The organism is Coprobacter sp., from assembly GCF_982436375.1.
This window is the reverse complement of the sequence record NZ_CEWDCG010000001.1, coordinates 1-42,920: the sequence shown is the minus strand read 5'-3', so window position 1 is coordinate 42,920 and position 42,920 is coordinate 1. Positions and strand designations below refer to the sequence as shown.

At 39.7% G+C, this 42,920-nt stretch carries 34 protein-coding genes and 2 tRNA genes; 17 read left to right on the top strand and 19 right to left on the bottom strand.

Annotation, left to right across the window (positions count from 1 at the left end):
- The first annotated feature begins 187 nt into the window (after positions 1–187).
- The 7 genes from AC1WHX_RS00180 (at position 188) to creD (ending at position 8,888) form a co-directional block, all read left to right on the top strand.
- Positions 188–574: a DUF6769 family protein gene (locus tag AC1WHX_RS00180; RefSeq protein WP_022600680.1), complete on the top strand. Its 387-nt coding sequence runs from the start codon at positions 188–190 to the stop codon at positions 572–574.
- A gap of 109 nt (positions 575–683) precedes the next feature.
- Complete coding sequence (locus tag AC1WHX_RS00175) at positions 684–1,835, top strand: efflux RND transporter periplasmic adaptor subunit (RefSeq protein ID WP_481228784.1); 1,152 nt, start codon at positions 684–686, stop codon at positions 1,833–1,835.
- Positions 1,836–1,850: 15 nt separating this feature from the next.
- A complete protein-coding gene (locus tag AC1WHX_RS00170) occupies positions 1,851–4,940 on the top strand; it encodes an efflux RND transporter permease subunit (RefSeq protein WP_122338428.1) in 3,090 nt (1,029 codons plus the stop codon).
- Positions 4,937–6,112, top strand: a complete 1,176-nt coding sequence (locus AC1WHX_RS00165) for a TolC family protein (protein ID WP_302544820.1) — start codon at positions 4,937–4,939, stop codon at positions 6,110–6,112. Before AC1WHX_RS00170 ends, AC1WHX_RS00165 begins: the two co-directional genes overlap by 4 nt.
- A 446-nt stretch (positions 6,113–6,558) precedes the next feature.
- Complete coding sequence (locus AC1WHX_RS00160) at positions 6,559–7,176, top strand: hypothetical protein (protein ID WP_031258362.1); 618 nt, start codon at positions 6,559–6,561, stop codon at positions 7,174–7,176.
- Positions 7,176–7,478, top strand: a complete 303-nt coding sequence (locus AC1WHX_RS00155; protein ID WP_009319153.1) for a winged helix-turn-helix domain-containing protein — start codon at positions 7,176–7,178, stop codon at positions 7,476–7,478. The genes AC1WHX_RS00160 and AC1WHX_RS00155 overlap by 1 nt, the downstream gene beginning before the upstream one ends.
- Positions 7,479–7,541: 63 nt before the next feature.
- Complete coding sequence (gene creD, locus AC1WHX_RS00150) at positions 7,542–8,888, top strand: cell envelope integrity protein CreD (RefSeq protein WP_302544821.1); 1,347 nt, start codon at positions 7,542–7,544, stop codon at positions 8,886–8,888.
- Positions 8,889–8,954: 66 nt separating this feature from the next.
- Here the strand turns inward: creD and phoU are convergent, their stop codons facing one another.
- The 3 genes from phoU to AC1WHX_RS00135 all read right to left on the bottom strand — a co-directional run bounded on the left by phoU (position 8,955) and on the right by AC1WHX_RS00135 (position 12,741).
- Entirely contained in the window at positions 8,955–9,623 is a 669-nt protein-coding gene (gene phoU / locus AC1WHX_RS00145; protein WP_031258360.1) for a phosphate signaling complex protein PhoU, read from the bottom strand.
- 162 nt (positions 9,624–9,785) lie between these two features.
- Positions 9,786–12,299: a glycosyl hydrolase family 95 catalytic domain-containing protein gene (locus AC1WHX_RS00140; RefSeq protein ID WP_302544822.1), complete on the bottom strand. Its 2,514-nt coding sequence runs from the start codon at positions 12,297–12,299 to the stop codon at positions 9,786–9,788.
- Between the two features lie 367 nt (positions 12,300–12,666).
- Positions 12,667–12,741: transfer RNA gene (locus AC1WHX_RS00135), tRNA-Val, on the bottom strand.
- Between the two features lie 148 nt (positions 12,742–12,889).
- Between AC1WHX_RS00135 and purB the strand changes: the two genes are divergently transcribed.
- A complete protein-coding gene (purB, locus tag AC1WHX_RS00130) occupies positions 12,890–14,236 on the top strand; it encodes an adenylosuccinate lyase (protein WP_122304066.1) in 1,347 nt (448 codons plus the stop codon).
- A gap of 129 nt (positions 14,237–14,365) precedes the next feature.
- On the opposite strand, the gene AC1WHX_RS00125 is transcribed toward purB, so the two are convergent.
- Together AC1WHX_RS00125 and AC1WHX_RS00120 are read right to left on the bottom strand one after the other, a co-directional pair.
- A complete protein-coding gene (locus AC1WHX_RS00125) occupies positions 14,366–14,746 on the bottom strand; it encodes a MerR family transcriptional regulator (protein ID WP_009319158.1) in 381 nt (126 codons plus the stop codon).
- A gap of 10 nt (positions 14,747–14,756) precedes the next feature.
- Positions 14,757–15,728, bottom strand: coding sequence for a M23 family metallopeptidase (locus AC1WHX_RS00120; protein WP_009319159.1), 972 nt, complete (start codon positions 15,726–15,728; stop codon positions 14,757–14,759).
- Positions 15,729–16,084: 356 nt separating this feature from the next.
- Between AC1WHX_RS00120 and alaS the strand changes: the two genes are divergently transcribed.
- Positions 16,085–18,706 (top strand): alanine--tRNA ligase, encoded by a 2,622-nt coding sequence (alaS, locus tag AC1WHX_RS00115; RefSeq protein ID WP_302545121.1) that lies wholly within the window; start codon positions 16,085–16,087, stop codon positions 18,704–18,706.
- A gap of 110 nt (positions 18,707–18,816) precedes the next feature.
- Here alaS and AC1WHX_RS00110 read toward each other — a convergent pair whose 3' ends face one another.
- From AC1WHX_RS00110 to AC1WHX_RS00080, 7 genes are all read right to left on the bottom strand, one after another.
- Positions 18,817–19,128, bottom strand: coding sequence for a heavy-metal-associated domain-containing protein (locus AC1WHX_RS00110; RefSeq protein WP_009319161.1), 312 nt, complete (start codon positions 19,126–19,128; stop codon positions 18,817–18,819).
- Positions 19,129–19,164: 36 nt separating this feature from the next.
- Positions 19,165–21,381: a TonB-dependent receptor gene (locus AC1WHX_RS00105; RefSeq protein ID WP_302545122.1), complete on the bottom strand. Its 2,217-nt coding sequence runs from the start codon at positions 21,379–21,381 to the stop codon at positions 19,165–19,167.
- A gap of 210 nt (positions 21,382–21,591) precedes the next feature.
- Positions 21,592–21,990, bottom strand: a complete 399-nt coding sequence (locus AC1WHX_RS00100) for a hypothetical protein (RefSeq protein ID WP_022390500.1) — start codon at positions 21,988–21,990, stop codon at positions 21,592–21,594.
- A gap of 142 nt (positions 21,991–22,132) precedes the next feature.
- Positions 22,133–22,903 carry a diadenylate cyclase CdaA gene (cdaA, locus tag AC1WHX_RS00095; RefSeq protein ID WP_022390499.1) on the bottom strand — a complete coding sequence of 257 codons (771 nt, stop codon included), beginning with the start codon at positions 22,901–22,903 and terminating at the stop codon, positions 22,133–22,135.
- Between the two features lie 3 nt (positions 22,904–22,906).
- Positions 22,907–23,767 (bottom strand): dihydropteroate synthase, encoded by an 861-nt coding sequence (gene folP, locus AC1WHX_RS00090; protein ID WP_009319166.1) that lies wholly within the window; start codon positions 23,765–23,767, stop codon positions 22,907–22,909.
- 158 nt (positions 23,768–23,925) lie between these two features.
- A complete protein-coding gene (locus AC1WHX_RS00085) occupies positions 23,926–24,261 on the bottom strand; it encodes a hypothetical protein (protein ID WP_122304062.1) in 336 nt (111 codons plus the stop codon).
- Positions 24,262–25,605 (bottom strand): sodium-dependent transporter, encoded by a 1,344-nt coding sequence (locus tag AC1WHX_RS00080; protein WP_302545123.1) that lies wholly within the window; start codon positions 25,603–25,605, stop codon positions 24,262–24,264.
- Between the two features lie 364 nt (positions 25,606–25,969).
- Here AC1WHX_RS00080 and AC1WHX_RS00075 point away from each other — a divergent pair, with 364 nt between their 5' ends.
- A complete protein-coding gene (locus tag AC1WHX_RS00075; RefSeq protein ID WP_122304060.1) occupies positions 25,970–26,377 on the top strand; it encodes a VanZ family protein in 408 nt (135 codons plus the stop codon).
- A gap of 81 nt (positions 26,378–26,458) precedes the next feature.
- Here the strand turns inward: AC1WHX_RS00075 and AC1WHX_RS00070 are convergent, their stop codons facing one another.
- From AC1WHX_RS00070 to AC1WHX_RS00050, 5 genes are all read right to left on the bottom strand, one after another.
- Positions 26,459–27,475, bottom strand: a complete 1,017-nt coding sequence (locus tag AC1WHX_RS00070; RefSeq protein WP_438359274.1) for a glycosyl transferase family 90 — start codon at positions 27,473–27,475, stop codon at positions 26,459–26,461.
- A 672-nt stretch (positions 27,476–28,147) separates the two neighbouring features.
- Positions 28,148–28,229: transfer RNA gene (locus tag AC1WHX_RS00065), tRNA-Leu, on the bottom strand.
- A 61-nt stretch (positions 28,230–28,290) separates the two neighbouring features.
- Positions 28,291–29,307, bottom strand: a complete 1,017-nt coding sequence (locus AC1WHX_RS00060; protein ID WP_009319171.1) for a S41 family peptidase — start codon at positions 29,305–29,307, stop codon at positions 28,291–28,293.
- A 113-nt stretch (positions 29,308–29,420) separates the two neighbouring features.
- Positions 29,421–30,299 carry a DUF3316 domain-containing protein gene (locus AC1WHX_RS00055; RefSeq protein ID WP_022390494.1) on the bottom strand — a complete coding sequence of 293 codons (879 nt, stop codon included), beginning with the start codon at positions 30,297–30,299 and terminating at the stop codon, positions 29,421–29,423.
- Positions 30,300–30,301: 2 nt separating this feature from the next.
- Entirely contained in the window at positions 30,302–32,995 is a 2,694-nt protein-coding gene (locus tag AC1WHX_RS00050; protein WP_302545125.1) for a DNA gyrase/topoisomerase IV subunit A, read from the bottom strand.
- 241 nt (positions 32,996–33,236) lie between these two features.
- Here AC1WHX_RS00050 and AC1WHX_RS00045 point away from each other — a divergent pair, with 241 nt between their 5' ends.
- From AC1WHX_RS00045 to AC1WHX_RS00030, 4 genes are all read left to right on the top strand, one after another.
- Complete coding sequence (locus tag AC1WHX_RS00045) at positions 33,237–34,787, top strand: glycine--tRNA ligase (RefSeq protein ID WP_009319174.1); 1,551 nt, start codon at positions 33,237–33,239, stop codon at positions 34,785–34,787.
- Positions 34,788–34,798: 11 nt separating this feature from the next.
- Positions 34,799–35,389: a LemA family protein gene (locus tag AC1WHX_RS00040; RefSeq protein WP_022390492.1), complete on the top strand. Its 591-nt coding sequence runs from the start codon at positions 34,799–34,801 to the stop codon at positions 35,387–35,389.
- Between the two features lie 26 nt (positions 35,390–35,415).
- Positions 35,416–35,961 carry a BamJ family beta-barrel-assembly machinery protein gene (gene bamJ, locus AC1WHX_RS00035; protein ID WP_122337375.1) on the top strand — a complete coding sequence of 182 codons (546 nt, stop codon included), beginning with the start codon at positions 35,416–35,418 and terminating at the stop codon, positions 35,959–35,961.
- A 214-nt stretch (positions 35,962–36,175) separates the two neighbouring features.
- Positions 36,176–36,760, top strand: coding sequence for a hypothetical protein (locus AC1WHX_RS00030; RefSeq protein WP_122337374.1), 585 nt, complete (start codon positions 36,176–36,178; stop codon positions 36,758–36,760).
- 310 nt (positions 36,761–37,070) lie between these two features.
- Here the strand turns inward: AC1WHX_RS00030 and AC1WHX_RS00025 are convergent, their stop codons facing one another.
- On the bottom strand, positions 37,071–37,271 hold the full coding sequence (locus tag AC1WHX_RS00025) for a PG1828 family lipoprotein (protein WP_009319178.1): 201 nt from the start codon (positions 37,269–37,271) through the stop codon (positions 37,071–37,073).
- 130 nt (positions 37,272–37,401) lie between these two features.
- Positions 37,402–39,075, bottom strand: coding sequence for an AMP-binding protein (locus AC1WHX_RS00020; RefSeq protein ID WP_009319179.1), 1,674 nt, complete (start codon positions 39,073–39,075; stop codon positions 37,402–37,404).
- Between the two features lie 148 nt (positions 39,076–39,223).
- Between AC1WHX_RS00020 and mtaB the strand changes: the two genes are divergently transcribed.
- Genes mtaB through AC1WHX_RS00005 form a run of 3 tightly spaced genes read left to right on the top strand, consistent with a single transcriptional unit; the run spans position 39,224 to position 42,507 of the window.
- Positions 39,224–40,549 (top strand): tRNA (N(6)-L-threonylcarbamoyladenosine(37)-C(2))-methylthiotransferase MtaB, encoded by a 1,326-nt coding sequence (mtaB, locus tag AC1WHX_RS00015; protein WP_022390490.1) that lies wholly within the window; start codon positions 39,224–39,226, stop codon positions 40,547–40,549.
- Positions 40,550–40,559: 10 nt separating this feature from the next.
- Positions 40,560–41,456 carry a lysophospholipid acyltransferase family protein gene (locus AC1WHX_RS00010; protein WP_009319181.1) on the top strand — a complete coding sequence of 299 codons (897 nt, stop codon included), beginning with the start codon at positions 40,560–40,562 and terminating at the stop codon, positions 41,454–41,456.
- Positions 41,457–41,490: 34 nt separating this feature from the next.
- Positions 41,491–42,507: a glycosyltransferase family 2 protein gene (locus tag AC1WHX_RS00005; protein ID WP_288640089.1), complete on the top strand. Its 1,017-nt coding sequence runs from the start codon at positions 41,491–41,493 to the stop codon at positions 42,505–42,507.
- The last annotated feature ends 413 nt before the right edge of the window (positions 42,508–42,920 follow it).

Here is a 42,920-nt window from a genome sequence, read left to right as displayed (position 1 = left end):
AAATAAATATTTAATTATAAGCTACTTTACTTACAAAAAATGCAAACACGAACACCGACAAAAGTTCTTGGCCCGAATGGATCAAACATTCTTGTTAAAAATAAAAAAACACGAGTATCCATTTTCCTAATCCGATCTTTTGTTACTACCTTTGTACACAAAGAGCAATTGCACAGGAACTATTTTAATGAAAAAAAAAGTACTTCTACCTTTTCTTTGGTTAGCGGCATGCTGCATGTTGCTCGTTACAATTGTGCCTCATCACCACCATATCGACGGTAGAATATGCTTGCAATTATCCGAAATTCCCGAAAACGGACAAAATCGGGATATTACACACCGGCCTGACTGTGAAACTGACTGCCTTGCGCGTTTTGCCGCTTACCGGACTTCTACCGGAAATCCCGACCTCCAGTCAAATATTTTCATTGCACTTCCCGCAACAATCACTTCTTTCGATTTCAGACCGGACGAAACGGAATGTACAACGTTGCCTATTCCTCATAAAGACTTTTGCATTTCTGAATACAAAGGCCTCTCTTCCGGATTACGAGCTCCACCCCATTTAATCTGATTATATATAAAACGACAATTTTCAATTTTATCGTGTCGAGATTTTATTGTGTACGATAAGTAACGAGTAGTCCGTCACGAAATATTATCAGATTAAAAACAAATTTTCAATGAAACATATTATAATATGTATTATTGCCTCGGCTTATTTTTTTGCCGGATGCAATAACAATACCCCCAAAGACATCGATCACGAACATCAACAAAACGAAGTCGATACTGATCACGAACATGAAGACGAAATAATTTTTACCGAAGAAAAAGCTCAAGCAGCAGGTATAGTCATATCGGAAATACAGCCCAAGACATTCCGAAATGTCATTAAAACATCCGGACAAGTTCTTGCCGCGCAAGGAGACGATATGACTATTGCAGCAACCTCTTCGGGAATAGTCTCTTTCGGGAAAGCATCCCTTACCGAAGGTTCTGCCGTAAATAAAGGAACAATATTGCTTTCTATTTCAGCCCAGAACATACAGGACGGAGATCCGGCTGAAAAGGCTGAAATAACTTACCGAACCGCCCAAAAAGAATATGAACGTGCGGCCATCCTTTATCGAGATAAGATCATATCCGAAAAAGAATATAACCAAGCATTGAGTAGTTATGAAACGGCTCGTGTCGCATGGAAAGCCACAGCCGGACATCAGGGGAACAACGGCATTGCAATTACATCTCCGATGAACGGATTCATCAAAAGTAGGCTGGTTAATGACGGAGATTATGTCGAAATCGGTCAACCGTTACTAAACATTTCTCAAAATCGCCGGTTAATGTTGAAGGCCGAAGTTTCAGAACGATATTATCAATTCCTTCCGACACTAACCTCCGCCCATTTTAAAACTCCGTATAATGACAAAGTCTATACATTAGAAAGCCTGAATGGAAAATTAAAATCATACGGACGCTCCTCCGACAACGGGTCTTTTTATCTTCCGGTCATATTCGAATTCGACAATAAGGGAGACATTATACCCGGATCTTATGTCGAAGTCTTTCTTTTATCCGGAAATATAAATAATGTAATAACTGTTCCGGTAACAGCCCTCACCGAAGAGCAAGGAAGTTATTTCGTATATCTCCAACTCGATAAAGAAGGATACAAAAAACAAGAAGTTACTCTCGGAGTCAATGACGGGAAAGAAGTACAAATCCTTTCAGGAATAAAACCCGGAGACCGTGTCGTAACCAAAGGCGCTTACCAAGTAAAACTTGCGGCAAACAGCAGCATTATTCCCGAAGGTCATTCTCACAGCCATTAACAGGAGGAACAGATTATGCTAAATAAAATTATCAGCTATTCGCTGCATAACAGGTTATTAATACTTTTTGCAGCCATACTTTTATTTTTTATCGGCAGTTATACTGCCATGAAAATGGAAGTGGATGTATTTCCCGACCTGAATGCCCCTACGGTCGTAATTATGACCGAAGCTCCGGGCATGGCTTCTGAAGAAGTAGAACGCCTCGTTACTTTTCCGGTAGAAACGGCTGTTAACGGGGCTACAGACGTACGCCGCGTGCGCTCCTCTTCGACAACGGGGTTCTCTGTCGTATGGGTAGAATTCAACTGGGGCACGGACATATATCGAGCTCGCCAGATTACTTCCGAAAAATTGGCAGTAATGAGTGAAAGCTTACCGGCAAATGTCGGGACTCCTACTCTCGGACCGCAATCTTCTATATTGGGAGAAGTCATGATACTCGGCATCACATCCGATTCTACGTCTTTACAGGATTTACGTACTTTGGCCGACTGGGTAATCAGACCGCGACTTCTCTCCACCGGTGGTGTCGCCCAAGTAACGGTTATCGGAGGAGAAATCAAAGAATACCAGATATTGCTCGACCCGGCCCGCATGAAGCACTACGGCATAGGACTGAACGAGGTCATGAACACGACCCGGAACATGAATCAAAATGCAAACGGTGGTATATTATACGAATTCAGTAACGAATATATCGTCAGAGGTGTAGTTTCGACAAATCATATCGATGAGCTGTCCAAAGCAGTAGTAAAGACAATAAACGGCATTCCGGTTCTACTTGAAGACATTGCAGACATTCAAATCGGAAACAAAGCGCCCAAACTCGGTATGGCTTCAGAGAAAGGAAAACCTGCCGTATTGATCACGGTTACCAAACAACCGAATACCAGTACGCTCGAACTGACAGAAAAACTAGATCAGTCCGTTGCAGAATTACAAAAAAATTTGCCGGCAGATATTCACATCTCCACCGATGTATTCCGGCAATCCCGTTTTATCGACAATTCGATCGATAACATACAAAAATCTCTGTTCGAAGGTTCTGTTTTCGTCATAATCGTCTTATTCTTTTTCTTGATGAATTTAAGGACTACCGTTATATCTTTAGTTGCCTTGCCCCTTTCCTTATTGGTATCGATACTGACTCTTCACTTTATGGGACTTACTATAAACACGATGAGTCTGGGAGGTATGGCAATTGCAATCGGCTCTCTGGTCGATGATGCGATAGTCGATGTAGAAAATGTATATAAACGATTACGAGAAAACCGCCTGTTACCGGAAAACGAACGCAAACGTCCGATAGATGTAATTTTCGAAGCATCCAAAGAAGTACGTATGCCGATACTCAACTCAACACTCATCATTATCGTCAGCTTTGTTCCCCTATTCTTTTTAAGCGGTATGGAAGGACGTATGTTGATGCCTCTCGGTATTTCATTTATCATAGCTCTATTTGCTTCTACAGTAGTAGCTCTTACCCTGACTCCGGTACTTTGCAGTTACCTGCTGACCGACACGAAAAATGATAAAAAACTCTCCCGTGAACCGTGGGTCGCTCGAAATCTGAAACAGGTATATGAACGAGCTTTAGTGTGGACTTTACACCACAAAAAAGCGGTTTTAGGATCGACTATCGGATTATTCATCGTTTCTTTGGCACTATTCTTCACATTAGGACGAAGTTTTCTACCTCCGTTCAACGAAGGTTCGTTTACCATAAATATCAGTACGTTACCGGGAATTTCTCTTGAAGAATCGGATCGAATCGGACAGAGGGCAGAACAATTACTGTTATCTGTCCCCGAAATCAAAACTGTAGCCCGAAAAACCGGACGTGCAGAACTGGATGAACATGCCTTAGGGGTAAACGTTTCTGAAATAGAAGCTCCTTATGAACGGGGAGAACGTTCTCATGAAGAAATGATTGCCGACATCCGAGAGAAATTGGGAAGTTTGCCCGGAGTAAACGTAGAAATAGGGCAACCGATATCTCACCGTATCGATGCCATGCTATCCGGAACACAAGCAAAAATCGCAATCAAGCTGTTCGGTGATGATCTGAACAAAATGTTTTCTTTGGGCAACCAAATAAAAGCGGCAATAAAAGATGTCGAAGGAGTCGTCGATCTGAATGTAGAACAGCAAATCGAACGCCCACAACTTAAAATCAATCCGAAACGCGACATGCTTGCCAAATACGGCATCACACTGCCCGAATTTACCGAATTCATCGATATTGCATTAGCCGGGGAAGTTGTATCTCAAGTATACGAAAACGGACGGTCATTCGACCTTACGGTAAAGGTCCGGGATGACGAACGGGACAAAATCGAAAAAATAGCAAATCTGATGATCGATGCAAACGGGACAAAAATACCGTTATCTTATGTAGCAGACATCTCTTCTTCATCCGGCCCGAATACGATAAACCGGGAGAATGTCAAACGCAAAATCGTAATTTCTGCAAATGTTGCCGACCGGGATTTGCACGGGGTCGTAAAAGATATACAAGAAAAAATAAATGCAACAATAAAGCTACCAGAAGATTATCATATTGAATACGGTGGTCAGTTCGAAAGCGAACAAGCCGCATCCCGGACGTTATTACTGACGTCAATGATTTCGGTATTGGTAATATTCCTATTACTCTATCACGAATTCAGAAATGCAAAACAATCAGGCATTATCTTGCTAAATCTCCCTTTAGCCTTGATCGGCGGAGTTATCATGCTGAAACTGACATCCGGAGAAATAAGTATTCCTGCAATTATCGGATTCATCTCGCTATTCGGTATCGCTACCCGTAACGGAATGCTGCTGGTATCACACTACAACCATCTTCAAAACGAAGGCTATAATCTGAAAGATACCATCATACACGGATCATTAGATCGTCTTAACCCGATCTTAATGACAGCCCTGTCTTCCGCTCTTGCTCTCATTCCGTTGGCAATAGGTGGAGATCTACCGGGAAACGAAATCCAAAGCCCGATGGCAAAAGTAATTTTAGGCGGATTATTAAGCTCTACCCTATTGAACGCATTTATCGTTCCCATTGTTTATCAGATTATGAACCATAAAAAAAGCGACTTATGAAATTCTATATAATTGTCTTCTTGTTGTTCTGTGCCGGAAATTTAGCGGCACAGAACAACATCGAATCGATACTCAGATCTATCGAAAAAAACAATAAAGAATTACAAGCCAGTGAACAACTGACCCTTTCTAAAAAACTGGAAGCAGCAACAGAAAACACTCTGCCCGACCCAAATGTATCATACGAACGGAAATGGGGAAAACCGGCCTCGATAGGAAAAACCGGAGAGCTGTCGGTATCGCAGAGTTTTGACTTTCCATCGGTATATGTTCATAAAAACCAGCTCTATGATCTAAAATCAGACTTGTATGATCAGCAAAAACAGATCATCCGCCAGCAAGTGTTGCTTAATGCAAAAACAATCTGTCTCGATCTGGTTTCTCTCTTTCAACAACAAAAGTTACTGAGCCTCAGGCTTCAGAATGTACAGAAACTCTCGGCCCTGTATCAGAAACGGTTATCTACCGGTGATGCAAATATCTTGGAGACCAACAAAATAGAATTAGAACTTTATAATATAAAAACACAAATGCGGTTGATAGAAACCGAACGGAATAATAAACTTAAAGAATTACAAACTTTAAATGGAAATTTACCGATCGGAGAAGAGCTAACCGATTATTCCCCTGTGGATTTTCCGGAAAATTTTGAAATTTACAGTCAAGAAGCCATAGCCGCTGACCCTGAATTACGTTCACTCGAAAACGAACTGAAAGTAGCTCGAAAAAATATTTCGCTAAGCAAATCCCTATGGTTTCCTAAATTCGAGATCGGTTACATACGAGAAATGGAGCCCACAGATAAATATAACGGCATATCGTTCGGTATTTCTATTCCGCTATTTGAAAACCGAAACAAAATAAAACAGGCAAAAGCGTTAAGCGGATATACTCAAATGCAAATAGAAAACACCCGCCTGCAAAGTCTTTCTACTTTGCGACAACTCTATGATCAGGCGACCAATTTAAAAGTCTCTATGCAAGAATACAACAAACTGTTACAATCCCAAAAAACACTCTCTTTACTCAACAAAGCCCTTGAAAACGGTCAGCTCTCGATGATAGAATATTTTATCGAAGCAAATCAGGTGTATGAGAGCATGCAAAATTATTTACAATTAGAAAACCAATATCAGCAAATCGTTTCTCAAATGTATCGATACAAGTTGTAAAAATTAACAAAAAGTTGCGCTATAACATCAAAATGTAGAAAACGGTTGTTTTCCTTACTTCTTTTTTTATATCTTTATAACTTGATCGTTATATCCGATGGAATAACATGATTTTGTGAACAAAAGAGATTAGCATCATCTGATTTTTGCATGGCAGTGATTATCTTTCATAATCGGACTACTAAACTTTCGCTTCAAAAACACTGTAACCGATAGATGAGTTTTACCGACCAATAGCAAAACAGAAAAATGATCTTGTTTCTTTTGTAATGACAAGTAAAGACTGTTCCGGAATTTCGGAACAGTCTTTTTATTTTGCAAAAAGATTCTATACGATACATACTTCTCCAGTTCTTTTCTCAGATAAAAAAATACGTAAAAATTTGTTTTTACAATTTTTTTATGCAACTTTGCAAAACAAAGTACTTTATTATTACAGAAACAAAATGGAAAATAAAGAAGTAATAAGCACATTAAGCGAAATAAAAAACCTGATGGAGAAGTCTTCCAAGTTTCTCTCATTAAGCGGTTTATCTGCAATTTTTGTCGGCATATACGCCTTTATCGGAGCTTACATTGCCTATTACATACTTGACCCTACAAAAATTACGACCTTAAACATTAACACACCCTACCGATTACAAATCATCGTCATTCTGGCACTGATACTATTAACTATATCATTAATAACAGCATTTTATCTTTCTTGGATAAAAGCAAAAAAGAATGGTCTCAGGCTACGATTAGATTCAATATCCATACGTCTGTTAATCAACTTCTTTGTCCCGTTATTAGCTGGAGGAATCCTTTGTTTCTCTTTACTGCTGCAACAACATTACGGTCTCACATCTTCTATCATGTTGATATTTTATGGTATAGCTTTAATCAACGGTTCGAAATATACCTATTCAAATACCCGTTATCTGGGGTACGCAGAATTGATATTAGGGTTGATAGACAGCTTTGTCCCCGGATACGGATTGCTTTTCTGGGTTGCTGGATTCGGACTATTTCATATCATCTACGGAGTCTTCTTTTACCTGAAATATGACCGAAGAAAATAATGAAGCCTAATCTCGAACATATCAATAAAGCCTTTGAAAGCAAAGCCCGATTAGGGATTATGTCGATCTTAATGGTAAATGATTCCGTTGATTTTACCACCATCAAGAATTTGCTCGATTTGACCGATGGTAATTTGGCAAGTCACTCCCGAAATTTAGAAGAACTCGGATACATAAAAAGCAATAAACAATTCATAGGGCGCAAACCCAATACCAGATTTTCCATTACTGCCGAAGGACGGGAAGCTTTCATTTCCCACATTCGGGCTTTAGAAGATTTTTTAAAAAGTCAAAACCTATAATTTTTTTATTCATAAACTTTGTAATACAAAGTACTTTTTAATTATTAATTAAAATATTCGACTATGGAACAGACCGAATTGACTCCGATTCAGGAAGAAGTAAGAAAGAGAAACAACAAAAGCAATGCTGTGACAATCAAGATTATTCTAATCGCTTTACTAATTATCGCCTTGATCATACCGATTACGATGGTACAGAACATGATCACGGAAAGGAATAGAACGGCAAATGAAGCATCTGCAGAAGTACAGCAAAAATGGAGTAAACCTCAAAACATAACCGGTCCGATGTTAGTAATTCCTTATAAAGAATATATCGAGCAAGAAAATAAAACGAGACAAGCCGAAATACGGTATTTATATATCTTACCGGAAGAGCTGCATATTTCAGGAAATTTAGAAACAGAAGACCTGAAAAGAGGATTATACGATATTGTCGTTTATCGTTCATCTCTCAAACTTACCGGCTCATTCGATATTGCATACTTACAGCAAAAAAAGATCACCGGACAAGAATTTCTCTTAAATGAAGCAAAACTGATAGTAGGTATCTCAGATTTACGCGGCATCACTGAACAAGTAGAAGGGAAATGGAAAAACGAGACTTTGTCTTTTAATTCCGGAGTAGATAATCTTCTTATCTTTTCAGGGGTATCTTGCTCCGTATCATTATCAGATAGAGACGAAGATGTACCGTTCAATATAGATCTCCGGATAAAAGGTTCTGAATCGGTGATGTTCACCCCATTGGGAGAAACGACTCTCGTCTCCCTAAAATCAAACTGCTCGACACCCAGCTTTACCGGAGCATTTCTTCCTGAGAGCAGACAAGTTTCCGAAAACGGATTTTCAGCAACTTGGAAAATCTTGAATCTGAACCGGAACTATCCGCAAGTCTTCACCGCCGAAAAATGGAATATAGACTTAAATGATTCGTCTTTCGGAGTAAATCTTCTCCTACCCGTCGATCAATACCAAAAATCAATACGTTCTATAAAATATGCATTCCTAATCATCATTCTCACTTTCGTAATCTGCTTTTTTGCCGAGGTTTTACAGAAGAAAAATATCCACCCGTTCCAGTACCTGTTAATCGGTCTGGCGTTATGCCTGTTTTATACTCTTTTAGTATCCATCTCCGAACATCTTAACTTCTCCCTTTCCTATGCAATAGCGACAATAATGACAATCGGGTTGCTCACATTCTACCTAAGCGGAATATTAAAAATCAAAAAAACAGCGATAACAATAGGAGGGATGTTACTATTATTATATACTTATATATTTATCCTCATCCAAATGGAAATTTATGCACTATTAGTCGGAAGTATAGGATTATTTATCATATTGGCGATCATCATGTATTGTTCTCTGAAAATAAACTGGAATACTCCTATAAATAAAAGATAAAATATAAAAAATACGGGTGATCATCTTTTGAATAATCACCCGTATTTTTTATATCAAACATATATCCTATTTTTTAGTAGAATGCTTCAAGACTTTAGCGTCCAAATAAAAAATTATCTCTTCCGCCATATTATTGCAGTGATCGCCTATACGTTCCATTTTCCGAATAATTCCTATCAAATGAAGACACTCATCTGCCCGGTCGGGTTTATCTTGTATATAGCGAGCGACAATATGAGTAGCCTGACGATTAATCTCATCGACCCTGTTATCCATATCGAAAATTCCTACGGCAATAGAAGAAGATTCCTCCGTAAGAGCTTCTTTTCCTTTTTCCATCATTTTCTTAATCGTATCCAGCATCTCACGCAAATTGGTTTTATCCAATAATTCCGCATCTACGCTGATTTGCGGATAATCGATAACAAATCGAGACATTCCCTCACAAAAATCAGCGATACGTTCCAGGTTAGTATTGATTTTAAGCATCGCCAATACAAATCTCAAATCTACAGCAACAGGAGTATACAAACCGATAATATCCTCACAATCACTATCTATTTTCAACTCAAAAGCGTTCACTCTTTTTTCCCGGTAAATCACCTCTCGTGCAAGGTCTTTATCTAAAGATAGCAACGCCTCTCCTGCCCGATTCAACTGCGAATAAACCAAAGTCCACATTTCAAGGACTTCATCTTTCAAATTTTCCAGTTCTTTCTCTATATATCTCATTATATCCGATCTTTTATCGCATTATACTAAAATAATGCAAAAGGACAAAATAGATATTACAATACAATGACAAAATCAAAAAAATATTATCAAAAAACTTAAATGCTCTTACAATAAAACAAGAATAACCTCCTATAATCCTACCCCCCAAAAACATTATTACTCCTAATTTTCCAAAATTCGGAATAACGAATTATCATAAATTAAAGAATAACTTTTGCCGGCTTTTGTATCGAAATTCACCATAGAATCTTTATAACGAATGCTACACATTCCCCCTGATCCAGACCGAATAACAGCCTTAACAAGCTCTCCTTTTTCCCAATGAATATCAACCTCAAAATTTCCTCTTGCGCATAACCCTATGACATCCCCAGAAGCCCATTTATCCGGAAGCGCCGGCAACAAATGAATAAATCCCATGTGGCTCTGCATCAACATCTCTATTATTCCGGCAGTCCCTCCGAAATTACCATCGATCTGAAAAGGCGGATGCATATCCCACAAATTATCGGCCGTGCCGTTTTTCAAAAGATTCTGAAATAAAAGATATGCATGGTTACCGTCATGCAGACGAGCCCATTGATTTAACTTCCATCCCATACTCCAGCCGGTAGCACCGTCACCTCGTTTTTCCAATACGATCCTCGATGCCGTGGAAAGCTCCGGAGTCGTAATCGGAGAGATAGTGCGTCCCGGATGCAGTCCGAACAGGTGATTTACATGACGGTGTTTATCCTTAGGATCATCTATATCTGCAGACCACTCCATCAGTTGTCCGTAACGACCGATCTTATAAGGCATCAGTTTATTAAGAACCTCTTGCCACTCTTCTCTCTCCGAAGCATCGACATCAAGAATCTTGCTCGCCTCGATAGCATCCAAAAGAATCTCTCTCACAACAGCATGAGCAAAAGTAGCACCCTGATCGACAGGTCCATGTTCAGGAGACGTTGATGGCGCTGCTGCATAACTCCCGTCAGGTTTATACCATAAATGGTCCACTGCAAATTCTGCACTGCCTTTAATCAGCTCATACCCCGTAGTTCGCAAAAAATCCTCATCCCGAGTATAATCATAATACTCCCATACATGAGTCGCCAGCCAAGGCCCTGCTACAAAGCTGAAATTCCATGACATGTCCCGACTGCTCAATGGAGAAGTGAAGCCGAATATATTCGATGAAACAGATGTAGTCCAGCCTCGAGTGTCCGGACCATAATAAGCTTTTGCCGTACGTTCTCCCGGTTTTACCAATGTACGAATATACTCGATCAACGGAGTTTGACATTCGCTCAAATTAGCCGGACAAGCCGGCCAATAGTTCATCTGCAAATTAATATTATTGTGATAATCTACCCGCCAAGGACCTTCTACATTATTATGCCAAAGTCCTTGTAAATTTGCCGGGAGATTACCCGCACGAGAAGACGCGATAAGCAAATAACGACCGAATTGAAAATAAAGTTCTTCCAAATAATGATCCGAAATGCCATTCCGATAATTCGACAGCCGCATGTCGGTAGGAATATCGGAAACAAGTTTACTCTCATTCAAGTCTATCTTCACTCGATCAAAAAGAGCGGAGTAATCTGCCCGATGGGCATTATAAACCGCATCATACCCTTTTGCCAATGCAAAATCAAGATTATTCTGTGTCGTCATAACGGGATCGACTCCTACATAAGCTCGGTCATCGTTAAAATCCGGGTTATAATTCATTTTATAATCGGTATCTCCCGCCACATAGAATGTTACATTATCAGCCCCGATTACCTTAATCGCGCCATTTTCCACCGTCACCGTACCACTTTCCGCTACTGCTCTTGCCCGAATGACAAACTGCATACCGTTACTGTCGAGACGACCGTTATAAACAATACCGGTAGTTCCGTCTGCTTCAACCGATCCGGAAGCCTGAGGATTCGCCACATACCGGAAAGTCAGATTTTGTCGCCCCGGTCTTGTACATTCAAATCGATATATCATTATACTGTCAGGATATGAACTGAAAAACTTACGGTAAAAACAAGCCCCTCCTGCATTGAACTGTACGACTACCAAGGCTGAATCGAGAGAGAGTATCCGCCGATAATCGGATATTTCGGACTCTGCGATTCCCGTATCGATATGAAACTCACCCATAGTAGTAAAACTCCCGAAACGAAAAGACTCCTCACTATCCGGTTCATACCCGCATTTTCCATTAAAATTATTCCGGGTCAACTCCGTAGCAACGGAATTAATTCCTGAAAACTGAATAAAAGAATGCCGTATCTGATCCAAAACTTTATACCCCTCCTTATTGGCATCCCAATAATATCGTGCACCTCCAGGAACATTAGGACCTCCTTTCCACAAAGATTTCTCATTCAATGTTATACGTTCTGTCTCAACCGATCCCAAAATATTTCCTCCGAAACTGCCATTCCCTATCGGAAAAGATCGCTGTTCCCACGCAAAATCGGGATTAGAGCCAGAGTTCCCGTTATTCACAGTCCAAATTTCTTTCCCCGAAAGATCATTCGGAGTATCGAACCAAACAGATAAACCTTTAGTATAATCGACCGTATCGCAAGCGATTGCAACAGAAGTTTGTTCTGCATAACATTCTTCGGCTTTGATATATACACACGATAACAAGAAAATGCATCCAGCTGCCACTACAACTCTTCTCATGTATAATTTAGATTTAGTTCAAAGAATAATCATCAACAATATTTAGAGCCTATCTAAATTTTCCGACAAAAAATATTATCAGGTCATTTTTGTGTTTTCTTCCGGTCTTTTCCCCCGTTTTCCCTCGTCAAATAGCTCGCTATCATCCTCGTAAAAATAGAAAAACATACACGAAAAAAATTCTCAAAACCTGACCCGAGTAAAATTTAAACAGACTCTTATTGTATAGACAATCCATAATTAGAAAAAACGACTTTTTATGAATAGTCTTCTAACATCCGAAAGCTTAACCGATCTTTTTGATTTCCGGACAAACACAAAAAAAAGTGAAAGCATGTCTTACTCGACATGCTTTCACTTTAGAAAGTGGGCGTTGACGGATTCGAACCGCCGACCCTCTGCTTGTAAGGCAGATGCTCTGAACCAGCTGAGCTAAACGCCCGGAGGATTGCTTATCAAAAGCGAGGCAAAGGTAAGACATTTTTTTTAACCTCAAAACAAAATCTTCCTTTTTCTGCAAAAAAAACGTTTTTTTTTGGGGAAATCAGACAGATAAGTTACTTTTGCAAAAGAAAATGAAAAACCTTCTTATGGAACTGACAACCCTTACTGCAATCTCGCCCGTTGACGGGCGTTATCGGGGTAAAACCGCCCCTCTTTCCGAATATTTTTCAGAATTTGCCCTTATCCGTTACAGGGTACGTGTAGAAATCGAATATTTCATTGCTCTATGTGAGCTCCCTCTACCGCAGCTGGCAAATATAAACTCTGATATTTTTCCGAAATTAAGAGCGATATACAATGATTTTACAGTAACCGATGCCGAACGAATCAAAGCAATCGAATCGGTCACAAATCATGATGTAAAAGCCGTAGAATATTTTATCAAAGAAAAGTTCGATGCGTTAGGAGGACTTGAAGCATACAAAGAATTCATACATTTCGGACTAACATCTCAAGACATCAATAACACTTCTGTTCCTCTATCTATAAAAGAAGCTCTGGAACATGTTTATTATCCGATGCTCGAACAAATGATCGGTCTGGCAAAAGAGTATGCCGAAGCATGGAAAGATATTCCTATGCTGGCAAAAACTCACGGACAACCGGCATCACCCACTCGTCTGGGAAAAGAAATGATGGTCTTCGTTTACCGCCTCGAACAACAGCTGAACGCCTTAAAACAGATTCCTATCAGCGGAAAATTCGGAGGGGCCACCGGCAACTTCAACGCCCACCATCTGGCTTATCCGGAATATGATTGGAAAATTTTCGGAGCTCGATTCCTTAAAGAAAAGTTAGGCATCGAACGTGAAGCATGGACTACCCAGATATCCAATTACGACAATTTAGCCGCTTTATTTGACGGAATGCGTCGAATAAACACAATATTGATCGACCTTGACCGGGATTTCTGGCAATATATTTCTATGGAATATTTCAAACAGAAAATCAAGGAGGGAGAAGTCGGCTCTTCTGCCATGCCGCATAAAGTCAATCCGATCGATTTCGAAAACTCTGAAGGAAATCTCGGAATAGCAAATGCCATACTCGAACATCTTGCTTCAAAATTACCGATCTCACGATTGCAAAGAGACTTGACCGATTCTACCGTACTACGGAATATCGGTGTACCCCTCTCCCACATGCTCATCGCACTGCAAAGCACGATGAAAGGGCTCGGGAAACTGCTTCTTAATGAAAAAGCAATTTACAACGATCTCGACAACATGTGGAGTGTCGTAGCAGAAGGTATCCAAACAGTTCTTCGCCGCGAGGGGTATCCTAAACCTTATGAGGCATTAAAGGCTTTGACCCGAACCAACGGTATCATAAATGAAGAAGCTATACATGCGTTTATCGATACTTTGAATGTTTCGGACAATATCAAGGCCGAATTGAAAACCATCACACCACACTCCTATACAGGGATGTAATATATTTATAAATATAACAAAAGCCACAAGAAATCTCCGACAGAAATTCCTGTGGCTTTTGTTATCATTCAAAACCGGACCAGTAAAAAATAAGAGAAAAACCGCCTGTATAAGTTTTACAATAAAAAATCACAAATCAGCCTCATCCGATTCATTGTGACCGGAAACATCGATTTTTGCCAACTCATTCCGTATTCCGCAAAGCTCTTCACGAACACTCTTTAAACGTGATATGATCTCATTACTCCGGATAACCCCAGATCGGTTTTCTCTTAACTGTTTCTTTGCGCCGGCAAGGGTCAGGCCTTTCTCTTTCAATAGATAATAGACTAACCGGACATTATCAATATCTTCCTGATTATAAAAACGTACCCCCCTTGAAGAACGACGAGGTGTAATAATATCAAACTCGTCTTCCCAATACCGGAGAGTAGATTCGTTTACCCCGAAATATTCAGCGACATCTCCGATTGTATAATAAATCCGTTTCTGTTTCTTCTCCGTATCCATTCTTCAAAAATTAATCCATTACCCGTCCTTGATTTTCGGCAATCTGTATCATGCGGTCATAGTCAGCAGGACTCAAATCAAAGAAATAATAGTTAATCGGATTATCATGTTTGCCTTTATAAATTACTTCATAGTGAAGATGAGGGCCTGTCGATTTACCAGTATTCCCCACTAAACCGATCTCCTCTCCCCGAATAACCTTTTGTCCGTTCCGCACAGAAATATGGCTCAAATGAGCATAACGGGTTTTATATCCATACCCATGATTGATGACAATCGTTTTTCCATACCCCTGTTTCCAACCAGTCTCGACAACCGTACCGTTTCCCGTAACATATACCGGAGTTCCGATATCTGCGGCAAAATCCATCCCCTCATGAAATTTACGGGTTTTATAAATAGGGTCTATGCGCAGCCCATATCCCGAAGCCGTTCGCTTCAAATCTTTGTTCGACACAGGCTGAATTGCCGGCAAGCAATTTATCCTATCTTCATTCTGCTGTCCCAATTTCACCAATTCATTAATCGAATTAGTCTGCACATATAACTGTCTGTTAAGCTGTTCAACCTTCTGTGTCGTAGCAACAACCAAATCTGCATCCGAAAGGTTCATCAAATCCTGATAACGAGACACATTATCCGTTCCGGCATTCCAAACTGCCGCACTAATCGGATCTGCTTGCAAAATAACCCGGTACAGATTCGCATCTCTTTCTCTTACATCGGCCATAACATCCAGAGCTTCATCCAAACGACGAGAAAGCAACTTATATTGAGACCGCATCTGCTGATTCTCCCGTTTCAACATTTTCTCACGGGGAGAGTCCACAAAATAGTTCAACACCGAAAACAAAATTCCTCCCAATATAATTCCGCTCAACAAATGACGAAAAACCGTAGCCATACGTTTTCTGAACGATGGATACACCCGTTCATAACTCAACGTATTGGGATTATATACATAAAAGACTTTTTTTCTCATAACATTTTGCTCAATACATTCGGGTCATAATCACCGGCAAGACATACCGTCCCCGTTCTATAAAACGCAAAATACCGATATATTAATACCTGTCTTTCCTGAAAAAACATATTTTTAACAGCAAACTAAAAAACAGGGAAACAGACCGAAAACAAGCCTGAAAAAAAACGACAAAACTACTTTACCGGAATTTTTAAACAGGCTCTTAGTAATTTTTTGCGCAACAATAGCCACAAAAATAATATTTTAGGCTATTTTTGCAAACTGTTTTTCAGAATATTAAATAACGACAGACTTATTTATCGGCTCTACTGAAAAACAACTGCTTAATAAACGTAAACTATAAATCATTAAATATGCTCACAGCTAAGGAAATTCGCGAATCGTTCAAGAACTTTTTCAACTCCAAGGGACACCAGATCGTTCCTTCCGCTCCCATGGTAATAAAAGATGATCCCACATTGATGTTCACCAATGCAGGAATGAACCAGTTTAAAGATATTATTCTCGGAAATGTTCCGGCACGTTACAAACGGGTCGCCGACTCCCAAAAATGTCTTCGGGTCAGCGGAAAACACAATGATCTCGAAGAAGTAGGATTGGATACATATCACCACACTATGTTCGAAATGCTGGGGAACTGGTCGTTCGGAGATTATTTTAAAAAGGAAGCTATAGACTGGGCTTGGGAATACCTTGTGGATATTCTCAAAATAGATCCGAACAGGTTATATGCCACCGTATTCGAAGGTTACGCCCCCGAAGGTCTGGAACGTGACAACGAAGCAGCATCGTATTGGGAAAAACATCTCCCCGCTTCTCATATCATAAACGGAAACCGTAAAGATAATTTTTGGGAAATGGGCGATACCGGCCCTTGCGGTCCTTGTTCCGAAATACACATCGATTTGCGAAGCGATGCAGAGCGGGCTCAAATAGACGGTGTAACGTTGGTAAATGAGAGTCATCCTCAAGTAATAGAGATATGGAATCTCGTATTCATGCAATACAACCGTAAAGCCGACGGATCTCTCGAACCTCTGCCGGCCAAAGTTATCGATACCGGAATGGGATTTGAACGCCTTTGCATGGCTCTACAAGGAAAAACATCGAACTATGACACCGATGTATTCCAACCGATAATCGGAGCAATCGGGCAACTATGCGGCAAAAAATACGGAGAAGACCGGCAAGCCGATATTGCCATGCGGGTTATTGCCGACCATGTGCGCACCATAGCGTTTTCTATCACCGACGGACAATTACCGTCAAATGCTAAAGCAGGATATGTAATTCGTCGCATCCTTCGCCGTGCCGTACGTTACGGGTACACATTCCTCGGTCAACATCAAGCGTTTATATATACGCTCATACCGACTCTTATCGATACGATGGGAGATGCCTACCCTGAATTAATTTCTCAAAAGATATTGATCGAGAAAGTCATTAAAGAAGAAGAAGAATCTTTCTTACGCACTCTTGCTACCGGGATGAAATTGTTGGACAAAGTAATGGCAGACACCAAAGAAGCCGGAATGGATTGCATCAATGGAAAAGACGCATTTACTCTTTACGACACTTACGGATTCCCGCTCGACCTCACCGAATTGATTCTTAAAGAAAACGGATTATCGGTAGATACAAAAGAATTTGATGCTCAAATGCAACAGCAAAAAGAACGGGCACGAAACGCTGCTGCTATCGAAACCGGAGACTGGGTAATCGTAAAAGAAGGTGAACCTCGTTTTATCGGATACGATTTTACCGAATGTGATGCAGAAATACTCCGTTATCGTAAAATCAAACAAAAAAATAAAGAATTATATCAAATCGTTCTCGATCAGACCCCGTTCTACGCAGAAAGCGGAGGACAGGTAGGTGATACCGGAACTTTAACCGGCGAAGGCGAAACGATAAAAATAATCAATACGAAAAAAGAAAATAACCTGAGTATTCACATCAGCGAAAAGCTCCCGAAAGACATCACCGCTACACTTCGGGCGGTTATCAATAAAGAAGCCAGACTTGCAACAGCTTGCAATCACTCGGCGACTCATCTGCTGCATGAAGCTCTTCGCACGGTACTCGGCACACATGTAGAACAAAAAGGATCATTGGTAACGCCCGATATACTGCGTTTCGATTTTTCTCATTTCCAAAAAGTAACTGATGAAGAATTGCGATTGGTAGAACAACTTGCTAATCGGAAAGTTCGTCAAGCTATCCCTTTGAACGAGCACCGCAATGTTCCTATTGCAGAAGCAAAACAAATGGGAGCAATGGCGCTATTCGGAGAAAAATACGGAGATGAGGTTCGAGTTATCCAGTACGGTTCTTCTATCGAACTCTGTGGAGGTACTCACGTTGCAAATACAGGAAATATCGGTATGATCCGTATCATTTCCGAAAGTTCTATCGCTGCCGGCGTACGTCGTATTGAGGCTGTCTCCGCTGCAAAAGCCGAAGAGCTGGTCGATTTCCAACAAGACACATTAAAAACAATCCGACAAATTTTCAACAATGTTCCGGATATTACCGCTGCTATCAGAAAAGCGATAGATGAAAATGCTGATTTGAAAAAACGGACAGAAGAATTTATCAAAGAAAAAGTCGCTTTGATGAAAGAATCTCTACTGAAAAATATGAAAGAACGTTCGGGAATGAAAATCATACTCCTCAAAGCCGCAACTCCGGCAGAGGTAGTAAAAGATATTGCTTTCCAAATACGAGGTGAAGTTCCCGAACACCTTTTATTCGTTGCAGGAACAGTAGATGAGAAAAACAAGCCGTTACTTACCGTAATGTTAAGCGATGACCTTGTTTCTGCAGGGCTTAATGCATCGGCTCTCGTTCGTGAAGGAGCAAAATATATACAAGGAGGTGGTGGAGGACAGCCTCATTTTGCTCAAGCCGGAGGGAAAAATCCGGAAGGAATATCCGTAGCCATAGATAAAATTATTGCACTGGCAGAGAAATAAATTTTAACAGCAAAAAGCCGTCATTTTACGATTAAAATGGCGGCTTTTAGTTTAATGAAAATTTAGAATGGCTCTTTATCGATAGCCATGTTTCATCATATAATACAGCTTTATTTCTTTTTCTCTTTCTTGGTTTCTTTTACAAATTCTGCCTCATAATTGAACTTTTTGAATCCTTCTTTCAATTTTTCAACAGTCGTTTTATCAGCATCATAGGTAATCGAAGCCGTCTTTTCTTTTAAATCGGTAGAGATCTCTTTTACTCCTTTCTCAAAACGGATATTGTCTTTTACTTTCCGTTCACAATTTTCGCAATACATTTGAGGAACTTTAAACACGACTATCCGGAGATCTTTCGCCACAATCACCGTCACACTCAATAATGCCATTACTAAAACGGCTGTAAATCTTTTCGCTTTCATAACTTTATTTCTTTTTTATTAAACATATTGATTTCTCTAATTTCGAGCCCAGTTAAAACGAATTCCTATATAAGCTTTCGCCCCGTGTACAGGCCCCCATATCATCGTAGAGTCAAAATTTTCTCCCCACGGATTGGCCGCATCGATAATCGGATTTTTCTGTTTAAAATTCGTCAGGTTCTCTCCGCCCACATAAATAGACCAACGACGGAAGTAACGTGTAATTTGCACACTAAGCTGCTCAAAAGAACCATAGCGGGCACTCCATGAAGGAGTCCCATCTTCCAGAATATACCGACTCGGCATCCGACCGCCTCCGTTCAACTGAAGAGTCGCATCAAATTGCCATATTTCAAGAGGTGTCTTATAGGATGCCGTCACCAGTCCTTTATACCTGCTTGTCAAAGGTCTTTCTTTAAGCTCTCCGTTATAAGTAGTCTTCGCATCTGTAAAACGATAAGCCGCCGTAAGAGTAAAGCCTTTGAAAAGAGGATAATTCGCCTCTACCTGAAAAACATGAGAATAAGAACGTCCATTCAGATTATAAAATGCTATTTCATGCGGATCTGTATCCATATCTACAACTACTTGCTTCAAAAAATCCGTATAATAATATTCTGCATTAAGGTTTAAGGTCTTACCGAGCAAAGGGATATACGACGAAATACTTGCTCCGTAATTACAAGCCTCCTCTTGATCCAAATCTCCAGCAATTCTTACTTTTCGACTGCTGGCAAGCAAATAATTATTTTCTGCCAACACATGATTGGTTCGATATCCTTTCCCTGCCGAAAGACGGAAATTTACAAACTCATTCGGATTATATTTGACATGTGCCCGAGGGGTAACAAAAAAACCGTGCATACTACTGTAATCTCCTCGTATTCCACCCATAAGTATCAATTTATCTTCCAAGTTATAGGTATATTGCACATAAGCTCCCGGAACAGATTCTTTTTCAAAAGATTTAAGACGAGGGAGCTTTACATCGTTCGTCAAACGGTATCGCTGATCATATCCGTCATAATTAAAGCTCAAACCGGTAGAGAGGCTATGCTGTTTACTAAATTCAGTCTCGAACAATAACGAAGCATACACATTGGTCTGATCCACATCATAAAGTTTATGCCCATAAACGGCATCCTGATTATGAAAAGTTCCTTGGAGAATAAGAGCCAGATTAGTATTCTTTTCTTTATTAAAGATATAAGCGTTTTTGGTAAAAGCTTCATAGCGTCGAGTATCGATTCCGATTTTATACAACTCCTGTCCCGGATTTCCACCATGATTTACCTGACCGCTATTCCGCCATTCAGAAAGAGCTTTAATACCGGCTTGAAAAACATAATGATCTCCCATATATGCCCAACGATTCCAAAGATTATATTGCTCTACTCGAGGAATATCCGCAAAACCGTCATGATTGGCATCATGAGCCATCGTTTCATTTTCATAATGAGCTAAAAGCGAAGTACTCCAACGCTTAGACAGCTTTAATGTAGCATCGGCATTGGCCTCATAACGCCCCGTACTGCTGGCAAACAGATTGGCAGAAACCCAGTCAGCCTCCGGCAACTGAGGTTTTTTAAATTCGACATTAATCTGTCCTGTAATAGACTCGTATCCGTTTTTGACAGACGAACTACCTTTACTCACCTGAATACTCTGCATCCACGGACCGGGAATATATCCCAGCCCATAAGGAGCTGCAGCACCTCTGTAATTAGGGATATTCTCGGTCATCATCTGCACGTATGTACCGGACAACCCCAATAACTTAATTTGCTTCGCACCCGTAGCAGCATCTGAATAACTCACATCGACAGATGGATTTGTTACAAAACTTTCACCCAAATTGCAACATGCCGCACGACTTAATTCTGCACTACTGATAATATCGACATTCATGGCACTACTTCTTAATTTCGTAGTTCCGAACCTGCGTCTTACGACATTAACCTCGCCTAAAGACAATCCCTCACGTAGAACTATTTCCAATTTTACATTTTCACTATCGACATGGATCGTATCATTTTCAAACCCTATATAACTAATAACCAACGTTTCGCTATCCTTAGGTTTATCAACAGAAAAGCTTCCGTCTTCGGCAGTAACCGTAAAAATCTTTGTATTGACCCATGCTACATTAGCTCCGGGTAACGGCTCTCCTGCACTATCTTTAACAACACCCCTTACCTTAGCCTGTACCGGGTACAAAAGCAAAAAGAAAAATATTAAAAATATATATTTCATATATGACAGTTTATTTATTACTCAAAAACTCAGTCTTTCCATAACGCCCATAATCACAAAGCCTTTCCCGTTCATTGAGATATGTCCGGCAACTCGACTTGCAATAGGGGAAATACAAAATCACGCATCTTAAAATAACTCAAGACACGCTGCACAGGAACAAGCAGACTCTTCCCAAAGAGACATTTGCTTATCCCCATACAATAAATTCTAAATAAGAAAAACTGAATAAAGAGCAAGATAATAACGTGTACATACCGGATTAGGAGGAATATCCCGTATCTCGACACGTTCGGAATCAACAGATGAAAGATTTTTTTTCACATCTGGCGACAAATAACAGAGAATTTGCGCAAAAGGAACAGAAACAGAACATCCACAAGACTGTTTCACCAAATCTACCTTATAAACAGTGGCAGAACATCCTTCATCCCCACAAGAGTCATTCGATAAAGAATTTGTATCACGGCATTTTTCACAACCGGCAACACAGCATTTCTGTTCCGCTTCACATCCGGGACAGCAATAGTGCATAATAGAAACTCCTACTCCCGCAAAAACGATCAGCAGAGACAACGAAACAGCCAATATATAACGAAAACTTCTCATAGTACGCTGCAAAAATAAAAAGATTCGTTCGTTATGACCATTTAATTTTCCCTTTTTATTTATTACATTTATTAAATATATAAATATACAATTACTTAATTATCTCACCAAAAATTACGATTCTACGTCCTTGAAATAACAATTATTCTGCAGTTTCGGACAAAAAATGTTCCAAGTCCTTACCAGAAAGACGCAAGTGCAATTTACCATTACGTGCAGCCGAAATGTTTCCGGTTTCTTCCGATACGATAACAGCCGTAGCATCCGACTCTTGAGTAATACCCAATGCCGAACGATGCCTCAATCCCAAAGACTTAGGAATATCGTTATTATGAGACACTGGCAATATGCAGGCAGCCGCCACAATACGATTATCCGCAATAATCATAGCTCCGTCATGCAAAGGACTGTTCTTAAAGAAAATATTTTCTATAAGACGCGAATTGACATCGGCATTTATAATATCTCCCGTCTGCTCATAAGCTGTAAGCGCCATATCTTTCTGTATTACGATAAGAGCACCGGTTTTGGTCTTGGACATATTCATACACGCATACACTAAAGGCATGATATAAGATTGCTGATCTGTATTTTTTTCTTTATCGGGGAGGAATAATCTGAAAAAGAACCGCCATCGTTTATGAGATCCCAATTCGACAAGAAAACGACGGATTTCATCTTGAAACAAAATAACTAAAATCAAGACCCCGACACTTACCAGCTTATCCATTATCGCCCCGAGCAAACGCATATCCAAAATCCGAGTAACAACGACCCAAACTCCGATAAAGGCCATAACACCGGCAAAAATATTGATCGTGCCGGAATCTTTCATCATCTTGTAGATATTATAGAGCAACAAGCCGACAAGCAAAATATCTAAAGCATCTTTTATTCCGAAATGAACAAACATAAACTATCTTGTTGTTAAAGTTTTCGTAACGATCTTCACTGTTTCCACAGCTTCTTTGACATCATGTACACGTAATATATCCGCACCTCCCAACAAAGCAAGAGTATTCAGTACAGTCGTACCGTTCAGGCTCTCTTCCGGAGATGTTCCCAACAATTTATAGATCATGGATTTTCGAGATATTCCTGCCAAGACAGGGAATCCCAACACTTGGAACTCAGACAATCCATTCATCAATAAATAGTTATCATCTAACGTTTTACTAAATCCGAAGCCGGGGTCTATAATAATATCATTCACACCCATCAACCGGAGTTTATCCGTCTTTTCAGAAAAATACATCAACAAATCGGCAATGATGTCACCATAATTCGTATATTCCTGCATGGTTCGGGGAGTTCCGCGCATGTGCATCAATATATACGGTACTCCGAGAGAAGCAACAGTTTCAAACATCTTATCATCCAGTTCTCCTCCCGATATATCATTAATCATCGTCACTCCGAATTCCTCTACACAACGACGGGCTACCTCTGCACGAAAGGTATCTACAGAAATATAAACATCCGGATATACCGACCGAATCAGCGAAAGAGCTCGTGATAAACGGTTCATCTCTTCTTCTTCCGGGACATCCTCTGCCTGAGGTCGAGAAGAGTAAGCCCCTATATCGATAATCGCACCACCCTGTTCGACAATCTCTCTCGCACGAGATATTACAGCAGTTTCAGTATTACAACGACTTCCAGCATAAAACGAATCGGGAGTAACATTTAATATCCCCATTACCAAAGGCGGAGTCAGAGCTACCACATCTCCGTTCAGGTTTATAGTAAATGAAGGTTTGTCGCAAACAACATTCATAAACGATCTTTTTATTTATAATGAACGAAGATAGACCTTTTTATTTAAAAAGTCTATCCGAGACAATGTATATTTTCGTACAAATTACAAAATAGGCTTTCTTCATAATTCGAAATTCTAACTATTTGCTTATTTACGTAAGCACAGAACTCCACTACTCAATTTCCGGAATTCTGATTTTGCACGGTATTCTCTAAAGATTCCCGTTCGACTGGAGCGAACGATTGCTCTTGAGGACGATATATAGGAGTTACTTTCTTTTTAACAGAATTTTTCTTATGCCGAATAGTATCCTTCTTGATTGAAATTTGCTTCTTAAAGTCCGATATTTCGGTTTCGAACTGCTCGAAATCGGAAGTCTCCGGCTCAGCCTGTCTTGTTGTACCATAAAAACGCACGACAAGAAGTATCGCAATGCTGCATAATAATAAGATTACGGCAAAACGTTCTCCTCGACTGAAATTCCAAAAACGATATTTTTCAGGTTCCTTCATCTAAAATAATCCAAGTCCGGATAAAAAAATCAAAAATATAGCTACGGGTGCGACAAAGCGCATACAAAACATCAATATACCAAAATACCATACACGAGAAACCCCGTGATTACTTAATTCTTCTTTTATAAATTGCCGGTCGAGTTTCCATCCGACAAATATAGAGATAAGCATTCCTCCTGCAGGCAACAATATATTCGAAGCTAAAAAATCACAAAAATTAAATATGGAAAAACCTAAAATATAAAAATCGCTCAACGGGCCGAATGACAATGAACAAAGAGTACTCATCACCAGACAGATAAAAATGAGAATTTGCGATGCTCGACGACGTGTAAAATGAAATTCCTCATGCAAAAAAGCGATAGCGACTTCACACAACGAAATAGTAGAGGTCAGAGCTGCAACCGTAATAAGCACGAAGAATAATACAGACCAAATATAAGCGCCCGGTATTTGTTGAAATACATTCGGCAATGTAATAAAAATCAACTCCGGACCTTGAGAAGGGCTTATTCCAAAAGAAAACACCGCCGGGAAAATAATGACTCCGGCCAATACAGCGACAAAAGTATCTAAAGAAGCTACCGTAACCGCTGTCTTAGGCAACGAAGTTTTATCGGAAAAATATGAAGCATACGTTATCAGCGTGCCCATTCCTAAACTCAATGAAAAAAATGCCTGCCCCATAGCCCGTAACACTACTCCTGAATCGATCTTCGAAAAATCCGGATGAAACAAGAAAGAAAGCCCTTCCTTTGCTCCGGGCAAGAAGAGCGACCGTACGCAAAAAGCTATCAATATTACAAAAAGTAATGGCATTAAAATATTAGAAGCACGCTCTATCCCGTCACTGACCCCTCTTGAAACAATAAAATAATTCATCCCGAGAAATAGAGATATCCAAAATAACGGACGAATAGGCGATGCCGTAAATTCGGTAAAAGCAGTAGCAAAATATTCGGGGCTTTTCTGACTCATCCCGAAAGTAGCCGCCTGATAAACATAATCTAATGTCCATCCGGCAATCACAGAATAAAAACCCATAATAAACACCGGAGCAAATACCCCCATATACCCAATGATATTCCAATGTGTTCCGGGAGCTAATTTCAAGAACGAACGGTTCACATTTGCCTTGGCACTACGTCCTACGACAAACTCGGCAAGCATGACAGGCAATCCTAAAAACAATACACAAAGAATATACACCAACAGAAATGCAGCACCCCCGTTTTGCCCGGTTTCGTAAGGAAACCTCCAAATATTTCCCAATCCGACAGAAGATCCCACAGTAGCAGCAATAACACCCAATTTTGTAACAAATGTCGCTCGTTTTGCCATAAACTCCCAGTTTAAATTACATTAATACAAAAATAACATTTATATATCTTTTTATCACATTTAACCCCATAAAAATTAATTCTTGCAACAAATCAGAATAAATAAGAAGCAAAAAAGAAGCTAAAGTGCGTAAAAAACAAAATTCGCCATATAAAATATACTATCTTTGCAACATCAGAGTTTGTCTAAATTTTGATCGGTTCAGGCTAAAAAAGTTCTTTCCGGGAATTTCTGTTCTTACGCAAATGATAGCGAGCTATCTGACAAGTGAAAACGGGAAAACAGATCAAAAAAAACACGAAGATGACCTGACAATATTTTCTTATCGGAAAATTTAGACAGACACTTAATCAATATAACAATTATGAAAGTAATACGGTTTTTATCGAGGTTTATTCCTACAATGCTGGTAGGTATCACTATATTATATCTTTCTCTTTCTCATGTTACCTCTCCATATAATGTACCCAACATACAGAATTTAGACAAAATAGTTCATTTTACAATGTATATGGGATTAGTTTCCGTTTTTTGCTTCGACGTGTATCGTTCCAGTTGGCTTTCACGCTATGACGGATCTATACTGCTATCGGGATGGATACTTGCCGTTTTATGGGGTGGTCTGATGGAACTATTCCAAAAATACTTTACTGAATACCGAACAGCCGACTGGTTCGACTTTTTAGCAAACACGGTGGGCGCTTTCGCAGGGATCTTAATAGGGGTTTTCATTATACGCCCCCTCATTCGACGATACAAAAAAAACAAATAAAAGACAAAACGCCCCTATTCTATAACCAAATACTCAGAGCCTGTCCCAAAGCCCTCTTAAACAAAATTTTTCCGATTATTTTCAAAATGTCACCGAATTGGTTTCTTCAAAATATTTTTTCAAAACAAACAAAGAAACAAGTCTTTCTCTTTCCGGATCTTTAAACTGCTCTACATATTCATGTGCATGTCTAATAATCTCTTCTGCTTCTTGAGGATGTGCAATATAGTAATTAAGCCGCTCTTCCAAATCCGAAAAATCAGGCTTGATCTCTACATAATGATAATTCGAGATGAGTCTCCCTTCCATAAACCATGTCTCACATGTAGGTCGAGGCATAACGGCCAATGAATTAGACGACATCACCCATTTCAAATTACTTGCTACATCATTCCCCTCCAAAGACAAGATAAATTTATAATCAAGGTGTTGTCGCAATGTCATTTTTTCCACTATCCACTGCTTATTCGGATGCCGCCCTTTGATCTCCCCCAGATTGCACATAGGGTGTCCCCAATATTTTTCAAGAAATCGATAACGATTTTCTTTAAACCCATTTGTCCCGGGTACTCCGATTTTTCCACGAAAAACCACCATATTTTTCTTTTCTACAAAGCTTTTTTCGTCTTTGATAAAAATAAAATGGCGAACTTTATCCAATTTCATGATAACCGAATTCTCATTACCCGCTACAAGAGGCCGGCTTTTAACAATAGACGGAATGTTCGGAACAGAAACCAAGTCACCCGGGCATAACTTCCACTTCAAAGATTGAGGAAACCAACGAGTATATTCGAAAGTATCGAAAAAATAAACCTTCTGTTTACACATCGGCTGCCTCCTCAAGGGTATAAGTTCATCCCTCCAACTATCATAAGCCGCAGATAAAGATAAGGAATCTCTATCAAGTTGATTATAATAGTTTACACGCTGCATAATATAGTCTTTATCTGTCGATTTATTTAATTTTTCCAGCTCCTTTTTCAACCGAATTCGAAAAAAGAACTTAGGAATCATCAACCTCAGATAATTAACCCCATAATACACAAATTTGGGATTTTTCCCATTTCGCAATAAATAGGAAAATTTAGAATTTATCATAAAACCCGATTTAGCATTCAAAAAAATATGAATGTGATCCTATTTCCAATAACAGCATCAGTATAAACATACTTACTCAACGACACGATCAACTATCTATATTTTCCATGATCGCAATCAAAACCGCAAAAAAATAACTTAGATTGCGACGAGGCAAACCTACATCTCCTCTTTTTTACAACAAAGATAGAAATTATCTCTACCTTAACAAACATTTGTATGCATTAGGTTAATATTGTGCTATTCTGCCATATTAGAAGCTGTTCAAATTCTGTATAGGGATTTTTTGAGAATGATTTTTCGAAAGTGTTTTTCATCCGATAAAAAGCGAACAAGCATGTAGGTATACAGAAATTGGAAAACATACCCCCGAAAGAGAAATTAATAGAGCACAAATATTCAGGGAATAAAAGCCTGTTTAAATTTTGCCCGGGTCAGGTTTTGAGAATTTCTTCCGAGTATGTTTTTCTGTTTTTAGGAGGATGATAGCGGGCTATCTGACGAGGGAAAACGGGGAAAAAGATCGGAAGAAAACGTAAAATGAGCTGATAGTATTTTTTATTGGGAAATTTAAACAGACGCTAAATACCCAAAATTTCTTTTTAAAGCTTAGCCGGCCCGGACTAACTAAAAAAACAAAAGCCTGCAGAATATTTTCTACAGGCTTTGTGCGGATGAAGGGACTCGAACCCCCACGGCTTTCGCCACTAGATCCTAAGTCTAGCGCGGCTACCAATTACGCCACATCCGCGTTTTGCTCTGCAAAGGTAATCGAAGTTTATGAATTTGCAAACATTATTCGCTTTTTTTCCTCATTTACCTCCAGACATAATCCATTCCTTCGCACGTTCTATGATCGCATCCCGATCTGGAGTATCTGCCATATTCACAAAAATATCGGGAGCAATCCCAAATTCAGTGTGTTCTTTATTAACATTATAAATGGGAGAAGCGGAAAAACGCACCGACCAGCCGTTCGGCAATTCAGAAGATACAGGAAGACCGCTTCCTCCTCCGGTATAATCTCCTATAATTTTTACTTGCGGCAACTCTTTCATTACCGATACAAAATTATTCGTTGCACTATAACAACGGCGATTTGTCAGTACGGCAACGGGCTTCAGATAATGTATCCGATCAGAAGGAGCTGTTTCTAACCTGATTTCATGAAAATCGGAGAAGGCATCATGAGCCGGACCGGTTTTATGCCGAATATAACCGCAAATCCGATCTTCTGTAATAAAACGAGAGGCTATACGATTTACTGTCGTCAGTATTCCTCCGCTATTGTCTCTCACATCGATAATAATCCCGTCACAAGACGAAAATGCAGCAAATATCTGATCCAGATTACTCTCTCCCACTCCTGAAGAAAAACTCGCATAATATATATATCCGATGTTCGTATTTGCTAAAATACGATATTTCATACCTCCGGCTATTTGATAATCGGGCTGCTGCAAATAATATTTATTGACAATCTCTTCATTAAAGTTTACCGGATAGTCTTCGAACCATTTCCAATACCGGGCCATATCGAACGAAGAGGATAGGTTCACATGCCCGTCTTGCAACTCCGCCAGCATATCCGCCAATACACCGAACAACTCCTCATCTGTCATATTCTGTGCAATTCGCGACCGATAACGTTGATGAACTTCATTCCAGTCTATATTTTTATAATCGAAAAAACAATATCTTTCGTCCATAATAGACCACAAAGCCTCAAAATTACCTTCCGGATCATCTGTAAAATCCGATTCGGGAATACAAGAAGAAAAAAGAAACAACATCCCGAACGAACAAACCATAAAAATCCGGTTAAGCATTTTACAAACTTTACCTCGCAAAAACACATTAGAGGAAAAATATTCCGCCATATCCCGACATTCGAGAATATATTTAAAAAGTATCCGCCCTTTGACTATCATAGTATACCATATCAATAAAATGCAGAAATCGAAGAAGCTGCCGACATCACTTTTCTACGCTGACTACGTGTTACAAACTCCGTTGCGATTCCGACAGTAAATACATGTGTGTACATTTTATAAACCAAATGATTCTGGTGTGTAGAACGCAGCCGGTTTTTATACCCGATGCGCACGGCACTTCTTCCTACCGGAAAATCGACGGTAAACATATTACTCATATCGAACTGATTATGAAAAGAGCCGAAATGGACAATACCCTTCGTATTCCCGAGACTGAACATCTCATAATAAGTTTGTCCGTATCCGGGACAAAAAAATGTCCCTATAAAAGGTAAAGACATTGAATAACGGAGCGTAATCGGATAACCGGATACACGCCACGTATAAACGGCCATACCGGAAACTCCTGCATTGACCGAAGCCTTTGCCGCCGCCGGATTATTAGAATTTCTGAGATTATATATTCCGCCGACATTTGTACTCAACTCCCCACCTCCCAACAATTTTAACTTACAAGGCAAACGGAAAATCCGATACAACCCGAAAGAATAATCAAACATACCGGTAATCATCATGCCGTTTCCGGGACGATTCCGAGTAGTTGAAAAATCGACTTCGAAAAGATGCCGTGCAGCCAATCGCCCGGCACCGAAAGGAGCTACTCTCATTCTTTCGTGCCCGATGCCCACATCAAGACCGCTATACCGATTGATCGACAAATAAGTGTCGTAAACCTGATTATTTCCGACAGAGAAATAAGTTGAAGCGACAACCGGACGAACAATTTTCACCGAATCGTTATCTCTTTCAACAGCCTGTATGATATTTTTTCCGAATAGGAAAAACATCATTAAAATAAACATGCTTCGGTACTGCCGGATTCCCATTCTTAAAATAATTTCATTTGACCGGTAATTTCATCCAATATATCGCTGTTTCCTTCACTCTGATAGTCTGTAACCGCATCCGTATCATCCGGTAACTCGGCTTCCGGAACTTCTGGCTGCGGAATCTCCTTACGCAAAGGTTCTAATTCATTGATTGTCTCTACCGTATAGGTAGATATACGCTTACCTTTTGCCTTAAAGCTTTTCACGCCAATAAACTCCTCCGCATCGATTATCAACGGGTCTCGGAATGCATCATTCCCTCCGAACACCACTTCAAAGCGGGGAAACGATTCATCAGTAAGTAAAATCAAAGATGATTTAGGGTTCTCACCCAAAAAATTTTGCTTCTTTTGAGTCGGCTCTAACTTGAATCGTTTCAAATAAGGATATCCTTGATCTGCATCATTTAAAGCCGCAGTCCACGTCTTACCGGAATCATACTTCTCTATAATCATAATATCCGCTTCATAATGGTTAGTCGCATCAAAAGAAGTGGTACAAAAATCTCCGTTCTTCATAATCACAAGAATCTGGTCGTTCCCGTGAAATTCACCCAGATACTCTCCCCGCCCATCATAATTAAGACGCAAAATATCCCGATCGAACCAAACCTGCCGTCCTCCTAACGTAGAACCGCCTTTTTCTTTCAAAGAGATTTTATGTATCTCATTTTTAGTTACGATATTCCCCATAGACTGCCGCCCTTTGATCGCAATGTCGCTAAAGTCTTTATCGATGAACAGACACTTAAGTCGAGGTTTGGGTTTAAATGTAATTTTCAATATTTCAGCTTCACCATTCGGATTTGCAGTAAACCAAACAACCCGAGATCCCGGTTTTCCTTGGGTCAAATCATACTCTTTGTCACGAGTCACACCGGTCACGGCAAAACGCTTGATATAATGAAGACCGTCTTTCCCGTCACGATATATGACATTATAGATGGTTCGGGTATCGTTTTTCTTGAATACATTGATATACAACACATTTTTCCCGATAAACATTTTCTCGCTTACCCGAACGACCTTATACTTGCCGTCTTTATAAAAGATAATTATATCATCTATATCCGAACAATTACAAATAAACTCGTCTTTCTTGAGTCCGGTTCCCATAAAGCCCTCCTCACGGTTGATATACAATTTTTCATTTGCTTCGACTACCTTAGTGGCTTCGATCGTATCGAAACTCCGGATTACCGTCCGCCGAGGATAATTCTTTCCATATTTACTCTTCAATGCTTCATACCAGCGAATCGTATAATCTACGATATGAGCCAAATGATTCTCTATCTCTTCGATATCCGTCTTTATCGCAGCAATCTGCTCTTCAGCTTTCTCGGAGTTAAATTTAAGGATACGTCCCATTTTTATCTCCATAAGCTTTAAAATATCCTCTCGGGTAACCTCTCTGACAAACGAAGGTTTAAAAGGCTCTATTCTTTTATCGATATGCGCCACGGCAATATCCATAGAGGTACTGTCCTCAAAAGCTTTATCTTTATAAATCCGCTCTTCGATAAATATCTTTTCCAACGAAGCAAAATGAAGAGTCTCTTCCAACTCGTGTTTTTGAATGCTCAACTCTTCCCCCAGCAACCGCACCGTATTATCGACGCTGCGCCGAAGGACATCGCTCACCGTCAAAAAATGAGGCTTACTGTCACAAATCACACAACAATTCGGAGAAATACTTACTTCACAATCGGTAAACGCATATAGCGCGTCGATAGCCTTATCAGAAGAAGTACCCGGGATCAAATGCACCAATATTTCAGCATGCTGAGCCGTATTATCATCTACTTTGCGGATTTTTATTTTACCCTTTTCCAAAGCTTTCAGGATAGAATCAATCAATGTCGACGTCGTTTTTCCGTAAGGGATTTCGGTAATTGCCAAAGTCCGGTTATCCCGTTTCTCGACTTTAGCCCGAACTTTTACAGAACCGCCACGCTCTCCGTCATTATAACGGGTCACATCGATAAATCCGCCCGTCTGAAAATCCGGGAACAGTTCAAAAGGTTCATTCCTCAGATAAGCTATTGCAGCATCCAATATCTCATTAAAATTATGAGGCAATATCTTTGATGACAATCCTACCGCAATCCCTTCGACTCCTTGAGCCAATAATAACGGAAATTTAACCGGAAGCGTTATAGGTTCTTTATTCCGCCCGTCATACGAGGGCTTCCATTGCGTAGTTTTGGGATTAAACACGACATCGAGAGCAAATTTCGATAACCGCGCCTCGATATAACGAGGAGCTGCAGCACTATCTCCTGTCAATATATTCCCCCAATTTCCCTGACAGTCGATCAACAGGTCTTTCTGCCCCAATTGCACCAAAGCATCCCCGATAGAAGCATCTCCGTGAGGATGGAACTGCATTGTATGTCCGACAATATTCGCAACTTTATTATAACGCCCGTCATCCAATCGTTTCATTGAGTGAAGAATACGTCTCTGTACCGGTTTTAAACCGTCCTCCAAATGAGGAACTGCCCGTTCGAGGATTACATACGAAGCATAATCCAGAAACCAGCTTTGGTACATTCCCGTCAATTGATATTTAAAATCCGGCTTATCGCCTCCCGGCACTTTATAAGACGAATGGCTATTCTCTTCCGCCACATCGTTGCTTGACGCATCAAATTGATCATCAGCAGGAATCAGCTCTTTATCTTCTTCACTCATGAATCTAAAATATCTGTGTTTTTAACGCTCGAATCATATCGTCAATTTCCCTGAAGTTTCAAAATCTGCGGTTTTAACATTTTTATCAGCTTAATAACGACATGCTCATGCAAAAATACAAATTAAATCGAAAAAAATCATTTACTTTGCGCTTTATTAGCCTCAGAATCGAGGTTATAAACAATCTTTTTTTAAGTAAACCGACATAAAGATATAAAAGATATAAAACATAACTAAAGATATGGCACAACAAGAAGACGTTTTTAAAAAACTGGTATCGCACTGTAAAGAATACGGTTTTGTTTTCCCGTCCAGCGAAATTTATGACGGACTCGCTGCAGTCTATGACTACGGACAAATGGGTGTAGAACTGAAAAACAATATAAAAAAATATTGGTGGGACAGTATGGTATTGCTCCACGAAAATATCGTCGGTATCGACTCTGCTATTTTCATGCATCCGACAATCTGGAAAGCATCAGGACACGTAGATGCATTCAACGACCCACTGATAGATAACAAAGACTCTAAAAAACGTTATCGCGCAGACGTCCTGATCGAAGACCAATTGGCAAAAATGGACGAGAAGATCGAAAAAGAGGTTGAAAAAGCGGCGAAACGGTTCGGAGAATCGTTTGATGAAGCGTTGTTCAGACAAACCAATCCCCGCGTACAAGAGCATGTAGCAAAACGAGAAGAATTGCACAGTCGATTCGCTAAAGCAATGAATGACAACAACCTCGAAGAGTTGCGCCAGATCATCCTCGATTATGAAATCGTTTGCCCGATCAGCGGAACAAAAAACTGGACGGATGTACGTCAGTTCAATCTGATGTTCTCCACAGAAATGGGATCTACTTCTGATGGAGCAATGAAGGTATATTTGCGTCCCGAAACTGCTCAAGGGATATTCGTAAACTACCTGAACGTACAAAAAACAGGCCGCATGCGCATTCCTTTCGGAATCGCTCAAATAGGGAAAGCATTCCGTAATGAAATAGTAGCTCGGCAATTTATATTCCGCATGCGTGAATTCGAGCAGATGGAAATGCAATTTTTCGTACGCCCGGGACAAGAGCTCGAATGGTTTAAAACATGGAAAGAAATACGGCTCAAATGGCACAAAGCGCTGGGATTAGGAGACCATAAATACCGATTCCATGATCATGACAAGCTGGCACATTATGCAAACGCCGCTACCGACATCGAATTCGAAATGCCTTTCGGATTCAAGGAAGTCGAAGGTATCCACTCCCGTACCAATTTCGATTTGGGAAGTCATGAAAAATATTCAGGGAAAAAACTCCAATATTTTGATCCCGAACTGAACGAGTCTTACACTCCTTATGTTATCGAAACATCCATCGGTGTAGACCGCATGTTCCTCAGTATCATGGCTGCAGCTTATTGCGAAGAAAAACTCGAAAACGGAGAGTCTCGTGTAGTATTGAAATTACCTGCACCTTTAGCTCCGGTAAAACTCGCAGTCTTACCTTTAGTAAAGAAAGACGGACTGCCTGAAAAAGCTCGGGAAATCATTGATACACTGAAATTCGATTTCAAATGCCAATACGACGAAAAAGATTCTATCGGAAAAAGATATCGACGTCAAGATGCAATCGGAACTCCGTTCTGCGTCACCGTAGATCATGATTCTCTTCAGGACAACATGGTCACGATCCGTCATCGCGATACGATGGAGCAGCAGCGTGTCCCTATCGATCAATTGGCACAAATCATCGGAGAACAGGTTAGTTTAAAGTCTCTGTTAAAAAAAATCGTTGAAAAATAAATAACGGATATATGAAAAAATCTCTTATCGTCTTAATAAGTATCCTTGCCTTGCTGGTAATCATTATCGGCTACGGAATATCGATAAACAACAAAATGGTAAATGCCGATGAAGCCGTAATGTCTCAATGGGCAAAAGTAGAAAATCAGTACCAGCGCCGGGCAGATCTGATCCCGAATCTCGTAAATACAGTCAAAGGGTATGCTTCTCACGAGAAAGAGACTCTCGACGCTGTGGTAAATGCCCGGGCTAAAGCCACACAGGTTACAATCAGCCCCGACAACCTAAACGAAGCTTCTTTGCAAAAATATCAGGCTGCCCAAGGTGAACTGAGCCAAGCTTTAGGGCGGCTGTTAATGGTAACGGAGAATTATCCCGACCTGAAAGCAAACCAGAACTTTCTGGAACTACAAGCACAACTTGAAGGGACAGAAAACCGCATTTCTACCGAACGGACAAGATATACAGACATGGTACGGGACTACAACGCCATGATACGTCGTTTTCCTGCGAGCATTATAGCCGGAATAGGCGGATTTGACAAAAAACCTCAATTTACAGCCGAAGCCGGAGCTGAAAAAGCACCGGAAGTAAAATTTTAATTGATAAATAAAAAGGAATAAAAACGATGAAAAAATTTCCGGGAATTATAATATTACTGATTGTCGTTTTCATAATGTCTTGTAAAGACGATGAAGAAGACACATGGACACAATATCAGAAATGGAGAAATGAAAATGCGGCCTACTTCAATCAGAAAAGGGCAGAAACGGATGAAAACGGATTTCCGGTTTACACAGAAATTTATCCGGTTTGGGATCCGGGAAGTTTTATTCTGATGAAAACATACAAAAAAGGTGATGGAACAAAACCCGCTCCGCTAAACAACAGCACTGTAAAATTCATGTATAAAGGAATGCTGTATAACGGCACAGCTTTCGACTCGACTTATCTTTATACCGACAGTGCAACCACCGGAAGAGTAGATCAATTCATACAAGGATTTCAGATTGCTCTCACGAGTATGCAACCCGGCGACAGTTGTCAGGTAATTATTCCTCAAAACTTAGGATATGGAGCAGAAATGTCTTCTTCAGTCATATTGCCTTATTCCACCTTGATTTTCAATATCAAGCTGATAGACGTTCTCGGTTATGAACATCAAGTTCCTTAAAAAAATAAAAGATTACAAATAAGTAAAGAGGGGCAATTTAATTTCGCCCCTCTTTACCATTTTAATAATATATTCTTTATTAAACTTTTATCCCCAATTAATCTTAATCGAGCATAGACTTATAGATAATACCTTTTATTTAATAAACTTCCACGGAACAGATTTTGTATCATAAAAAACTTCAGAAGACAACACCATCTATAACAACATTTATATGAGAAAAATTATACTTATTCTATTCTTTATATTATCTCTAAACATTCACGCGCAAAAAGGAAGTAGTCAATTTTCTTTCTTTGGAGGATATGAACATTTTCCTGAGTTATGGGAAAGTAAAGGATATAATGTTGGAGTTGAGTTCAAGCATTATTTGAATAATCATATTTATGTCTTGGCAAACTTCCACGCAGGAATCAATGACGGAAGCAAAACTACAAATTATACAAAAGGCGACATTAATTACAACTTTCCCTTGACAAATAGTGTCAGAGACTATATGTTAGGCTTTGGTTTAGGTGGAGATTTATTACAAAAAAACAGGCATAAAATCTATATGCAAGGAACAGCCGGTATCGGTTCATCAGAGCAATATAAAGACGGAATCATATTATCTCCGGGAGGAGCTTACGACATGATCAAAACCTTTGAAGAAAAATCCACTCGATTTGCAATCTCAGTATCAGCTGGTTATGATTACCAATTAACAAAATGGCTAAGCGTTGGTGCTAATTATACAGGATGGCAAATCGGATATGAATATAAAAATTCCATAAATGCCAAATTAGGAATTAAATTCTAATAAGTAAAACTTTTCTTATAAACAAGAAGCCTCTGGCAAAATAACTTGCTGGAGGCTTTACTGTTTTAGGAGATAGAAAAATTACAATAAAAATGACTTACGAGATGATACTAGACAGGCATCTTCATACACAATCTTACTGTTTAAAGACATTTGCCGAATATTACTCGGTAAAGACGTCAATATTCAGATAATCGCTTGATCGTCCCAAGCTAATCTTATTATTCCATATCGGCAAAATTCTTTCAAAAAAAATAGAGCAGCTCTTCTCAGAACCACTCTATTACTCCTTTTTGTTCTTATCGCTAAATTATTCAGCAACAACTGCAGCTGAATCAACGATAGCAGCTGAGTCAGCAGCTACAGAATCAACGATTACAGTTTCTTCTACTACAGAAATAGAATCAACCATAGTTGAATCAGCGCTAGTAGCGTCGCTAGTAGTTTTAGAAGAACAAGCTGCAAATGACATTGCAAATGCAACAGCGAAGAACAAGACTAACTTTTTCATTTTCTTTAAATTAAATATAAAACAATAAATTATTGCTTCAAAAACGGTTCAAAGGTATAGATTATTTTCTAATGTTGTATCACCTGAACTCATTTTTTTTCAAAAAAGTCAACTTTTTTCTTCAGAAATGCTATATCGGAGAAAAATTTGTATAAAGATACCGTTTTATACTCCGTTTCGGAGTTTTCTCAAATTCAGTCGGATAAAGATGAATTTTAGCGATTTGTTCATAAGGAGCAACCTCCTTATTTAAATTTTTCCGAATTTCCTCCATTGCTACCGGCAAATCTTCATTCGCAATTCCATAATCATCAACAGCCTCATAGTCAGGATATACCAAAGCGACCAAACGTCCATCCTTTTCAATAACAAGGCTTTCCATTATAAACGGCATATTATTCAATTTCGACTCGATCTCCTCCGGATAGATATTTTGCCCGCTCGCCCCCAAAATCATTGTTTTGTAACGACCCTTTATAAATATGGTATCATCGTTATTCACCGTACCCATATCGCCGGTATGCAACCAACCATCCTTATCGATCACCTTTTCGGTCGCTTCCTGATTTTTATAATAACCGGCCATTACGTTCTCACCTCGTACACAAATTTCTCCCGGAATCAGCTCGGGATCAGAAGAGTCGATCTTCACTTGCATATATCCTTCAAGAATTCGTCCAGAAGAACGTGGTATAAATTCAGAATGGTGAGTATAACTGATCAAAGGACCGCATTCTGTCATTCCATAACCGACAGTAAACGGAAATTTAATACGATGCAAAAAAGCCTCAACTTCGGCATTTAAAGGAGCGCCTCCGACAATTACCTGCTCAAAACGTCCACCGAAAGCATCCACCAGTTTTTTTCGTACCTGCCCATAAATACGGGAGTCGAGCAACGGAACATTAAGAGCCCATTTCAACGGACGTTTATTCAACATCGGCAATATCTGCTTCCGATATATCTTTTCTAATATCAGAGGCACGCAAATAATAAGATTAGGCTTTACCTCTTCCAATGCTTTCAACAATATTTTAGGCGAAGGAATTTTCCCCAATAACGTAATGTGCGTGCCGACAGCCAAAGGTACTAACAAATCAAATGCACATCCGTAAGCATGTGCCAAAGGTAAAAATGAAAGACATTTACTTCCTGAAAAATGAAGTTTCGAAGATATTCCGAAACACACATTTCCTCCGAGATTATTTCCCGTAAGCATTACCCCTTTACTAAAACCGGTCGTTCCCGAAGTATAATTAATCAAGATTACCTTGTCATTAGTTAATTCGGCAAAACGGACATCGTCTCTCGTAAAACCCTTAGGATATGCTTTTTTAAACAACTTATCCATATCACCCAAACATTGAGTAATACATTCTCCGTCCCGCTGATCAAGACAAGTATAATCCACCAAAGAAATAGTCGCGCGTAATTGGCTCAGTTTATCCACTTCGAGATTTTCCCAAATCAAATCTCCGGCAAAAAGCAAAACAGAATCTGAATGATTAACAATATGCTGAACATCATTTGCATTAAAATCCTGCAATATCGGAACGATAATCGCTCCATAAGAAACCGTAGCCATAAAAGCTATACACCATCGGGGGGTATTACGGCCGACAAGAGCAATCTTGTCCCCACGCCTAATCTGACAATATTTAAATAACAGATGCAAACGGGCTATTTGCTCTGCAACTTCTCCATAAGTAAAAGTTTCTCTCGTATTATAATCGGTCAATGCAGGCAGATCCCAATTTTCCTTAAAACTTTTCTCATAGATTTTGATAAAATTTTCCTCGATCATGGCAAATTAAGTTATGTCGAACTGCAAATTTATAATGAATAGTTGGTATTCTCCCTATAATATAGCTAAGGAATGTTACAGCACCGACACTTTTTGCCTTAAAATGACTAACTTTGTTTCGTTTTTAATATGAATTACAGTCTCATTAATGGTCGATCATACAATTTTTGAAAATAAAACAGCAGTTTATTATACATTAGGATGTAAACTCAATTTTGCTGAAACTTCCGCGATTGGAAAGATTCTGGAAGAACAGGGAATCCGCAAAGCCAGAAACGGAGAAAAAGCTGACATCTGTATTATCAACACCTGTTCGGTAACAGAATTAGCCGACAAAAAATGCCGGCAAACCATTCGAAAAATCGCCCGACAAAACCCAGGGGCATTTATAGTAGTAACCGGATGTTATGCCCAACTGAAGCCCGAAGAAATAGCACATATTCCCGATGTAGATCTGGTTCTCGGAGCAGAACAAAAACTAAATATATTAGATTATCTGGATGATCTGCATAAACAAAAGGGTAACGGAACGATCATCACCACGCAAAGTCAAGACATACGGACTTTCAGTCCCTCCTGTTCTCGAGGAGACCGAACCCGCTATTTCTTGAAAGTACAGGACGGTTGCGACTATTACTGCACTTATTGCACTATTCCTTTTGCAAGAGGCAGAAGTAGAAACGGATCGATCGCAGAAATGGTAAAGCAAGCTGAAACTGTCGCAGCATCAGGCGGAAAAGAGATCGTTCTTACCGGAGTAAACATAGGGGATTTCGGTAAATCGACCGGAGAATCATTTTTCGATCTGGTAAAAGCTTTAGATCGGGTAGAAGGTATAGAACGTTACCGGATTTCTTCCATAGAACCTAATTTACTTACCGATGAGATCATCAATTATGTTGCAACGTCCCGCCGTTTCGCTCCTCACTTCCATATACCGTTGCAATCGGGAAGCGACGAGGTACTTAAACTGATGCATCGCCGATACGATACCGCACTCTTCAAGAGCAAGATACAAAAAATCAAATCTGTAATGCCCGATGCATTTATAGGAGTCGATCTCATTGTCGGAGTGAGAGGTGAAACCGAACAATTCTTCAACGAAGCTGTTCGATTTGTTTATGGGCTCGATATTTCTCAGTTGCACGTATTTACTTACTCAGAACGACCCAATACACAAGCTCTTAAAATCGATCATGTAGTAAATCCCCAAGAAAAACACGAACGATGTAAAAAGATGCTTGAGATCTCCGAAAAAAAGACACACGAATTCTATTCATCCCAAATAGGAAAAACGAGACCTGTTTTATTCGAGCACCCTAAAAAAGGAGCGCCTATGCACGGATTCACAGACAACTATATCCGCGTCGAGATGCCTTACGAGAAAAACAGGGTAAACACGACATGCAAAATATTATTAGGAGACTTCAATGAAACAGGAGATGCTCTTACCGTAACACGAATTATCGAATAAACCCGTAGATATGAAAAAAGAAACATCCGAAAATATCCTCTATTTTCCGTTGTATTTCTATTTTTGGCTACATGCTCTGTTACCGCTGAAAATATTATACATATTATCCGATATCCTATTTTTTCCGATGTTCTACATAGTACGTTACCGGAGAAAACTGGTATATCAAAATATGAAAGACTCATTTCCTGAAAAAAGCGAAAAAGAAATCCGTCGGATGGAAAAAGCTTTTTACCATCACTTCTGCGACTATATCGTAGAAACGATCAAATTACTCCATATCTCCGACAAAGAGACTCGAAAAAGGGTAAAATTCCACAATACAGAAGCATTACAGGAAATTGTCGATAACGGAGGTTCATGCCTGATGCTGCTCGGACATTACGGCAACTGGGAATTTGTTCCGTCCGTCACTCTCTGGATGCGTAAAGGAAGCGTAATTTTCGCACAAATATATCGTCCTCTGAAAAACAAATGGTTCGATCGTTTCTTTCTCAAACTTCGGGGAAGATACCATTCCGAATGTATTGCCAAACAAGACACGCTAAGAAGTATTTTACGCTATAAATCCTCAGGCAGACCGTCTATCACCGGATTTATGGCAGACCAAACTCCTTCTCCGGCAAACATACACCATTGGGTAAATTTCTTGAACCATGATACTCCGGTATTTACCGGAGTCGAAAAAATCGCCCACAAAGTCGGCTTCTCCGTTTTTTATTTCGATGTCGAAAAAATAAAAAGAGGATATTATTCCGTAACAATCCGGGAAATATCTAAAAATCCGAAAGAGACCGAAGAATTCGAAATTACGAACAAATATATGGAAATGATGGAAACAACAATACTTCGTGCGCCGGAATATTGGTTATGGACTCATAATCGTTGGAAACATAAACGCTCCTGATAACCGATTTATCAAACTTATAAAAATTTCTCTTTTGAAAAAAGTTGCAGTCATCATATTGAATTGGAACGGATTGGCTCTTCTGGAAAAGTTTCTTCCGTCCGTGTGCCGATATACGAATCCCGAATTGGCGGACATTATCATTGCAGACAACGGATCTGACGATAATTCTATCGCATGGATACAGAAAAATCACCCCGAAGTAAAAATCATGGCATTCCCGCAAAATTACGGGTATGCCGAAGGATATAACAGAGCCATCAAAGCACTCGAATACGAATACGTAGTATTATTGAACTCGGACGTAGAAGCCACACCTGCATGGATAGAACCGCTTGTCGAATACTGTGACAAAAATAGAGACGTTGCTGCCTGCCAGCCGAAATTGAAAGCATACCGACAAAAAGATTGTTTTGAATATGCCGGTGCGGCCGGAGGATTTCTCGACCGATATGGCTACGCTTTCTGCCGGGGCAGGATATTCGACACGATAGAAAAAGATTACGGACAATATGATTCGATAACCGATATATTCTGGGCTACCGGAGCGTGTCTATTTATCCGGAGGGCAGAATACTTGAATGCCGGCGGTCTCGATGCCGATTTCTTTGCACACATGGAAGAAATCGATCTTTGCTGGAGAGTACATCTTATGGGCAAACGAATTGTAATTATCCCGCAAAGTACCGTCTACCATCTGGGAGGAGGAACACTAAACGCCTCGAACCCCCGAAAGACATATCTCAATTTCAGGAATAATCTATTAATGCTTTATAAGAATCTTCCTCTCAAAGAAGGAAAATCTTTATTATTCATCCGCAGACTTATGGACACGGCAGCAATGGGAAAATTCCTTTTATCGGGAGAGTGGGAAAACGTAAAAGCCGTATGGAAAGCTCATATAGACTACCGAAAAATGAAAAAACGGTATAACTCCCAGCCGAGAACCAACCTGCTTAAAAACTTTCCTGAAACTAACCGGAACATTACCGTAGATTATTTTCTCAAAAAAAAAAGATTTTTTGAGAAAATAAATTCAAAAAAACAATAGCGCCTATTTTTTTAATACCTCATAAGTCTTGTTATATTCCCAATATTTCCCGGCCACACGACAACAACATTTCTGTTTCTTTCTCAGATTGCCCTTCCGCATAGAAACGAATGATATCCTCAGTTTCAGAACTTCGAATAAGTAACCACCTACAAGGACCTAACAAAAATTTAATACCATTGACAATATTTCTACTACTACAAAATGATTGTATACCAAACACTCTAAATCCATTGATCATTCGCGGTGAATTCAAAAATAGTTGAGGTAACAGATCATTTTTATTTTCATATCTGTATACTAAATCCATACGGTTATAATAAATCTGTCCGAGAGTAGACAATTTTCTCTTGAAATATATAATCCGCAAATCGAAATGTTCGCGCGTTTCAAAATGAAAAGTTCATTTCACA

What these genes read in the sequence shown, in the direction of transcription:
- AC1WHX_RS00180 (WP_022600680.1), top strand. Translation starts at nt 188, where the DNA reads ATGAAAAAAAAAGTACTTCTACCTTTTCTTTGGTTAGCGGCATGCTGC.
- cdaA (WP_022390499.1), bottom strand. Translation starts at nt 22,903, where the DNA reads ATGTTTGTTCATTTCGGAATAAAAGATGCTTTAGATATTTTGCTTGTC.
- AC1WHX_RS00160 (WP_031258362.1), top strand. Translation starts at nt 6,559, where the DNA reads ATGGAAAATAAAGAAGTAATAAGCACATTAAGCGAAATAAAAAACCTG.
- alaS (WP_302545121.1), top strand. Translation starts at nt 16,085, where the DNA reads ATGCTCACAGCTAAGGAAATTCGCGAATCGTTCAAGAACTTTTTCAAC.
- AC1WHX_RS00105 (WP_302545122.1), bottom strand. Translation starts at nt 21,381, where the DNA reads ATGAAATATATATTTTTAATATTTTTCTTTTTGCTTTTGTACCCGGTA.
- AC1WHX_RS00040 (WP_022390492.1), top strand. Translation starts at nt 34,799, where the DNA reads ATGAAAAAATCTCTTATCGTCTTAATAAGTATCCTTGCCTTGCTGGTA.
- AC1WHX_RS00155 (WP_009319153.1), top strand. Translation starts at nt 7,176, where the DNA reads ATGAAGCCTAATCTCGAACATATCAATAAAGCCTTTGAAAGCAAAGCC.
- bamJ (WP_122337375.1), top strand. Translation starts at nt 35,416, where the DNA reads ATGAAAAAATTTCCGGGAATTATAATATTACTGATTGTCGTTTTCATA.
- AC1WHX_RS00045 (WP_009319174.1), top strand. Translation starts at nt 33,237, where the DNA reads ATGGCACAACAAGAAGACGTTTTTAAAAAACTGGTATCGCACTGTAAA.
- AC1WHX_RS00120 (WP_009319159.1), bottom strand. Translation starts at nt 15,728, where the DNA reads ATGAGAAAAAAAGTCTTTTATGTATATAATCCCAATACGTTGAGTTAT.
- folP (WP_009319166.1), bottom strand. Translation starts at nt 23,767, where the DNA reads ATGAATGTTGTTTGCGACAAACCTTCATTTACTATAAACCTGAACGGA.
- creD (WP_302544821.1), top strand. Translation starts at nt 7,542, where the DNA reads ATGGAACAGACCGAATTGACTCCGATTCAGGAAGAAGTAAGAAAGAGA.
- AC1WHX_RS00050 (WP_302545125.1), bottom strand. Translation starts at nt 32,995, where the DNA reads ATGAGTGAAGAAGATAAAGAGCTGATTCCTGCTGATGATCAATTTGAT.
- AC1WHX_RS00085 (WP_122304062.1), bottom strand. Translation starts at nt 24,261, where the DNA reads ATGAAGGAACCTGAAAAATATCGTTTTTGGAATTTCAGTCGAGGAGAA.
- AC1WHX_RS00100 (WP_022390500.1), bottom strand. Translation starts at nt 21,990, where the DNA reads ATGAGAAGTTTTCGTTATATATTGGCTGTTTCGTTGTCTCTGCTGATC.
- AC1WHX_RS00080 (WP_302545123.1), bottom strand. Translation starts at nt 25,605, where the DNA reads ATGGCAAAACGAGCGACATTTGTTACAAAATTGGGTGTTATTGCTGCT.
- AC1WHX_RS00125 (WP_009319158.1), bottom strand. Translation starts at nt 14,746, where the DNA reads ATGGATACGGAGAAGAAACAGAAACGGATTTATTATACAATCGGAGAT.
- AC1WHX_RS00175 (WP_481228784.1), top strand. Translation starts at nt 684, where the DNA reads ATGAAACATATTATAATATGTATTATTGCCTCGGCTTATTTTTTTGCC.
- AC1WHX_RS00010 (WP_009319181.1), top strand. Translation starts at nt 40,560, where the DNA reads ATGAAAAAAGAAACATCCGAAAATATCCTCTATTTTCCGTTGTATTTC.
- AC1WHX_RS00110 (WP_009319161.1), bottom strand. Translation starts at nt 19,128, where the DNA reads ATGAAAGCGAAAAGATTTACAGCCGTTTTAGTAATGGCATTATTGAGT.
- AC1WHX_RS00170 (WP_122338428.1), top strand. Translation starts at nt 1,851, where the DNA reads ATGCTAAATAAAATTATCAGCTATTCGCTGCATAACAGGTTATTAATA.
- purB (WP_122304066.1), top strand. Translation starts at nt 12,890, where the DNA reads ATGGAACTGACAACCCTTACTGCAATCTCGCCCGTTGACGGGCGTTAT.
- AC1WHX_RS00165 (WP_302544820.1), top strand. Translation starts at nt 4,937, where the DNA reads ATGAAATTCTATATAATTGTCTTCTTGTTGTTCTGTGCCGGAAATTTA.
- mtaB (WP_022390490.1), top strand. Translation starts at nt 39,224, where the DNA reads ATGGTCGATCATACAATTTTTGAAAATAAAACAGCAGTTTATTATACA.
- AC1WHX_RS00075 (WP_122304060.1), top strand. Translation starts at nt 25,970, where the DNA reads ATGAAAGTAATACGGTTTTTATCGAGGTTTATTCCTACAATGCTGGTA.
- AC1WHX_RS00025 (WP_009319178.1), bottom strand. Translation starts at nt 37,271, where the DNA reads ATGAAAAAGTTAGTCTTGTTCTTCGCTGTTGCATTTGCAATGTCATTT.
- AC1WHX_RS00030 (WP_122337374.1), top strand. Translation starts at nt 36,176, where the DNA reads ATGAGAAAAATTATACTTATTCTATTCTTTATATTATCTCTAAACATT.
- AC1WHX_RS00140 (WP_302544822.1), bottom strand. Translation starts at nt 12,299, where the DNA reads ATGAGAAGAGTTGTAGTGGCAGCTGGATGCATTTTCTTGTTATCGTGT.
- AC1WHX_RS00060 (WP_009319171.1), bottom strand. Translation starts at nt 29,307, where the DNA reads ATGCTTAACCGGATTTTTATGGTTTGTTCGTTCGGGATGTTGTTTCTT.
- AC1WHX_RS00020 (WP_009319179.1), bottom strand. Translation starts at nt 39,075, where the DNA reads ATGATCGAGGAAAATTTTATCAAAATCTATGAGAAAAGTTTTAAGGAA.
- AC1WHX_RS00055 (WP_022390494.1), bottom strand. Translation starts at nt 30,299, where the DNA reads ATGGGAATCCGGCAGTACCGAAGCATGTTTATTTTAATGATGTTTTTC.